At 60.8% G+C, this 57,671-nt stretch carries 45 protein-coding genes and 1 riboswitch (2 of these 46 running past the window's edge); of the genes, 29 read left to right on the forward strand and 16 right to left on the reverse strand.

Annotated features, from left to right (window positions below; translation table 11 throughout):
- On the forward strand, positions 1 to 149 hold the 3' portion of the coding sequence (locus tag ACZ25R_RS20435) for a GNAT family N-acetyltransferase (protein WP_472462032.1). It extends 250 nt beyond the left edge of the window; the window shows 149 of its 399 coding nt (coding positions 251–399); its start codon lies beyond the left edge, outside the window; its stop codon occupies positions 147 to 149.
- Between the two features lie 57 nt (positions 150 to 206).
- On the opposite strand, the gene ACZ25R_RS20440 is transcribed toward ACZ25R_RS20435, so the two are convergent.
- Entirely contained in the window at positions 207 to 1,280 is a 1,074-nt protein-coding gene (locus ACZ25R_RS20440) for an NAD(P)/FAD-dependent oxidoreductase (RefSeq protein WP_472462033.1), read from the reverse strand.
- Between the two features lie 125 nt (positions 1,281 to 1,405).
- On the opposite strand from ACZ25R_RS20440, the gene ACZ25R_RS20445 reads away from it, so the two are divergent.
- Positions 1,406 to 2,215: an AraC family ligand binding domain-containing protein gene (locus ACZ25R_RS20445; RefSeq protein WP_472462034.1), complete on the forward strand. Its 810-nt coding sequence runs from the start codon at positions 1,406 to 1,408 to the stop codon at positions 2,213 to 2,215.
- 81 nt (positions 2,216 to 2,296) lie between these two features.
- Positions 2,297 to 3,187 carry a DMT family transporter gene (locus tag ACZ25R_RS20450; RefSeq protein WP_472462035.1) on the forward strand — a complete coding sequence of 297 codons (891 nt, stop codon included), beginning with the start codon at positions 2,297 to 2,299 and terminating at the stop codon, positions 3,185 to 3,187.
- 30 nt (positions 3,188 to 3,217) lie between these two features.
- Here ACZ25R_RS20450 and ACZ25R_RS20455 read toward each other — a convergent pair whose 3' ends face one another.
- Positions 3,218 to 4,243, reverse strand: a complete 1,026-nt coding sequence (locus ACZ25R_RS20455) for a LacI family DNA-binding transcriptional regulator (protein ID WP_472462036.1) — start codon at positions 4,241 to 4,243, stop codon at positions 3,218 to 3,220.
- A gap of 303 nt (positions 4,244 to 4,546) precedes the next feature.
- Here ACZ25R_RS20455 and denD point away from each other — a divergent pair, with 303 nt between their 5' ends.
- From denD to ACZ25R_RS20505, 10 genes are all read left to right on the forward strand, one after another.
- A complete protein-coding gene (denD, locus tag ACZ25R_RS20460) occupies positions 4,547 to 5,530 on the forward strand; it encodes a D-erythronate dehydrogenase (protein WP_472462037.1) in 984 nt (327 codons plus the stop codon).
- A complete protein-coding gene (locus ACZ25R_RS20465) occupies positions 5,527 to 6,303 on the forward strand; it encodes an SDR family oxidoreductase (RefSeq protein ID WP_472462038.1) in 777 nt (258 codons plus the stop codon). The genes denD and ACZ25R_RS20465 overlap by 4 nt, the downstream gene beginning before the upstream one ends.
- A 59-nt stretch (positions 6,304 to 6,362) precedes the next feature.
- The gene (locus ACZ25R_RS20470; protein ID WP_130271541.1) at positions 6,363 to 7,427 is read left to right on the forward strand and encodes an ABC transporter ATP-binding protein; all 1,065 of its coding nucleotides are present in this window, start codon (positions 6,363 to 6,365) and stop codon (positions 7,425 to 7,427) included.
- Between the two features lie 122 nt (positions 7,428 to 7,549).
- Positions 7,550 to 8,863: an ABC transporter substrate-binding protein gene (locus ACZ25R_RS20475; protein WP_472462039.1), complete on the forward strand. Its 1,314-nt coding sequence runs from the start codon at positions 7,550 to 7,552 to the stop codon at positions 8,861 to 8,863.
- A 73-nt stretch (positions 8,864 to 8,936) separates the two neighbouring features.
- Positions 8,937 to 9,869: a carbohydrate ABC transporter permease gene (locus ACZ25R_RS20480; protein WP_472462040.1), complete on the forward strand. Its 933-nt coding sequence runs from the start codon at positions 8,937 to 8,939 to the stop codon at positions 9,867 to 9,869.
- A 15-nt stretch (positions 9,870 to 9,884) separates the two neighbouring features.
- Complete coding sequence (locus ACZ25R_RS20485) at positions 9,885 to 10,784, forward strand: carbohydrate ABC transporter permease (RefSeq protein ID WP_223614102.1); 900 nt, start codon at positions 9,885 to 9,887, stop codon at positions 10,782 to 10,784.
- Positions 10,785 to 10,816: 32 nt separating this feature from the next.
- Entirely contained in the window at positions 10,817 to 12,619 is a 1,803-nt protein-coding gene (locus ACZ25R_RS20490; protein ID WP_472462041.1) for an IlvD/Edd family dehydratase, read from the forward strand.
- A 22-nt stretch (positions 12,620 to 12,641) separates the two neighbouring features.
- Positions 12,642 to 13,394, forward strand: a complete 753-nt coding sequence (locus tag ACZ25R_RS20495; RefSeq protein WP_472462042.1) for an SDR family NAD(P)-dependent oxidoreductase — start codon at positions 12,642 to 12,644, stop codon at positions 13,392 to 13,394.
- Positions 13,395 to 13,421: 27 nt separating this feature from the next.
- A complete protein-coding gene (locus ACZ25R_RS20500; RefSeq protein ID WP_472462043.1) occupies positions 13,422 to 14,261 on the forward strand; it encodes a fumarylacetoacetate hydrolase family protein in 840 nt (279 codons plus the stop codon).
- A gap of 100 nt (positions 14,262 to 14,361) precedes the next feature.
- Positions 14,362 to 15,699, forward strand: a complete 1,338-nt coding sequence (locus ACZ25R_RS20505; protein WP_464662152.1) for an MFS transporter — start codon at positions 14,362 to 14,364, stop codon at positions 15,697 to 15,699.
- Between the two features lie 39 nt (positions 15,700 to 15,738).
- On the opposite strand, the gene ACZ25R_RS20510 is transcribed toward ACZ25R_RS20505, so the two are convergent.
- From ACZ25R_RS20510 to ACZ25R_RS20520, 3 genes are all read right to left on the reverse strand, one after another.
- Positions 15,739 to 20,343 (reverse strand): translocation/assembly module TamB domain-containing protein, encoded by a 4,605-nt coding sequence (locus ACZ25R_RS20510; protein WP_472462044.1) that lies wholly within the window; start codon positions 20,341 to 20,343, stop codon positions 15,739 to 15,741.
- The gene (locus tag ACZ25R_RS20515; RefSeq protein ID WP_472462045.1) at positions 20,340 to 22,268 is read right to left on the reverse strand and encodes an autotransporter assembly complex protein TamA; all 1,929 of its coding nucleotides are present in this window, start codon (positions 22,266 to 22,268) and stop codon (positions 20,340 to 20,342) included. Before ACZ25R_RS20515 ends, ACZ25R_RS20510 begins: the two co-directional genes overlap by 4 nt.
- A gap of 315 nt (positions 22,269 to 22,583) precedes the next feature.
- A complete protein-coding gene (locus tag ACZ25R_RS20520; RefSeq protein ID WP_472462046.1) occupies positions 22,584 to 23,858 on the reverse strand; it encodes a D-amino acid dehydrogenase in 1,275 nt (424 codons plus the stop codon).
- Between the two features lie 215 nt (positions 23,859 to 24,073).
- Positions 24,074 to 24,160, reverse strand: a riboswitch (glycine riboswitch).
- Positions 24,161 to 24,264: 104 nt separating this feature from the next.
- Between ACZ25R_RS20520 and ACZ25R_RS20525 the strand changes: the two genes are divergently transcribed.
- Positions 24,265 to 24,501, forward strand: coding sequence for an Lrp/AsnC ligand binding domain-containing protein (locus ACZ25R_RS20525; RefSeq protein WP_105733984.1), 237 nt, complete (start codon positions 24,265 to 24,267; stop codon positions 24,499 to 24,501).
- Positions 24,502 to 24,676: 175 nt separating this feature from the next.
- On the forward strand, positions 24,677 to 26,530 hold the full coding sequence (ilvD, locus tag ACZ25R_RS20530) for a dihydroxy-acid dehydratase (protein ID WP_223614092.1): 1,854 nt from the start codon (positions 24,677 to 24,679) through the stop codon (positions 26,528 to 26,530).
- Between the two features lie 18 nt (positions 26,531 to 26,548).
- Here the strand turns inward: ilvD and ACZ25R_RS20535 are convergent, their stop codons facing one another.
- The gene (locus ACZ25R_RS20535; protein WP_346305268.1) at positions 26,549 to 28,180 is read right to left on the reverse strand and encodes a Na+/H+ antiporter; all 1,632 of its coding nucleotides are present in this window, start codon (positions 28,178 to 28,180) and stop codon (positions 26,549 to 26,551) included.
- A 580-nt stretch (positions 28,181 to 28,760) separates the two neighbouring features.
- Here ACZ25R_RS20535 and ACZ25R_RS20540 point away from each other — a divergent pair.
- A complete protein-coding gene (locus ACZ25R_RS20540) occupies positions 28,761 to 30,539 on the forward strand; it encodes a long-chain-fatty-acid--CoA ligase (protein WP_472462528.1) in 1,779 nt (592 codons plus the stop codon).
- 37 nt (positions 30,540 to 30,576) lie between these two features.
- On the opposite strand, the gene ACZ25R_RS20545 is transcribed toward ACZ25R_RS20540, so the two are convergent.
- The 6 genes from ACZ25R_RS20545 to ACZ25R_RS20570 all read right to left on the reverse strand — a co-directional run bounded on the left by ACZ25R_RS20545 (position 30,577) and on the right by ACZ25R_RS20570 (position 35,955).
- Positions 30,577 to 31,212: a LysE family translocator gene (locus tag ACZ25R_RS20545; RefSeq protein ID WP_472462047.1), complete on the reverse strand. Its 636-nt coding sequence runs from the start codon at positions 31,210 to 31,212 to the stop codon at positions 30,577 to 30,579.
- 120 nt (positions 31,213 to 31,332) lie between these two features.
- Positions 31,333 to 31,710, reverse strand: coding sequence for a glyoxalase superfamily protein (locus tag ACZ25R_RS20550; protein WP_472462048.1), 378 nt, complete (start codon positions 31,708 to 31,710; stop codon positions 31,333 to 31,335).
- A gap of 297 nt (positions 31,711 to 32,007) precedes the next feature.
- The gene (locus ACZ25R_RS20555; protein ID WP_472462049.1) at positions 32,008 to 32,745 is read right to left on the reverse strand and encodes an HAD family hydrolase; all 738 of its coding nucleotides are present in this window, start codon (positions 32,743 to 32,745) and stop codon (positions 32,008 to 32,010) included.
- The gene (locus ACZ25R_RS20560; protein ID WP_464662138.1) at positions 32,745 to 33,803 is read right to left on the reverse strand and encodes a M14 family metallopeptidase; all 1,059 of its coding nucleotides are present in this window, start codon (positions 33,801 to 33,803) and stop codon (positions 32,745 to 32,747) included. Before ACZ25R_RS20560 ends, ACZ25R_RS20555 begins: the two co-directional genes overlap by 1 nt.
- Positions 33,804 to 33,883: 80 nt before the next feature.
- The gene (gene pgi / locus ACZ25R_RS20565; protein WP_472462529.1) at positions 33,884 to 35,512 is read right to left on the reverse strand and encodes a glucose-6-phosphate isomerase; all 1,629 of its coding nucleotides are present in this window, start codon (positions 35,510 to 35,512) and stop codon (positions 33,884 to 33,886) included.
- A gap of 173 nt (positions 35,513 to 35,685) precedes the next feature.
- Positions 35,686 to 35,955 carry a hypothetical protein gene (locus ACZ25R_RS20570; RefSeq protein WP_223614085.1) on the reverse strand — a complete coding sequence of 90 codons (270 nt, stop codon included), beginning with the start codon at positions 35,953 to 35,955 and terminating at the stop codon, positions 35,686 to 35,688.
- A gap of 254 nt (positions 35,956 to 36,209) precedes the next feature.
- On the opposite strand from ACZ25R_RS20570, the gene ACZ25R_RS20575 reads away from it, so the two are divergent.
- The 4 genes from ACZ25R_RS20575 to preA all read left to right on the forward strand — a co-directional run bounded on the left by ACZ25R_RS20575 (position 36,210) and on the right by preA (position 41,397).
- Entirely contained in the window at positions 36,210 to 36,653 is a 444-nt protein-coding gene (locus ACZ25R_RS20575) for an SRPBCC family protein (RefSeq protein ID WP_472462050.1), read from the forward strand.
- Positions 36,654 to 36,777: 124 nt separating this feature from the next.
- Positions 36,778 to 38,391 (forward strand): GMC family oxidoreductase, encoded by a 1,614-nt coding sequence (locus ACZ25R_RS20580; protein WP_472462051.1) that lies wholly within the window; start codon positions 36,778 to 36,780, stop codon positions 38,389 to 38,391.
- Positions 38,392 to 38,617: 226 nt separating this feature from the next.
- Positions 38,618 to 40,075 (forward strand): NAD(P)-dependent oxidoreductase, encoded by a 1,458-nt coding sequence (locus tag ACZ25R_RS20585; RefSeq protein WP_472462052.1) that lies wholly within the window; start codon positions 38,618 to 38,620, stop codon positions 40,073 to 40,075.
- Positions 40,076 to 40,086: 11 nt separating this feature from the next.
- Positions 40,087 to 41,397 (forward strand): NAD-dependent dihydropyrimidine dehydrogenase subunit PreA, encoded by a 1,311-nt coding sequence (preA, locus tag ACZ25R_RS20590; RefSeq protein ID WP_346305259.1) that lies wholly within the window; start codon positions 40,087 to 40,089, stop codon positions 41,395 to 41,397.
- 192 nt (positions 41,398 to 41,589) lie between these two features.
- Here the strand turns inward: preA and ACZ25R_RS20595 are convergent, their stop codons facing one another.
- Both ACZ25R_RS20595 and rutR read right to left on the reverse strand, forming a co-directional pair.
- Complete coding sequence (locus tag ACZ25R_RS20595) at positions 41,590 to 42,327, reverse strand: acetoacetate decarboxylase (protein ID WP_105733997.1); 738 nt, start codon at positions 42,325 to 42,327, stop codon at positions 41,590 to 41,592.
- Between the two features lie 292 nt (positions 42,328 to 42,619).
- Positions 42,620 to 43,273 carry an HTH-type transcriptional regulator RutR gene (gene rutR, locus ACZ25R_RS20600; protein ID WP_472462053.1) on the reverse strand — a complete coding sequence of 218 codons (654 nt, stop codon included), beginning with the start codon at positions 43,271 to 43,273 and terminating at the stop codon, positions 42,620 to 42,622.
- Between the two features lie 210 nt (positions 43,274 to 43,483).
- Here rutR and aptA point away from each other — a divergent pair, with 210 nt between their 5' ends.
- The 8 genes from aptA (at position 43,484) to ACZ25R_RS20640 (ending at position 51,888) form a co-directional block, all read left to right on the forward strand.
- A complete protein-coding gene (gene aptA / locus ACZ25R_RS20605; RefSeq protein WP_472462054.1) occupies positions 43,484 to 44,815 on the forward strand; it encodes an omega-aminotransferase AptA in 1,332 nt (443 codons plus the stop codon).
- Positions 44,816 to 44,830: 15 nt separating this feature from the next.
- The gene (locus ACZ25R_RS20610; protein WP_472462055.1) at positions 44,831 to 46,078 is read left to right on the forward strand and encodes a Zn-dependent hydrolase; all 1,248 of its coding nucleotides are present in this window, start codon (positions 44,831 to 44,833) and stop codon (positions 46,076 to 46,078) included.
- A gap of 62 nt (positions 46,079 to 46,140) precedes the next feature.
- Complete coding sequence (gene hydA / locus ACZ25R_RS20615; RefSeq protein WP_223614076.1) at positions 46,141 to 47,595, forward strand: dihydropyrimidinase; 1,455 nt, start codon at positions 46,141 to 46,143, stop codon at positions 47,593 to 47,595.
- Positions 47,596 to 47,630: 35 nt separating this feature from the next.
- Complete coding sequence (locus tag ACZ25R_RS20620) at positions 47,631 to 48,425, forward strand: ABC transporter ATP-binding protein (RefSeq protein ID WP_472462056.1); 795 nt, start codon at positions 47,631 to 47,633, stop codon at positions 48,423 to 48,425.
- Between the two features lie 12 nt (positions 48,426 to 48,437).
- On the forward strand, positions 48,438 to 48,896 hold the full coding sequence (locus ACZ25R_RS20625; protein ID WP_472462057.1) for a GNAT family N-acetyltransferase: 459 nt from the start codon (positions 48,438 to 48,440) through the stop codon (positions 48,894 to 48,896).
- On the forward strand, positions 48,893 to 49,768 hold the full coding sequence (locus ACZ25R_RS20630) for an ABC transporter permease (protein ID WP_472462058.1): 876 nt from the start codon (positions 48,893 to 48,895) through the stop codon (positions 49,766 to 49,768). The genes ACZ25R_RS20625 and ACZ25R_RS20630 overlap by 4 nt, the downstream gene beginning before the upstream one ends.
- Positions 49,765 to 50,874, forward strand: a complete 1,110-nt coding sequence (locus ACZ25R_RS20635; protein ID WP_472462059.1) for an ABC transporter permease — start codon at positions 49,765 to 49,767, stop codon at positions 50,872 to 50,874. The genes ACZ25R_RS20630 and ACZ25R_RS20635 overlap by 4 nt, the downstream gene beginning before the upstream one ends.
- A 27-nt stretch (positions 50,875 to 50,901) precedes the next feature.
- Entirely contained in the window at positions 50,902 to 51,888 is a 987-nt protein-coding gene (locus ACZ25R_RS20640) for an ABC transporter substrate-binding protein (RefSeq protein WP_105734004.1), read from the forward strand.
- A gap of 66 nt (positions 51,889 to 51,954) precedes the next feature.
- Here ACZ25R_RS20640 and ACZ25R_RS20645 read toward each other — a convergent pair whose 3' ends face one another.
- Both ACZ25R_RS20645 and ACZ25R_RS20650 read right to left on the reverse strand, forming a co-directional pair.
- Positions 51,955 to 55,092 (reverse strand): efflux RND transporter permease subunit, encoded by a 3,138-nt coding sequence (locus ACZ25R_RS20645; RefSeq protein WP_472462060.1) that lies wholly within the window; start codon positions 55,090 to 55,092, stop codon positions 51,955 to 51,957.
- Between the two features lie 8 nt (positions 55,093 to 55,100).
- The gene (locus ACZ25R_RS20650; RefSeq protein WP_472462061.1) at positions 55,101 to 56,270 is read right to left on the reverse strand and encodes an efflux RND transporter periplasmic adaptor subunit; all 1,170 of its coding nucleotides are present in this window, start codon (positions 56,268 to 56,270) and stop codon (positions 55,101 to 55,103) included.
- A gap of 279 nt (positions 56,271 to 56,549) precedes the next feature.
- On the opposite strand from ACZ25R_RS20650, the gene pncB reads away from it, so the two are divergent.
- A protein-coding gene (gene pncB, locus ACZ25R_RS20655) for a nicotinate phosphoribosyltransferase (RefSeq protein ID WP_288193704.1) crosses the window boundary here: on the forward strand, positions 56,550 to 57,671 show its 5' portion. 186 nt of this gene lie beyond the right edge of the window; only the first 1,122 of its 1,308 coding nucleotides appear in the window; it begins with the start codon at positions 56,550 to 56,552; its stop codon lies off the right edge, out of view.

Consider the following 57,671-nt stretch of genomic DNA (forward strand, 5'->3'; position numbering starts at 1 on the left):
CCACGCAATTGGTCAAGGAGGCTGAAAACCTCGCGCGCGCTCGCGGAGCTTTCTGGCTGCACGTGGATTTTGAAGCCCGGCTGACCGGGTTCTACCGGGGCTGCGGATTCAGGATGACGGGAGCCGGACTGATCAAGCTGCAACCTTGATCCGGCGCATCGGTGTTTTCCCGCACAGGAGGGTTGATGCCTTGGAGCTGCATGCGCTCACTCGTCAAACCGCGAAAGCCGGAATGGCGACAATCGTTCCTCCGGCGTGTCCGATAAAATTTCCCGGCTCAGCAGCAGGCCGACAGCGGGCGCAAGCGTCACGCCGGAATGCATGACGGCGATGGAAAGGCCATCGAGATGTCCGGCCGGCCCGACAATAGGGAACCCGTCGGCGGGGGTCGGCCGGTAGCCGATGGTGAAAAAATCCAGCGCCAGAGCATCCACATCGTCGAGGTTTGCTTTCAGGCGGGAGAACAGCGCTTCCACGGTTGCCTGCTGATCCTCACCGGGATCGCTGCCGCCAAAATCCGCGCCCGCAATGATCCGCCCTTCCGCCGTCTGGCGCATGTGCAGGTCAGGGGTGATCACGATACCGTTGAGCCGTTTCTCCATTGGCTTTGAATGAACGATCAGACCCGGCGGCGTCTCCATGGGCAGGGTCACCCCCGCAGTCTGCGCCAGGGCAGCGGCCCCGGCGCCCGCCGCGAGCACCACATGGTCGGCCTTCACCTCGCCGAACGACGTAACGACGCCGGCAATGCGCCCGCCCTCCTGGACGAGCCGTGTAACGTTTGCACCAACCAGCAGCCGCGCGCCGCGCGCCTGCGCCCCGGCCAGCATGCGCTGCGCCGCGGCAACGGGCTCAACGGCGCCCTCTTCGGCAATATGCACAGCCGCATCCGGCAGTCGCGCCAGATAAGGCTCGCGCACGGCCACGGCTTGCCGGTCGATACGCCTGATTCCATAGCCCCAGTGCCCATGCTGCGTGACGTAGGCCGCAAGTTCATTCGGCGATAAATCCCAGCTGATGCCGCCGCACCAGTTCACCCCGATGCCGGGCAGCTCATCGTGCAGGCGCTGCCAGCCTTTCATCGCATAGCGGCGGAAGCGGAAATAGAACTCGGGATTGCCCCAGCTGGCATTGATCCATGCAAAGGACGCGGGCGTGGCGACCCCGCCGCTTTGTTCGGCAACCACCGTGACAGCCGCCCCCTGCCGCGCCAGATGCCAGGCAATCGACGCACCGATAATTCCGGCACCGACCACGATCACATGTTTCTGTTTCGCCATGATTCATTCCTCTTGGAAAGGCCGGGACTCTCTGCGCAGGGGAATGACAGCATCATTTCCGGGCGAATGCCACCGCAAAGGCCGCAAATTTGTGATGGCGCACATCCGGTGATAGAAAGGTCCGCATGATGAAGGGCCAGTTCAGGATAATGCGCTGTACTACCGCGGGGGTGGAAGCCGTCGCGGCGGCAACGCGGCACAGCTTTTCCCGGCACACGCACGAACAATATGGCATAGGCGTCATTCACCAGGGCGCGCAAAAATCCTTGAGCGGACGGGGAATGGTGGAGGCCGGGCCCGGCGACATGATCACCGTCAATCCCGGCGAAGTGCATGACGGCGCGCCCATCGGTGATACAGGCCGCTCGTGGAAAATGCTCTATTTCGATCCGTCCCTCATTGGCGCGATGACGGCAGATCTGCAGGAGCATGGCGAAAGACGCGATGAATTTCCCCGGCCCGTCATCCAGGACGTGCGGCTGGCGCACCAGTTCGAGCGGCTCTTCGCCGCCATGACGACCACCGGCATTCCCTCGGCCATCCGGCAGGAAGAATCGCTGCTGATGCTGCTTGCCGGCGTGTTTGGTGAACCGGGCAATCCGCAGCGGCTTCCGGCAATACCCCGAGCCATCGGCCGTGCCCGCGACCTGATCGATGATCAGCCGGCGCGCGCTGTGACGTTGGAGGAGCTTTCACGGGAAAGCGGTTTGAGCCGCTTTCAGGTGGTCCGTGCCTTCGCCCGCGCCACCGGCATGACACCGCATGCCTATCTGGTGCAGCGGCGCATCGACCTCGCCCGCCGGATGATCGCCGGGGGATCATCTCTGGCGGAAGCTGCCATTGCCAGCGGCTTTGCCGACCAGAGCCACATGACGCGCACCTTCATCCGCAAATACGGCCTGTCGCCCGGCGCCTATGCCGACGCCATGAACTGAAGCCTTTCCTGCAATTTCGTTCAAGACGAACCCCGCCCGATCCGCTGTTGTGCGCCTTCCCGGGATGAAAAAGGATTGCGCATGTCCAAGCAGGTTCAAGGTTATGTTTTTCTCGCACTCGCCATGGTGCTCGTCGGCAGCACCATCATTGCCAGCAAGGTGATTGCAGCGGGCTTGCCGCCCTTCACGGCAACAGCCCTGCGCTTCGCCGTCGCCTTCCCGATATTCCTGTTACTGATGCGGCTGACGCGAACCAAGTGGCCGCGGCTTGACCGCTCTGCCTGGATCCTTCTCATCCTGCAGGCGGGCGCCGGCAGCGTCGGTTACACGACCCTGCTGATATCCGGCCTCAAACTGACCTCGGCAACGGATGCCGGCGTCATCATCGGGACGCTGCCGGTGGTTGCCGCAGCAATCGCCATTCTCGTCCTCGGCGAACGGCCGCACCGCTTTACCCTCGTCGCCATTCTGCTGGCGACAGCGGGCGTTGTCAGCATCGCCTTCCGCCCCGGCGAAAGCGGCACACACTCCCTGCCGGGCAATGCGCTGATCTTTGCGGCTGTCATCTGCGAAGGCATGTTCATCCTGATCAACAAGCGCCTGAGGACGCCCATTCCGCCGCTTGCCCTTTCAACGCTGATGACAGGCCTCGGACTGGCGGTGGCCATCGTGCCCGCGCTGTTCGAAATGCCATGGACGGGCGGCATGAGCATTGGATCGTTCTGGGCTGTCATCTACTACGCCATTGTTCCGACGGTTGGCGGCTTCCTGCTGTGGTATGCCGGTGCCGCGCGGGTCAGCGGCGCCGAAGCCTCGCTCTTTACCGCCGTGGCACCGGTCTCGGCGGTGATATTCGCCGTCATCTTCCTCGGGGAAACCGTCAACCGGAACCAGATCATCGGCATCGCCTGCGTGCTTCTGGCCGTCGGCGGCCTCGGGCTGCAATCCCTGAAGCCGGTCAAATCCGCCTGAGCGCTGCCGCCTGTCCGGACAGGACCGCCGTCATGCGGTTGCTCCTTCTATGATGTCGTAACCGGTGTTGATGATGGTCTTTTCAGCCGGGCGTTCGCGGCTTTCCAGGAGTTTTTCGGCGGCGGTCTTGCCGATCAGGAATCGCTTGGAAAGGATCGTCGACAGCGGCAACGGCAAGGCCTGCCCGATATCGAGGCCGTTGAAGCCGAAAATGCCCAACTGTTCCTTCGGCGTTATCCCCACATGCATGCAATGGAAGATGCCGCCCATGGCCATGTCGTCATTGGGGAAGACGACCACATCAAGCCCCGGCGCTTTCCGGAGGATCGCCTCAAGCAGGTGGCGGCCAGCCATGGTGGAGCTGCCCCCCTGCACGCGCTCTTCGGCAACCAGCAGCAGACCGGCGTCTTTCAAGGCGGCCCGCAGGCCATCATAGCGGGCGCGGGCGCGATCATCGCTAGCGATGCTGTGACCGGCATAACCGAAACGGCGGTAGCCACGCTGCACCAGATGTTTGCCGGTGTCATAGCCGGCTTGCCAATGCGACATGCCCACGGCGATATCAACCGGATCCCCATCGATGTCCATGAGTTCGGCGACGCGAAAACGCCCATGCTCCAGATGCCGCCGTGCGGTGGCCGTATGATGCAACCCGGCCAGAATCACCGCAGCGGGCTGCCATGCGAGAAAAGACAGAAGAATGCGTTCTTCGATCACCGGATCGTAGTCGGTGACGCCGATGACCGGCTGAAACGCCGTCTCGGTCAGGGCCGTATGGATGCCGCGCAGCACATCGGGAAAGACGATGTTCGACAGCGAGGGCAACAGCACGCTCATCAGCGTGGAACCCGAGGAAGCAAGACTGCCCGCCGCCCGGTTGGGAATATAGCCAAGTTCGGCGATGGCGGCGAGGACCTTCGCCCGTGTCGCATCGGCGATCGGCCCCTTGTTGCGAACCACGCGAGAGGCGGTGATATCGCTCACACCGGCAAGCCGCGCCACGTCAGCCAAAGTCGGCGTGTCGGCATTCCGGTGCGCGTTGCGTTTGCGTGGCATGGCATGATCCCGGTGGGATTGAGCAGAATAATGATAGCGCTACCATAAATCGCTTGATGAATGCTAGTGAGTGTGCATAACTTTGTGTTAGCGCTGTCATAAGACCCGCCAGGTCTGGCAGAAAAAGACGTTCTGGGAGGATCGGTTCTTGAGTTCAGCTGCAGGTATTGCAGGGATTGGCCCAACGGGGCCTGGCATGGCCTTTGCGCCACTGTGTCACTGCGAACCTCGCATCTTTCCCCTCGCGCATAGCGTTTGAACAAAACGGGCGACCTGCCCGCATGACAAAGAGGTTGATTGCATATGCACGTACTGGTCATTGGCGCCGCCGGGATGGTGGGCCGCAAATTGCTGGACAGGATCGCGGCTGAAGAGGGTATCCTCGGCGGCGGCATCGACACGCTGACGCTGGTCGATGTGATCGAGCCGGTGGCGCCGCGCGCCCTCGCCGGTATTTCCACGACAAAAGCGGCCGACCTTTCCGATGCCGGTGTTGCTGAACGACTGATTGCCAGCCGCCCCGATCTGATCTTTCATCTTGCGGCTATTGTTTCCGGTGAAGCCGAAGCGGATTTCGAAAAGGGTTACAAGGTCAATCTCGACGGCACGCGGTTCCTGTTCGAGGCGATCCGGCTGGAAAGCGCCAAGGCACCTTATCGTCCACGTGTGGTCTTCGCCTCCTCCATCGCGGTGTTCGGCACGCCCTTTCCCGACAAGATCGGCGACGAATTCTTCACCACGCCGCTCACCAGCTACGGCACGCAGAAGGCGATCTCCGAGCTGCTTTTGTCCGACTACAGCCGCCGCGGCTTTTTCGACGGCATCGGCATTCGCCTGCCGACCATCTGCATTCGGCCCGGCAAGCCGAACAAGGCGGCTTCGGGCTTCTTCTCCAACATCCTGCGCGAGCCGCTGGCGGGGCAGGAAGCCATTCTGCCGGTGGACGAGAATGTCCGGCACTGGTTCGCAAGCCCGCGCTCCGCGGTCGGCTTTTTCGTGCATGCGGCAACGCTGGACCTCGAAAAAGTCGGACCGCGCCGCAACCTCTCCATGCCCGGCCTTTCCGCCCTCGTCGGCGAAGAGATTGCAGCCCTGAAGCGCGTGGCGGGTGAAAAGGCGGTCAAGCTGATCCGGCGCGAACCGGACGCGACCATCCAGAAAATCGTGGCAGGCTGGGCGACGGATTTCGACACGCGGCGCGCGGCCGCACTCGGGTTCAAGGCGGAGACCGTCTTTGACGACATCATCAAGGCGCATATCGAAGACGAACTGGGCGGAACACTATGACCAATTATCAGGATTCAGGCAGAGGCAAGATCGCACTGGTGACCGGCGGCGGCACGGGCGTCGGCAAGGCGATTTCTGTGGCACTGCTCGGTGTCGGCTGGACCGTCGTCATCACCGGGCGGCGCAAGGACGTGCTCGATGAAGCAGCAAGAACACTGGCCGCCGAGACCAAGGGAACGGTCAATCCCATTGTCTCCGATGTCAGCGATCCCAAATCCGTCGCCGCACTGTTCGAAGCCGTCAAGGCGGCCTATGGACGGCTGGACCTGCTGATCAACAATGCCGGGATCAATGTGCCGAATGTCGCCATGGAAGAGGTGACGTTCGAGCAGTGGAACGCCATTGTCGGCGCCAATCTGACCGGCGCATTCCTGTGCACGCAGCAGGCGCTGAAACTGATGAAGGCGCAGACACCGCGCGGCGGGCGCATCATCAACAATGGCTCGATTTCCGCAACGACGCCGCGGCCGAATTCGGCGCCCTATACAGCAACGAAACACGCCATCACGGGTCTGACCAAGTCGACCGCGCTGGATGGACGGCCCTTCGACATTGCCTGCGGCCAGATCGATATCGGCAATGCCACCACCGAAATGACGTCGAAAATGGCGGGCGGCGTGCTGCAGGCCAACGGCGAGACGGCAAGCGAGCCAACCATACCGGCGCACTATATCGGCGATGCCGTTGTCTACATGGCCGGCTTGCCGCTGGAAGCCAATGTGCTGTCGCTGACTGTCATGGCGACGAAAATGCCGCTGGTCGGCCGGGGATAGTATTTTCGCGCGGTGTTTTGGGAGAAGCACCGTTAGGCACATTTCAGGGAGGAACAGGCATGGCATCAGTCGAATTCGCCAATGTCAGAAAATCATTCGGGACGCATCCGGTTATCAAGGGGGTTGATATCGAGATCGCCGATGGCGAGTTCGTCATTCTGGTCGGACCGTCCGGCTGCGGCAAGTCAACGCTGCTGCGCATGCTGGCGGGGCTGGAGAATATTTCCGCCGGCGAGATCCGCATCGGCGGACAGGTGGTCAATGGTCTCGCGCCGAAGGAGCGCGACATCGCCATGGTGTTCCAGAACTATGCGCTCTATCCGCACATGACCGTTGCCGACAACATGGCCTTTTCGCTGACGCTGAAAGGTGCCGCCAAGGCCGAGATCGACAAGCGCGTCAAACCGGCAGCGGAAATTCTGGGCCTCACCCACCTGCTCGACCGCTTTCCCCGGCAATTGTCCGGCGGCCAGCGCCAGCGCGTGGCCATGGGCCGCGCCATTGTCCGCGATCCGCAGGTATTCCTGTTCGATGAGCCGCTCTCCAATCTCGATGCGAAACTGCGCGTCGCCATGCGCGCGGAGATCAAGGAACTGCACCAGCGCCTGAAGACAACCACGGTCTATGTGACGCACGACCAGATCGAGGCCATGACCATGGCCGACAAGATCGTCGTCATGCATGACGGCATCGTCGAACAGATCGGGGCGCCGCTCGAACTCTATGACCAGCCGGCCAATCTGTTCGTCGCCAGCTTCATCGGCTCGCCCGCCATGAACATGATCAAGGGCAGGCTCGACCCGAATGATGCGCTGAAATTCGTGACAGAGAAGGGTGTTGTCCTGCCGGTAGCCAAGGCACCCGAAAGCGCCAGGGGACGCGCCTTGATCTACGGACTGCGGCCCGAGCACATGACGATTGCCGAGGGCGGCATCCCGGCAAACGTCGTGGTGATCGAGCCCACCGGATCGGAAACCCAGATGATCATGCGCATCGGCGGCGACGACATTACCGGCGTGTTCCACCAGCGCATCAATGCCCGTCCGGGCGAGACGGTCGGCCTGTCGATCCACGCCGAGGCGACGTATCTCTTCGACGCGGAGAGCGGCAAGCGCCTCGTCTGAAAACCACCAAGCGGCACCTGCCAGTCGGGGAGCGTGTGCCGGTCATATAAGCCCCCGGAAAGCATGGGCCGGAAGCGGGAGACGTTCCGGACATGCTTGTGAAACCCCAAGGAGGAGCATCCATGACCATCAACAGACGACATCTTCTCGGCGCTTCTGCCGGACTTGTGGCCGCTGCCGGGTTGAACCGGCTGGGCCTTACCCCGGCCTTTGCCCAGGCCGCCCCCGCCTACAAGCCGGAAACGGGTGCAAAACTGCGCCTGTTGCGCTGGGTGCCGTTCGTGCCGGCAGAAGAAGCCGCATGGCTTGCCAATACCAAGAAGTTCAGCGACGCCACCGGCGTTGAAGTGCGCATCGACAAGGAAAGCTGGGAAGACGTGCGCCCGAAGGCCGCCGTCGCCGCCAATGTCGGCTCGGGCCCGGACATGGTGATGAGCTGGTTCGACGACCCGCATCAATATCCCGACAAGCTGGTCGATGTCAGCGAGCTCGGCACCTATCTCGGCGGCGCCCATGGCGGCTGGTATCCGGGTCTCGAAGGCTATGCCAAACGGGACGGCAAGTTCATCGCCCTGCCGCTCTGCGCCATCGGCAACGCCATCGTCTACCGCGACAGCCACATGAAGGCCGCCGGCTTCAGCGAATTCCCCAAGGACACGGCAGGCTTTCTCGAGCTCTGCAAGGCCATGCACGCCAAGGGCACGCCCGCGGGCTTCCCGCATGGCAAGGCCGTGGGCGACGGCAACAATTATGCGCACTGGCTGCTGTGGAGCCATGGCGGCAAGATGGTCGACGAAAGCGGCAAGGTTGTCATCAACAGCCCGGAAACGCTGGCATCGGTGAAATATGCGCAGGAACTCTACAAGACCTTCATTCCCGGCACGGAAAGCTGGCAGGACGTCAACAACAACCGCGCCTTCCTGGCCGGACAGATATCGCTGACCGCCAATGGCGTGTCTGTCTATTATGCGGCTAAGAAGGACCCGGCGATGGCAGCCATTGCCGACGACATGCGCTCGGTCAATCTGCCCATCGGCCCGGTCGGCCAGTCGGTCGAGCTGCACCAGGCGTCCACCGTCTCCATCTTCAAGCACACGAAATATCCGGAAGCCGCCAAGGCCTATCTGCAGTTCATGTATCAGGCTGACAACATGAATGCGTGGATCGAAGGCGCCAGTGCCTATTGCTGCCAGCCGCTGAAGGAATATGCCGCCAATCCCGTGTGGACATCCAACCCCATCCATGCGGCCTATGCCAAGGCATCGGGCAGCCTGCGGCCGAACGGCTATGCCGGACCGCTCGGAACGGCATCGGCCGGCGTGATGGCCGACTATGTGCTGGTCGACATGTATGCCACCGCCGTAACGGGACAGATGACGCCGGAAGACGCCATCGCCCAGGCGGAAAAACGCGCCAACCGTTACTACAACGTCTAGCCAGAGGACCAGGGCGGAAAGGGCGACAGGTCACCCTTTCCGCCCTGCCTGCTCCCGCAACCGGAGACTTTCGATGACCACGATGCCATCCGCAAAGCCACCTTCAGCCCTCGGCGCGCTGACCCGGAACAATACATTCCTGGGTTTCATGTTTCTGTTGCCGGCGGCGGTGTTCCTGCTGTGCTTCCTGACCTATCCGCTCGGCCTTGGTGTCTGGCTTGGCTTCACCGATGCCAAGATCGGCCGGGATGGGGTTTTCATCGGTCTCGACAATTACATAGCGCTTGCCAACGATTCCGTGTTCTGGATGACGGTCTACAATACGGTTCTCTACACCTTTATCGCATCGGTGCTGAAGTTCGCGCTTGGGCTGTGGCTCGCGCTGATCCTCAATGAAAACCTGCCGTTCAAGTCATTCTTCCGCGCCATCATCCTGTTGCCCTGGGTTGTCCCGACGGTGCTGTCGGCGCTGGCTTTCTGGTGGATTTACGATGCGCAATTCTCGATCATTTCTTGGTCGCTGATCAAGCTCGGCCTGATCGATACGCCCATCAACTTCCTCGGTGACCCCAACAATGCGCGGGCATCGGTCATCGCCGCCAATGTCTGGCGCGGCATTCCCTTCGTTGCCATTTCGCTGCTCGCGGGCCTGCAGACCATTCCGCAATCGCTGCACGAGGCGGCCTCGCTCGACGGCGCGACCGGCTGGCAGCGCTTCCGCTTCATCACCCTGCCCATGCTCACGCCCATCATCGCCGTGGTGATGACCTTCTCGGTGCTCTTCACCTTCACCGATTTCCAGCTGATCTACGTGCTGACCAAGGGCGGGCCGGTCAATGCCACCCACCTCATGGCCACGCTTTCATTCCAGCGGGGCATCCCCGGCGGGCAGCTCGGCGAAGGCGCGGCGATTGCCGTCGCCATGATCCCGTTCCTGCTTGCCTCGATCCTGTTCTCATTCTTCGGCCTGCAGCGCCGGAAATGGCAGCAGGGCGGACAGGATTAAGGGGGGAGAACGACCATGAGCATTTCCGAACAGACCGCCACGGCGCCACTCACCGACGACGCGCAGGGCATGAGCTATCTCAACCGGCTGCCGCGGCGCATCGTCGTGCTCTATCTGCCGCTGGCCGTTTTCATCATCGTTTTGCTGTTCCCGTTCTACTGGATGGCAATCACGGCGGTAAAACCCAACTCGCAGTTGACGGACTACAACAATTACAGCCCGTTCTGGGTGGTCGGGCCGACACTCGACCATATCAAATATCTCCTGTTCGAGACCTCCTATCCCGGCTGGCTGTGGAACACGCTCGTTGTCTCGGTCTGCGCGACCGTGCTGTCGCTTGCAGCCTCGGTCTTTGCCGCCTATGCCATCGAGCGCATCCGCTTCAAGGGCTCGCGTTCCGTCGGGCTCCTGATCTTCCTTGCCTACCTGGTGCCGCCTTCTATCCTGTTCATCCCGCTGGCTGTCATCGTCTTCAAGTTCGGCATCTATGACAGCAAGCTGGCGCTGATCTTCACCTACCCCACTTTCCTCATTCCGTTCTGCACCTGGCTGCTCATGGGCTACTTCCGTTCGATCCCGTTCGAGCTGGAAGAAAGTGCCCTCGTCGACGGCGCATCGCGCTGGCAAATCCTCGTCAGGGTCATATTGCCGCTGGCGGTGCCAGGATTGATCTCCGCCGGCATTTTCGCCTTCACTTTGTCGTGGAATGAGTTCATCTATGCGCTGACCTTTATCCAATCCTCGGAGAACAAGACTGTCCCGGTCGGTGTCCTGACGGAGCTGGTGCGAGGGGATGTTTTCGAGTGGGGTTCGCTGATGGCAGGGGCGCTGTTTGGCTCGCTGCCCGTCGTCATCCTCTACTCATTCTTTGTCGATTATTACGTGTCCTCGATGACCGGCGCGGTCAAAGAGTAATTGGGGCGTGCCCCCATCCAGGAGTTGCTTTCATGACCACCAACAAAACCCCGAAAAAGCTTCGCTCGCAGGAATGGTTCGACAATCCTGACAACCCGGGGATGACGGCGCTCTATCTCGAGCGCTATCTCAACTACGGCCTGACGCGGGCGGAATTGCAGTCCGGCAAGCCGATCATCGGTATCGCCCAGACCGGCTCGGACCTTTCACCCTGCAACCGCCATCACATCGAATTGGCCAAGCGGGTGCGCGACGGCATCATCGCGGCGGGCGGTATCCCTTTCGAGTTTCCGGTTCATCCCATTCAGGAAACCGGCAAGCGTCCGGGAGCGGCGCTCGACCGCAACCTTGCCTATCTCGGGCTGGTGGAAGTCCTCTTCGGTTATCCGCTCGACGGCGTCGTGCTGACCATCGGCTGCGACAAGACCACACCAGCCATGCTGATGGGCGCCGCCACGGTGAACATTCCCGCCATCGCCCTCTCCGTCGGGCCCATGCTGAACGGCTGGCACCGCGGCGAGCGCACCGGCTCCGGCACCATCGTCTGGAAATCGCGCGAAAAGCTGACTTCAGGCGAAATCAACTACGACGAGTTCATGGATATCGTGGCGTCGTCGGCACCGTCCGTCGGCTATTGCAACACCATGGGTACCGCCACCACGATGAATTCGCTGGCCGAAGCACTCGGCATGGAACTGCCCGGCGGCGCTGCCATCCCGGCACCGTACCGTGAACGCGGCCAGATCGCCTATGATACCGGCAAGCGCATTGTCGACATGGTGCGCGAAGACCTGAAGCCTTCCGATATCATGACGCGCGAAGCCTTCGAGAATGCGATCGTCATCAACTCGGCCATCGGCGGTTCGACCAATGCGCCCATCCATCTGAACGCGATTGCCCGCCATCTCGATATCGCGCTCGACAATGATGACTGGCAGACCATCGGTCATGACGTGCCGCTGCTGGTCAACCTGCAGCCTGCAGGGGAATATCTTGGCGAAGATTACCACCGCGCAGGCGGCGTGCCTGCCGTCGTGGCGGAACTGCTGAAGGCAAAGCGGCTGCCGCATCCGTCAGCGCTTACGGTCAACGGCAAGAGCATCGGCACCAATTGCGAGGGCGTGGAAAATCTCAACACCGACGTCATTCGTCCCTATGAGACACCGCTGAAGAAGAAGGCCGGATTCATCAATCTCAAGGGCAACCTCTTCGACAGCGCCATCATGAAAACCAGCGTGATTTCCGACGAATTCCGCGAGCGCTATCTTTCCGACCCGGACGATCCGGAAGCATTCGAAGGCATCGCGGAAGTGTTCGAGGGCCCGGAAGATTACCATGCGCGGATCGACGATCCGAAACTCGGCCTTGACGAGAACAGCATTCTGATCATGCGCGGTACCGGCCCCATCGGCTATCCCGGCGCGGCCGAAGTGGTCAACATGCAGCCCCCGGGCTATCTCTTGAAGAAAGGCATCCATGCGTTGCCATGCCTCGGCGATGGCCGCCAGTCCGGCACGTCCGGTTCGCCGTCCATCCTCAATGCTTCGCCCGAGGCGGCGGTCAATGGCGGCCTGGCACTGGTGCGCTCCGGCGACCACCTGCGCATCGACCTGCGCAAAGGCACCGCCAACATCCTCATCGATGAGGAGGAACTGCAAAAGCGCCGGGACGACCTTTTGGCGGCGGGCGGCTACAAATATCCGGCCAGCCAGACGCCATGGCAGGAAATCCAGCGCGGCATGGTCGATCAGCTGGCACAGGGCATGGTCCTGAAACCGGCGGTCGATTTCCAGCGCATTGCCCAGACCAAGGGATTGCCGCGCGACAACCACTGAGGCCAACCGTTCGGGAGGGAACATGGCGAACACCATCAGGCGCTATGAGGGGCGGCATGCGGTCATTACCGGCGGTGCTTCCGGCATAGGCTACAGGACGGCGGAGCGGATCGTGTCGGAGGGCGGCACGGTCAGCCTCTGGGACGTCGATGCAGCACGGATCGGGGAAGCAAAGGCCAGGCTCGGTGAGGGCGCGCATGGGCTGGCGCTCGATGTTTCCGACCCGGCGCAGGTGGAAAAGGCGGCGCAGGACACCGCCGCCAGCGCCGGCAGGATCGATATCCTCATCTGTTCGGCCGGGATTACCGGGCCGAACGCCAAGGTGGCGGAGTATCCGATCGATCAGTGGAAGCGCGTGTTCGATATCAACATCAACGGTCTGTTTTACTGCAACCGCTTCGTCGTGCCGTTCATGCAGAAGAACGGCTATGGCCGCATCGTCAATGTTGCGTCCATTGCCGGCAAGGAAGGCAATCCGAATGCCTCGGCCTACAGCGCGTCGAAGGCGGCGGTGATCGGCCTGACGAAATCGCTCGGCAAGGAGCTTGTGCATGACGGCATTACCGTCAATGCCATTACGCCAGCCACCGTCGATACGCCGATCCTCCAGCAGCTCAAGCCCGAATTCATCGACTACATGCTGTCGAAAATACCCATGCAGCGGTTTGGCACCGTCGATGAACTGGCATCCCTGATCAGCTGGATCGCCAGCGAGGAATGCTCGTTCACGACGGGTGCCGTTTTCGACATTTCCGGTGGCCGCGCCACCTATTGATCCCCTCCCAATCAGAAAGGTTACCCCATGAAACTCGTGCGTTACGGTCCTGCCGGTCAGGAAAAGCCGGGGCTTGTCGACAAGGATGGCAAGGTCCGTGATCTCTCCGCACACGTCGGGGATATTGCCGGTGAAGCGATTTCGCCTGCGGGATTGAAAAAGCTCGCAGGCATTGATCCGGCGTCGCTGCCCGAGGTCACTGTCGACCGTTACGGTCCCTGCGTCGCGGGAACCGGCAAGTTCATCTGCATCGGCCTCAACTATTCCGACCATGCGGCGGAAACGGGGGCAACCGTGCCGCCGGAACCGATCATCTTCATGAAGGCGACCTCGGCCATTGTAGGCCCGAATGACGATGTGGAAATTCCACGCGGCTCGCTGAAGACAGACTGGGAAGTCGAGCTCGGCGTGGTCATCGGCAAGCACGCCAAATATGTCGGCGAAGACGAGGCGCTCGATCATGTGGCGGGGTATTGCCTGATCAACGATGTGTCGGAGCGGGCCTTCCAGGCCGAACGCCAGGGGCAGTGGACCAAGGGCAAAAGCTGCGACACATTCGGTCCTACCGGCCCGTGGCTGGTGACGAAGGATGAAGTGGCTGATCCGCAGAAGCTGAAAATGTGGCTGGAGGTCAATGGTCACCGCTATCAGAACGGCTCGACCGAAACGATGGTCTATGGCGTCAAATATCTCGTTTCCTACCTGTCGCAATTCATGAGCCTGCATCCCGGCGACATCATCTCGACCGGCACGCCGCCCGGTGTCGGCCTTGGCCAGAAACCCAATATCTTCCTGAAGGCCGGAGATGTCATGACACTGGGCATCGAGGGGCTGGGCGAGCAGAAGCAGACCGTCGTTCAGGGCTGACAAGGAGCCGGTTTTCCTTACTATGAGAATCATCGCGCCGGATGACGGCGCGGTTCCATGGGCGTTGCGCAGCGTCCGAACGGTACTGGGAGGTCCATTCATGAGCATCGCAACGTCATCTGCCCACCCGCCGCAAAAGGCGCCGGCGGGCGCCAGCAAGGTCCGCTACATCATTCTTGCCATGTGCTTTCTTGGCATAACGATGAATTACCTCGACCGGGCCAATCTGAGCGTGGCACTGCCCTATATCGATGCCGAACTCAATCTTCAGCTGACCAATGCGGAAAAGGGGCTGATCTTCGGCGCCTTCTTCTGGGCCTATGACGGGATGATGCTCATTGCCGGCTGGTTCACCGACAAGGTCGGTTCACGCCGGTCATTCACCATCGCCGCGGTCTGGTGGTCGGCCTTTACCGCGCTGACGCCGCTGGCCACCAGCTTCTGGGGATTTTTTGCCGTGCGCTTTGCCCTGGGCGCCGGGGAAGCCCCGGCCTATCCCAGCGCGACCAAGGCAGCCTCCCGCTGGTTCCCGAAGAGCGAACGGGCCTTCGCCACGGCAGTGATCGATTCCGGTTCGCGTGTCGGGACCGTGCTTGCCTTGCCGATCGTTACGGGCATTATTGCCCTGACCACATGGCATTATTCCTTTGCCATCCTCGGCGCGCTCGGCCTTGTCTGGGCCTTCTTCTGGTATGTGATGTACCGCGATCCGGCCGAACACACCGGCGCCAATGATCTTGAGCGTCAGTACATCACCGACAATGGCGGACGCACCGATGCAACCGATGATGCGGAAGCGGTCAAGATTCGCTGGATCGACCTTTTCCGTTACCGCACCATCTGGGGCATGATGATCGGATTTTTCTGCCTGAACTTCGTCATCTATTTCTTCCTTACCTGGTTTCCGGACTATCTGAAGAATGCACGCGGCCTCAACCTGGCGGAGCTTGGTACATTCGGCATGATTCCGGGCCTGACCGCGGTGGTCGCCGCATGGAGCGCAGGCGCCTGGGCAGACCGGGCGATCCGCGGCGGTGCCGACGTCACGGCCATTCGCAAGCTCATCATGGTTGGAGGCCTGCTGGGCGGCGCGGCCATTCTGCCGGCAGCCTTGGTATCATCGCTTTACATGGCACTCATCTTCCTGGCGATTTCCTACAGCAGCCTCGCCGTAGCCGCCACGGCCATCTGGTCCCTGCCCGCCGATGTGGCGCCCAGTTCCCATCACGTCGCATCCATCGGCGGTATCCAGAATTTTGCCTCGAACATTGCCGGTATCATCAGCCCGTTCCTGTTCGGTGCACTGCTTGACCGTTTCCACGGCAACTATACGCCGTCCTTCGCCATGGCAGCCTTCATGGCGCTGGTCGGCGCTTTCACCTATGCCTTTGTGGTCGGCCGTGCAGAACCGTTGCCGGTGCTTCCGCCAAGGACCTGAGACGGAGGAGGATATTCCCCTCCGTCCCCGCAGCACCGCTCAATAATCTCGTTCGAAGAACACACCGGCGCCGGAGTCACCATCGCTGCCGACGGAGCCCTTGGCCTTCAGCTGCGGCGTCACGTCGAGATTGATCGTGCCCTTGGTCTTGCCGGCAGCGCCCGCCTCCACGCCAAGATAGACATTGTCGCGGATATAGCGCCCGGCCTTGACGCCCGCATTGCCTTCGCTGTCGGTTGTCACATCGAGATCGTCGAGGCCGGTGCCCTTGCGCAGGCTGTCGAGCAGGGATGAATTCGATCCGCCGGCCAGTTCGGCCGCGGCGGCAGCCAGCCGCGCAATCTGCAATGGCGACAACTCACTGATGGAGCGGTTGAAGATCAGGCGGGCAAGGACTTCGTCCTGCGGCAACTCCGGCTGCGACGAGAACGCGATCTGCAGATCGGATACCCGCCCCTTGACCGTGACATTGACGGTAATGTCGCTGCTCTGGGTGCTCGCGACGAAATTGAGTTCCGGGTTGAGGTCCCCGACCAGCGTGACCTGCCCTTCGGTGAAGGTGATACGCTGCCCGAGAATTTCCAAGCGCCCGCGCACCAGGTCGAACGCACCGACCGGCTGGATATCGGTTGCGGGGCCAGTCAGCCGCACCGAGCCGCCGATTTCCGTATCCAGCCCCCGGCCGCGCACGAAGATCTTGTTGGGCGCTGTCACATTGATATCGAGCCGCACCACACTGGGCCGTGCGGTGGGTGTTGCCGTGGCGGGCTGGTCGGCCTTGGCGCGCTTCAGCGTCGTGGCGACGGCCTTCGGCGTCTTCTTGTGCTTGACGTCGATGACCGCCGACGAACCGCCAAAGCTTTCGGGAACGCTGATTTCCGCGCGGTCGACATTGATGTTGCCGGCAATCACGGGATCGCGCGTCAAGGGGCCGTTGACGCCGAGCGCACCGGTCAGCGTGGCAACGACAAGATTGCCGTCGGCATAGCGGGCCTTGTCGAGCTTGATCTGGATGTTGGCGGGGAAATTCGCCGCTGCATCGGTGGAGATCGTACCGGTGGCGCTGACCGTGCCGCCGGTGGAAAGCCCGGCATTGAGCGTGCGGATGGTGACGGTCTGTCCTTCCATGCTGCCGAGCAGGGTAATGCGCTGCAGCCGCAGATTGGTTTCCGGATCGACCACTTCGGCACCGTTGGCCGAGAACATGCCGCGGATGAGCGGCTGCTGGAAACTGCCGGAGACGGATGCGGTGACGTCAATATTGCCCTTCGCCTGCGTGCCGCGATCGGCAAGGAAGCGGTTGGCCAGGGACAACGGGATATTGCCCGTCACATTGATGCCAAGCCCGTTTCCGGAAACCGGCACATTGCCATTGGCCGACACGGTGAAACCCTGCGGTCCGTCAGCCTTGGCTGAGGTAAGTGTCAACGTATCGTTGGCAAAGCGGCCCGCGGCGGTCAGCTGCAACGGCGACAGACCGGCGTCCTGCAAAGGCTTGGCGGAGAGGCCCGACCCCTTCAGGTCAAATTCGGCATTGGGCTTCTGCACCGTGCCGGTGATGCGGCCCCTTCCTGTGACGTTGCCCGCCAGGTTCTGATCCTTGACCACGCCATTCAACGCGCGCAGCGGCAGGTTGCCGAGCGTCAGATCGACGGCAAGCTGTCCCGGCGTCAGCGGAACCGAGCCTTTGGCCGATGCATCGAGCCCGTTTGCACCAGTCAGGTGCGCATCGACATTGAGCTGATCCGTGGTCGATGTGCCCTTGGCGTCCAGATTGAGGCCATCCAGTCCGGCCTTTTTCAGTACGGCGGCGGTGATCGCTCGGGCCTGCATATTGAAGTTCACGTCAGGCTTGTCGCGGGTGCCGCCGATCCTGGCGGTGCCGTTGATTTCGCCGCCCAGCCCCAGATCGGGCTTGACCGCATTGGCGACATCGAGCGGCAGCTTCTCGATGGCAACGGCGAGGTCTAGTTTTTCGGCGACATCGCCGCGGATCGTGACCTTGCCCTTGCCGATATCCAGAATGATATCACCGAAGGAAACATTGCTGCCGGCGACATTGACGGCGGCCGGCTGGACCAGCCGGGCGGCAAGCGCACCACGGGTCAGGTCCGCATTGGCGAGCGACAGGAGAAAGCCCTTTTCCGTCGGTTCGAGTGAACCGCCAATAGCGGTTTTCGCTCCATTTTTCAGCGCGGCGTTCAGCTTGAAATCGGTGGTCTTGCCCTGCTGCGCCGCCTGGGCATCGAGGGTCGAGATATCGACACCACCGGCCGAAACCGTAGTGGCCGTGATCGTGCCGTTGGCGGATGGAACCTTGAAGATGTTCTGGGCGGCCAGCGCAATCGCCGCCTTGCCGACGATAACATTGTTGGCCTTCAGCCCGTCAATATCGCCTTTGACATCGATGTTCTGGCTCTCGTCATCATGGGCCAGCGCAATGGCTGCATTCGCCTTGCCGGTCGCCTCCACGAGGAACAGGGCTGCGGCCGTCGACACGTCGCTGGAAGCGAGGGTCAGGTTGCCCTGAAGCAGCCCCTTCTTGTCCTGGGTGACATCACCGCGCAGCCGTGTGCCGCCGGCAATGAACTGGATATTGCTCAGGCGTTTTTCGTCCTTGTGCAAGGCAAGTTCCGTGGCAAGATCGGCACGAATGCCGTCAAGGAACGCCAGACCGGATACCTTGCCGTCCAGCGCATCCTTGAGCAGAAGCCCGTTGAAGGAGAACGCGCCTTCGCTGAGCTTGCGCCCGGAGAGCTTGCCATCCGGAACCCCGGCATTGAACGCCAGAGCGATGATGCCGTCGCTGCCGCGCGCGCTGCCCTTGACCTTGAGTGGACCGCTGGTCTTTTCCGACAGGAGCGCGAGGTTGGTGAGATCGAGACCGAAATCGAAATTGGCGGCGCCTGTGGCAAAGGTGCCATTGGCCGTGACCAGCGTCTGCGGGTTTTCGACCCGGAAGTTCCTGGCGCTAAGGCCCGCTTCGCCGCGCGCAAGGCCGCCGGTGATGCGGGTTTCGCCCTCAAGCACGCGATCCGCCGCATCAATGCCAAGCGTCATGCCGGCTGCATGGCCATCCAGCATCAGATTGAAGCCACCCGTCAGCGCTTCGACAGCGCCATTGGCCTTCAGATCGAGCGCGCCGGCGAGATCGCGTCCGGCAAGTTCGGAAAACGGTGCGATGCTCGACGCCTTGACCAGGATGTCGCCGTTATAGATGAACTTGTCGATGGTACCGGCCAGCGCCGTGCTGAAGCCGTTGGCGGCAACCAGCGCCTGTTTGAGATTGACCGGCGTACCGGCCTTCCAGTCGCCATTGATCTTCAGCTGGATCAGGTCGCCCAGTGCCTTGGCGATATCGGCGCGCTTGGCCGTGATGCCCGACACATCGCCGTTCACATCGTAGCTCAGGGAACGGGCGGCCGGGTTGTCGAGATTGTCCGCCAGGCCTTTGGCAACGAGATTGACTGTTTTGGCGGCAAAATTGTTGGTGGTGAGGTTGGTGACGTCAAGCGTGCTCGACCAGTCATTGCCGGCACTTGCCCCGAACGCAACCGCCAGCGCAGCCTTGTCGACGGTTGTCTGACCGCCCGCAACCGGCAAAATGACCTTCTTGCCGCTGGGATCGGCAATCGAGGCATCCACCTTCAGGCGGCGCAAAAATCCATCATTGGTTGTATCGGCTGTCGCATCGACCGCAAGAGCAGCGCTCTTGATGGTCAACCGGTCAAGCGAAACACCGCCGGCATCGCGCACCACGCCATTGACCGCCAGCGCGGTATCGTTGCCGAAGAAATCCCGGAAGAGCGGCGGAACCAGCATGGCGATCGCGCCATCGACGGTTGTCTTGAACGCAAGTCCCTCGCCCTGACGGTTGATCTGCGTGCTGCCGGTGAGAACGCGCTTGCCGGCGGCATCGAGCGTCAACTGCAAGGCAATATCGCCGAGCGGGCCCGATCCCTTCAGCGAAAGCGCAACCGGCGGCCTGCCTTCAATATTGAGAAGATTGGCGGCAATACCGTTCTGCGGTTCATTGAGCGACAGATCCAGATCGAGCTTCTGGCTTTCCTTGGCATAGGCCGCCTTGATCGCAAAGGTGCCGCCCGGGCCGTCAAGACGCTGCACCTTGAGGTTCGAATCCAGGGAGCCGCTATCGAGTGTCAGGCTGCCTGCCAGAGAGATTTCCGACTTCAGCCCGAAAATACTGTCGCCGAAGGCAATGCGTCCCACCTGCAAATCCTGCAGGATGACTGCAAGCGGCAGCTCCGGCAGACTGAAACCCTTGGCTTCGGGTGAAGGCAGGCTGCTGGTGTCCGGCAGCGGCTTGCGGATGACATCGATGCGCTCCGCGCCGAGGCTGTTGATATCCAGACGCCCGCGCAGCAACGCCAGACGGCTCCAGACAATTTTCGCATTGGTAATGCGCAGCCAGATTCCTTCACGGTCGGCAATGGTGATGCTGCCGATATTGGCTTCCGACGACAGGACGCCCTGAATGTCGGAAATGGAAATCTGGCGATTGGGCGTCGACAGTTGTTCCTCGACGAAGCTGAGGAAATAGGACTTTTCCGCCTCGGCACTATCCTGCGCCAAAGCCGGTGCTGCAAAAAGCAGAAGGAATATGACTGCGAAAATCCGGGTCAAAACGCCTGTCCTATACCAACGTAGAATGCAAAACTCGGGTCGTTTGTCCGCCGGTCGAGCGGCATGGCCACATCGAGGCGGATCGGGCCAAGGCCCGTATTGTAACGAATGCCGGCGCCAACGCCCACACGCAACTGCTGGGCAAAATCGGGAAAAGACTCTTCGCCCACATAGCCCGCATCGACAAAGCCGACGGCACCGATGGTGTTCGTGATCTTGGCGCGCGCCTCCACGGACCCCTCGACCAGCGACCGCCCGCCGATCACATAGCTTGTGCCGTTGCGCTCGACATTGACGCCGATGTTGCGATAGGCGTAACCGCGCACCGAACCGCCGCCACCGGCAAAGAACAGCTGGTCCGAAGGCAGTTCGGCAATTTCTGCGCCGACAATCGTGCCAAGTTTCAAGCGGCCGGCGAGCACGAACCGGTCGTCCTTACCGAAGCCGAAATAGGTGCGGCCCTCCGCCGTGAACTTGGTGGCGAAGTTGCCATGCTCGATCTCGTAGAACGGCGACAGCAACCCTTCCAGAAAATAGCCGCGCGCCGGATCGACCTTGCTGTTGCGGCTGTCATAGGTGAGGCCACCCAGCAAACCGACGGTGAGAAAATCGCGCGTGCCGAAGAAATCGTCCTTGAACTGCGATTTGGAAACATTGGCAGTAAGCCTGCCCGAGAGTTCATCGGAGAAAATCTGGGTGAAACCGGCATCGGCCGTAATCGATGTCTGCGTGTAGGCGTCGAGCACCTTGCGCTCACCAATCAGCGAGGCGATGAAATCGGTATCAGGCGTATAGATGCCGGGCTTGGTGAAACTTGCACCCAGCAGATAGCTGTATTCCGAGGGATCATAGGACTGACTGCCAATGCCGCCGATCTTGGCGTCAATGCGCAGCCGTTCCGCCCGGCCGAAGAGGTTGCGGTGCAGCCAGTATGTCTCGAGACCGAGACCGTCCAGCGTCGAATAGCTGCCGCCAACACCGAAGCGGCGCAACTTCTGTTCCTGCACCGCCACGGTGATCGGCAGCAGGCCGTTGCTATCAATTGCATCGCCTTCCTCGATTCGCGCCGAGCGGAAGACTTCGAGGCGCGACAGCCGTTTCTTGGCTCTCTCGATTTCGTCGGGATCGTATTCCTGTCCCGGCTGCAGGCCGGTGATGAACGCCACGAATTCCGGGTCCATGCGCTCGGTGCCCTTGACCTGCACCGGTCCAAAACCGGCCTTGGCACCGGGATCGGCATCGATGGTCGCGTCAACCCGGTTGGTCTCGTGGTCAGCGATGACTTCCCGGCTGACAATCCGGGCTTTTGGATGCCCCTGCTGGCGCCAGGCATCGACCACCAGCCGCTCAGCTTTGACGATGGCTGTCGAGCGGGCGATCTCGCCAGCGATGTAGCCTTGTTTCTCCGGGCTTTCGACAAAGTCTTTCGGGTCGAGCGTCGGCGGCGCCATGTTCTTGACCCGGGCCGACGCAAACAAGAATTGCGATCCGGGATCGACTGAAATGACCACCTTGGCCGGCTTGGACAGCACGGCATCCGGCGGAATATCGCTCGCCTCCTTGCCGTCGACCTGAATGCTGATGGTGCCGCCATAGCGGCCGTCCGCATAGAGCGCACCAAGTATGCGGCGATAATCTCCACGCGCCTTGGCGAGCAGTCCCGCCGCACCGGAGGCAGGCTTGTCCTTGTCGGCAAACAGGCTCGATGCGCCCTCCACGAGCGCCTTGGTTTCCTCGCTTGTCGAAGCAGCGGTTTCAACCGTGTATCTCTGCGGATCGGCGATGACCGAATCCGCATCGTCCTCCTTCTTGGCACCCCAGAGATGAACGCCGAAAAGATCAAAGGCCTGGGCAGGCGAGACAAGGGCCGTAAGGGCCAGCAACGCGGCACCGAAACAACTGGCCTGTGGGCGCTTCAAGTCCATCAACCAGCAAATTCCCTACACATCAATAAACACAAGGATACACTGCAGGGACCGTGCGCACGCTGCCTGCAATTGATAAAATTCGCCCTTCGAGCTTAAGAAAACGATAACATGCCGGGAAAAGCTGGCCAACCCGCAATGGCACCTGATCAGCCATGCAACCCGGCACTAGTGGCCATATCGCCACAAAACCGTGATACAAGCGCATTTAAACGCCAATCACTTTTTATGTGCCGCGTGCAATAGTTTGCCATGTCGGCCCAGCACGACAAGAGCGCCTGAGGTAACAGGCGCTCCTTTGCGTGCAAGCCGGTTTTATTCGGCGGCGGCGAGCCATCCGCCCTGCGGGCTGGCATCGACGGGCATGGCGGCGCTGATGTGCCCGGCGACGATTTCAGCCGTGGCGGCAGACAGTGTCCAGCCGAGATGGCCATGACCGGTGTTGTAGAATACCCCAGGCCGCTTGCCTGCACCGACGCGCGGCAGCATGTTCGGCATCATCGGACGCAGGCCGGCCCACGGCACCACATTGGACGTGTCCATGCCCGGGAACAGGTCGCGGCTCCAGTCGACCAGCGGCTTGACCCGGTCGTGGCGGATGTCGCGGTTCTCACCATTGTATTCGGCCGTACCGGCCACGCGCAGGCGCCCCGCCCCAAGACGGCTTGTGACGATCTTTGCATCATCGTCGAGCAGGCTCACCCATGGGGCCGACTGCTGGCTCCCGGCATCATCCAGATTGACGGTGATCGAGTATCCCTTGACCGGATAGATGTTGACGCGGTCGCCGAGCTGGGCGGCAAATTTGCGGCTGGCAATGCCGGCGCAGATGACGATGGCGTCAAAACGCTCCGTCTCCGTCCCGGCATCGGCAACGGATGCCCTGTTCCATTCCACCACCACGCCGCCGGCGCCGTGCTTCAGTTCGGCAACGTCGGCATCGCCAATGAAGCGCACGCCGTGGCGGATGGCGGCAGCGGCAAGGCCGCGGGTGAACTTGTGGATATCACCGGTCGAATCGGATGGCGTGAAGAAGCCGCCATAGAAGGAACCGTTCAGGGCCGGTTCGATGCTGCGGATTTCCTCATTGGTGACGGCCTGCCGGTCAAGACCACCGGCTTCCAGCAGCCTGTTGACCTTGACCGCGTGGTCATAACCGTATTTCGAGCGGTAAATGTGCAGGATCCCGCGCTTTTCCAGGTCGAAATCGATCTTTTCATCCGCAGCGATTTCGAACATGCGCTTGCGCGCTTCAATGGCGAGCCTGGTGGTGGCGATGGTATTTTCTTCGTAGTGCGGGATGTTCATGACGAATTCCGCCATCCAGGAATATTTGTGCCAGGAGGGTTTCGGATTCATCAGCAGCGGCGCATCCTTGCGCAGCATCCACTTCATGCCTTTGAGCACCGTGGACCAGCTGTTCCACACCTCCGCATTGGACGCGGAGAGCTGACCTCCATTGGCGAAGGATGTTTCCATGGCCGCATAGCGGTTGCGGTCGAACACGGTCACGGAATAGCCCTGGCGGGCAAGCGCATAGGCAGTCGTCACGCCGGTGATACCGGCGCCGATAATGGCGATATGGGTCATGATAAAACGGTCCTCAGGCAACACATGGTTTCAGTTTCGCCGTTGACAACGGCACGAAACCCCATCTGTCACGGAACCTGAGAGCTTGGCCCTTTGAGCGCCCGCCGGATGTTTGTCATCCATGTCGTCGGCGCCTTTTTCCGGTCATGCAACCGGGCAGGGCTTTCTCCTTCGGTGGGTACGGCTTTTCAAACCATACCTCTCTCCAGATGTTCTAGACTATTCTGGTCCTTTTGCCTGAGAGTTTCCGGGGCGGTTGCTCCATCGGCGCCGGTTTTACCGGTCTCTCCCAGATAGCCTGTGCGAACGCGGGATATATATCGCAGTTGCGAGACGAGAACAACTGGCTAAGAAGCGTCGCAGCAATTATGCTGACTGAAAATCGCCCAGCCTTCCGGAGGAATTTATGAAGCCTGTCTTTCTGCAACTGCAATGCGCACCCGGCAAGACATACGAAGTTGCAAAAACCCTGTTCGAGCGTGAAATCGTCTCGGAGCTCTATTCGACCAGCGGCGAGTTCGACCTTCTGGCCAAGATCTACATTCCGGAAGATCAGGATATCGGCAAATTCATCAACACCAACGTGCTCGATATATCAGGCATTGCGCGGTCGCTGACAACGCTGACCTTCACCGCGTTCTGACAGGCGCTCGGCGGGGCGAGACATTACGTCCCGTTTCATGCGCCCGGCATCTGCCTTATGTAATCAATGCAATGAAACACGCCCCTTCAAGGCAATAAAATTCCATTCTTTTGCCATGGGAACTCTTTTTCTGTAAGAGATGCTCCCTCGCCCGTCATCAGCAGGATTTTCGACAATGCCTCCTTATCGTTCACGCACCACCACACATGGCCGCAACATGGCAGGAGCCCGCGGGCTCTGGCGCGCGACCGGCATGAAAGACGAGGATTTCGGCAAGCCGATCATCGCCGTGGTGAACTCGTTCACCCAGTTCGTGCCCGGCCACGTCCACCTGAAGGATCTCGGCCAGCTCGTGGCGCGCGAAATCGAAAGCGCCGGCGGCGTCGCCAAAGAATTCAACACGATTGCCGTCGATGACGGCATCGCCATGGGTCACGACGGCATGCTTTATTCCCTGCCGTCGCGTGAAATCATCGCCGACAGCGTCGAATACATGGTCAACGCCCACTGTGCGGATGCCATGGTCTGCATTTCCAACTGCGACAAGATCACGCCCGGCATGCTGATGGCAGCGCTGCGCCTCAACATCCCCGTCGTTTTTGTCTCCGGCGGACCGATGGAAGCGGGCAAAGTCGTCTGGGAAGACAAGGAAAAGAAGCTCGACCTGGTCGATGCCATGGTTGCGGCCGCTGACGACCGCATTTCCGACGAAGAAGTGAAGGCCATCGAGCGCTCGGCCTGCCCCACCTGCGGCTCCTGCTCCGGCATGTTCACCGCCAATTCCATGAACTGCCTGACCGAGGCACTCGGCCTCTCCCTGCCGGGCAATGGCTCGACGCTCGCCACCCATGCGGACCGCCGCCGCCTCTTTGTCGAGGCCGGTCATCTCGTTGTCGATCTCGCCCGCCGCTATTACGAACAGGACGATGAAACGGTTCTGCCGCGCTCCATCGCTTCGTTTGCCGCTTTCGAAAATGCCATGACCCTCGATATCGCCATGGGCGGCTCGACAAACACCGTGCTGCACCTGCTGGCCGCTGCGCATGAAGGCGAAGTCGACTTCACCATGAGCGATATCGACCGCCTGTCCCGCCGCGTTCCGGTGCTGTGCAAGGTGGCGCCTGCCGTTGCCAATGTGCACATGGAAGACGTGCACCACGCGGGCGGTGTCATGGGTATTCTCGGCGAACTCGACCGCGCCGGTTTGCTTGATACATCGGTCTATTCCGTGCATGCCGCCAATCTCGGCGCTGCTCTTGACCGCTGGGATGTGGTGCGCAGCAAAAACCCGTCCGTGCATGATTTCTTCAAGGCGGCACCGGGCGGCGTCCCCACACAGGTAGCCTTCAGCCAGGAGCGCCGCTTTGCCGATGTCGATCTTGACCGCGAAAAGGGTGTTATCCGCAATCTTGAACACGCCTATTCCAGGGATGGCGGTCTGGCCGTGCTCTACGGCAATCTGGCGGAAGACGGCTGCATCGTCAAAACCGCCGGTGTTGACGACTCGATCCTGAAGTTCTCCGGTCCCGCCCGCATTTTCGAAAGCCAGGATAGTGCCGTTCTCGGCATTCTCAATGGCGGCATCAAACCGGGCGATATCGTGCTGATCCGCTACGAAGGCCCGCGCGGCGGACCGGGCATGCAGGAAATGCTCTATCCGACCAGCTACCTGAAATCGAAGGGTCTCGGCAAAGCCTGCGCGCTGATCACCGATGGCCGGTTCTCCGGCGGTTCATCCGGCCTTTCCATCGGCCACGTTTCACCGGAAGCGGCGGAAGGCGGCCTGATCGGTCTGGTTGAGGACGGCGATATCATCGATATCGACATTCCGAACCGCGGGATTCATCTGGCCGTCGACGATGCCGTCCTGGCCGAACGCCGCGCGAAAATGGAAGCCAAGGGCACCGCTGCGTGGAAGCCGGAGGAAAAGCGCAAGCGCAAGATCACCACGGCGCTGCGCGCCTATGGCGCCATGGCAACCAGTGCTGCCCGGGGTGCCGTGCGCCAGATTCCCGACGACTGGAACTGATCAGGGTTCAATGGATACCTACTGGAAGCGGGCTTCCAGTAGGTCGATATCCCGCACCATTTTCGTGGCAATGCTGCTTTCAAGCCGCCTTGCCCGCACCAGGCGGTGAATTTCCTGCCGTTCCGCCCGAAGCGCGGTGATGCGCAGCAGCTTCTCGATTTCCTCGCTCCGCGCCACCTCTTCGCGCTCTTCCCCGAGCTGCATGCGCCCGTCAATACGCTTGCGGTAGAGCTCCATGATGTGGTTGGCGACATCCGTATAGATATCGGCGTCGGCACGGCCCGATGCCAGGCTGTGCTGGGCCCGCTCGATCGCCATGATTGCGGCTTCCGCGGCAGCGATACGGGCATAATCCTCTTCGCGCTGGTTTGAATCCTCGATGGGCAGGTCGATGTTGCGCAGCAGACGCGGCAGGCTGACGCTGGCCATGACCAGCGACAGGATGATCACACCGGTGGCAAGGAAAATGACGAGATCGCGGGCCGGAAACAGCGAGCCGTCGTAAAGGAACAGCGGCAGTGTCAGGATACCCGCAAGGGTGATGGCACCGCGAACGCCGGCAAACGACATGGCGGCAATCAGCTGCCAGCTTGGCTTGACCACGGCCTCACCCTGCCTGCGGCGCTGCGCCATGGTCACGCGCCACGACACCCAGACCCAGAGAAAGCGCAGGGCAGCCAGAGCGGCATAAATGACCACGACATAGACCAGCAGCCACCAGGGGCTGGTCTCGCCGTGCCGCACATTCTCGACGGCACCGGAGAAAATGCCGGGCAGCTGTTCGCCGAGCAGAACGAAGATGGCGCCATTGGCGGCGAACTGCGCCGTATCCCACACCGCGGTGCGGCGCACGCGGGTCAGCGCCATGGACTGGGCCGTGTTCTCGGCATAGCTCATGGTGATACCGGCGGCAACGGCGGCAAGGATGCCCGAGGCATGCACATGTTCGGCCAGCAGGTATGCGCCGAAGGGGATGAGCAGACTGATGAGAATCTGCGAGCCGCTCTCCTCACCGAGCTTGCGGGCGAGGAATGCCTTGCCGCGCGTGACGCCAATGGTCACGCCGATACCGATGGCAATGCCGGCAAAAGCGAGCCAGAGGAACGTAAAGAACGCCTCGGTGATCGAGAAGCTGCCGGTCAGCATCGCGGCCACGGCAAAACGCATGCAGACGAGGCCGGACGCATCGTTGAGCAGGGATTCCCCTTCGAGAATATGCATCATGCGCGAGGGAATCGGCACGCGCGCCGCAATGGCGGAAACGGCGATCGGATCGGTCGGCGAGACGATGGCGGCCAAGGCGAAGGCCACCGGCAGGGGGACGGAAGGGATCATCCAGTGCACGAAGAAGCCGACACCGATCACCGTGAAGATGACAAGGCCGAGCGCCATCTCCAGAATGATGCCCTTGTCCCGGAAGAGACCCTCCTTGGGGATGCGCCAGCCATCGAGAAACAACAGCGGCGGCAGAAACAGCAGGAAGAAAATGTTGGGATCGAGCTGCACACGGATGCTGGTGACCGAGGCAATCGCTGCGCCAAGCCCGATCTGCACCAGCGGCAGCGGTACGGCCAGAGGCAGCACGCGCACGATGGAGTCACTGACCACAACGGCCAGAAGCATCAGCAAGACGATGGTGATTGTTTCCACGGCGAATCCATTTTGATTGTCGGTGCAGGATGAAGGAAAGGCCGGTGCTTTGTCGAGGCGAACCTTGGCAACTTTGCGCCCAGATCGTGCCGATTGGGTGAATTGGCGGCAAAGCACGACAATTCCGCGACAATCAATTTTACGTTTACGTCAATGTAATACTTGCAAGCGCACCGCCTATCGCCATAGATAGAATTGTTGAGTAGCATGTTTAGGGTTGGAGGACCGTGGGCCAGCTACAAGGAAACCATCAGGGGAGGTTAATGTGGCAAAACAGACAACGCCGGTAAAAACATCCGTGACAGCCAAGCGCGCCACTGCAAAGGCAGCGCCAGCCAAAACGGCGAAACCCGCCGCCACGACTGCCAAAGCCGCCGCGAACAAACCAGCCGGTGAGGTCAAGACAACGAAAACCGCCAGTGCGGTGAAACCCGCTGCGGTAAAGACGGCTGCCAAGGCTGCAAGGACGGCAACAAAACCTGCCGCGAAAACCGCAGCGCCGGTTGCAAGCGAAGCCAAGATTGCAGCAAAACCCAAAGCCGCTGCCAAAGCAAACAGTGCAGCACCGGAAAAAGCGGCGGTGAAAGCGCCCGCCAAGACACCCGCGGCAAAGAAGCCCGCAGCCAAAGCCAAAACTGCGGCGCCAGCCGCCGAGGCAGCACCGGCAAAGGCGGCATCCCTCGCCCAAATGCCCGAGCCGAAACTGTGGGTCAAATCCTATCCGGAAGGCGTTCCCGCCGAGATCGGACCGCTGCCCTACGAGAACATCAACGCGCTTTTTGCCACCGCCTACAAGAAATATGCCAACCGGCCGGCCTTTACCTGCATGGGCAAGGTGATGACCTATGCGGAAATGGATCGCAAGTCACAGGCATTCGCGGCATGGCTCCAGTCACGCGGGCTCGTCAAGGGCGACCGGGTTGCGGTGATGATGCCGAACATCCTGCAATATCCGGTGGCCATCGCTGCGATTCTGCGGGCGGGCCTGACGGTGGTCAACATCAATCCGCTCTACACGCCGCGCGAGCTTGAACATCAGCTCAAGGACAGCGGTGCGAAAGCGATCATCATTTTGGAAAACTTCGCCACGACGCTGCAAAAAGTGCTGACGGCGACGCCGGTCAAACATGTCGTCGTTGCGACCATGGGCGACATGCTGGGTCTCAAGGGCCATATCGTCAATCTGGTCGTGCGCCGCGTCAAGAAAATGGTGCCGGCCTGGTCCCTGCCCGGTCATACGCCGTTCAAGACCGCGCTGGCGCAAGGGGCGGCGCTCACGCTGAAGCCGGTCGAGGTCAAGCGGGACGATATCGCCTTCCTGCAATATACGGGCGGTACCACGGGCGTTTCCAAGGGCGCCGTGCTGATGCACAGCAACATCGTGGCCAATGTCACGCAGATGCGCCTGTGGGTGGAGGTCGGCTTTCGCAAGAAGGGCCGTCCGGACAATCTGACGTTCATCTGCGCCTTGCCGCTCTATCATATTTTCGGCCTCACCGTGAATGCGATGATCAGCATGGAACTCGGCGGCAACAATGTGCTGATCCCCAATCCGCGCGACATTCCTGCCTTCGTCAAGGAATTGCAGAAAGTTCCGATCCACGTTTTCCCGGGTCTCAACACGCTTTTCAACGGACTGCTCAACAACGAGGATTTCCGCAAGCTCGACTTCCGTAACCTGATCCTGACACTGGGTGGCGGCATGGCCGTGCAAAGACCGGTCGCCGATCGCTGGTTCGAGGTGACGCGCGGCCTGATCACCGAAGGGTTCGGCCTCTCCGAGACGTCGCCGGTCGCTTCGGCCAACCGCCTGGATGCCACGGAATTCTCCGGCACGATCGGCACGCCGCTGCCATCGACCGATTTCTCCATCCGCGATGATGACGGCAAGGAATTGCCATTGCTGGAAGTCGGCGAAATCTGCATTCGCGGGCCGCAGGTCATGGCCGGATACTGGAACCGTCCGGACGAGACAGCCAAGGTCATGACAGCGGACGGCTTCTTCCGCTCCGGCGACATGGGCTACATGGACGAGCGCGGCTATACCAAGATTGTCGACCGCAAGAAGGACATGATCCTGGTGTCCGGCTTCAATGTCTATCCCAACGAGATTGAAGAAGTCGCCATGGAGCATCCCGGCGTGCGCGAGGCGGCGGCAATCGGTGTTCCCAACGAGCACTCCGGCGAAGTGGTCAAGCTCTTCATCGTGCGCAAGGACCCCCTGCTCACGGAAGAGGCGGTCAAGGCATTCTGTGCCGAGCGGCTGACCAACTACAAGCGTCCCCGGACGGTTGAATTCCGCGACGAGCTGCCGAAAAGCAATGTCGGCAAAATCCTGCGGCGCGAATTGCGCGGCTGACATCCGAGAAAGCCGCCCCCGGGGCGGCTTTTTCTTTTCAGACGTTTGCGCGCCGGTAGAGCGCAAGCGAACCGGCAAGCGCCAGCAATGCGCCGCCGCAGATGCGATCGAGCCACAGCGCGCCTGATTTCTTCAGGACGCGGACCGCCTGCGAACCGAGCAGGGCATAACCGAACATGATTGCAAAATCGAGCGTGGCGAAAATCACCGCCAGCACCGCATATTGCGGGATTTGCGGCATATCGGGCGCGATGAATTGCGGCAGGAAGGCCGAAAAGAACAGGTAGCCCTTGGGGTTGGTCACCGCAACAAGGAAGCTCTTGAGAAAGATGGCACGGGTGGTTGCCGGCGGTTCGTGCGTGGCGGTGCGCAGCGACAGATCAAGCGTCCCCTTCGAGCGCAGAAGCATGAGGCCGAGAAAGGCGAGATAACCGGCACCGAGCCATTTGACCACCGAGAACCAGAACTCCGAGGCCGCAAGCAAGGCGCCAAGGCCAAGGGCAACGGAGCCGATCAGGACGAAATCGGAAATGACCGCACCCGCCATCCCCGCCAGGGCGCGGCGGACGCCGAAGCGCGAGCCATTGGTCAAAGCCAGAAGAACCGTCGGCCCCGGCGTGGCTATGCCGACGAAAGCGACGAGAGCAAAAGCCAGAAGCGTTGTTGCGGTCATGATCATCCCTCTTGGCGCCAGATTGCGGACATCCCTGCCGCTGACATTACCCATGGCACGAAGCCGGTCAAGCGGGCGCGCATCCCTGTCCTTCACGGGGAAGGACAGGGCAGCCGGAGATTAAAGCGGCTGGCCGACATCAATGCGGTTGCCGTCGAAATCCTCGAAGACGAAGGCCCTGAGGCCATACTCCTTGTCCTTCAACCCCTTGATGATGCGCAGACCTTGTGCCCGGCAGATCGCGTGCAGGACATCGACATTGTCCACCATCATATGGATGACGTTGAAGGGCGCTGCCTTGTGGCCCTTCTGCAATGTCAGGTGCAGTTCGGCATTGTCGCGTTTCAAAATCATGAACCCGACGGGATCACCATTCTGGAAGGTTCTGGAAAAGCCGAGAACGCCCGTGTAGAAATCATGGGCGCGCTGCATATCCGCAACCGGCAGCATGGCTGCGATTCGTCCAAAATGGATGGAGCGGGCGGGACTATCGTTCATGTCATAACCTCATGGCTTGAAAGCTCAGGCAGGCTTTCCCGGACGGTGCCGGTTGGAGCTGCTGCTTTTGTCGATCAGATCATGAGACGGTGCCCACCGGATTTCTATACAGCGCCTCTCTGCTCTCCTCAATATGATTCCACTGCAAATCGGTAGTGCGTGGTTCGACAGGCTCACCATGAAGGAGATGGAGGGTTGCAGGGAGCTATATCCTGCAACGTTCGTAGTTGGCCTTGCAGGCAAACCAAATCCCTCATGGTGAGCCTGTCGAACCACGCACAATCTTTATGCCAGCCTTCAAATACGCGGTGGCTCGCGTCCCGCCAGGAAATCCGGCAGATCGGCGATCGAGCCCAGAATGGCGTCGCTCAGCGATGCCAGATCATCCAGCGTGCTGTTGCCCGAGAGAACGCCGACAGCCAATCCGGCGCCGGCCGCGTGGGCCATTTCCAGATCGTGGCCGTTATCGCCGACCATGGCGATGGCGCTGGCCGGAATGCCGGTCTTAGCCGCAAACAGCTCCAGCTGGTCGGCGTGGGGTTTTGCCCGTGCGACGGAATCATAACCGATGATCACTGAAAACAATGCGGTCAATCCCAAAGCCTCAGCGGTTGCCCGCGCACCGGCTTCCGAATCATTGGTGGCGATGCCAAGGATGAACCCCTGCGCCGCCAGCCGCTCCAACGTTTCGCGCAATCCGTCGATGCCCACGGCCCGGCGCGACCCCTCGCGCACCGTATAATCATCGTAGCTGCGGATGCGCTCGCGCTTTTCCTCCAGCGTCAGTTCCGGATGCCAGAGATCGACAATGTCGTTGATCGTTCCGGCGGCGACAACCGAGCCGCCGCGGAACCGTTCCATCTCCCAGTCATAGCCGCCCGCTTCGACAAGCGCGCGGGCGCGATCCACATCGCCATCCGCCGCCTTGTGCGCCAGTTCCATGGTGATGCCGAACCACGTCCGGTTGAAATCCACCAGCGTGCCATCCTTGTCAAACAGGATGGCGCGGATTTCCGAAGGATGCGTGCGGGGCATCATGCTTCCAGCGAGCCCGGCCGCGCCTGTTCGGAGCGCTTGGAACCCAGGAGCTTGAGAAGGTCATCGCCCCGCCGGGTGTAACGATGGCTGCGCCGCGTGAGAATACGGCCCGCCTGCGGCGCCGTCAGCGTGATATCGCCAGAGGGATCGCCGGGAACGGTCACCACCGTAACGAGTTTTGCGCCCGCCGCGACCTCGTCGCCAATGTTCACATGGAACAGGATCATGCCGCCCTGCGGCGCACGCACCATTTCGACATTTTCGAGTGGTGTAACCGGGCCCTTGAAATCAACCGTCAGCGTGACGGCGGGATCGGTGACCACACCGCGATGCACCAGGAACCGGTACAGGCCTTCCGCATCCGCCTTGCCTGTTGCAATATCGACATCGTTCAATCCGCGGAATTCGACTGTCGTAACAGCGCGCCGCTTCACGTCACGCTTGGCTTCCGGCAGCTGCAATACCGGATGGGCACAGGCTTCCTCAAAGGCCGCATCGGCAGTGCTGTTCCAGGACAGGATCGCCGTTGACCCGAGCGCCGCGGCCAGATCATACATCTCCGGCAGGAATGCCTGATGGATGTAGAGGTAGTTTTCGCTCTCGTCATCGCAGTGCAGATCGAGCACGATGTCGTGCGGCAAAGCGAGGCGCAGCAATTGCGCCTTCAGCCGTTCAGCCAGGGATTTCGGGCCATCGATCGGAACCAGGCCCGACGTATCGAACGTATCGAGCAAAGGGAAAGAGCGGTTGAAATTGCCGCTGGAGAAGAATTCGAAACGGCCGAGATGCTGGTGCGACAACCACTGGGCGGAGCCGACCGGATTGGCCTGCGGGACAACGGTAATGTTACCGGCGATGCGGCCTTCCCTGCCGGCTTTTTCCAGCATGGGGATGAGGAAATGCAGCGCCGCCTGTCCGGGCAGTTCCGAACCATGGAGCGACGATTGCAGATAGGCGCTGACCGCCTTTTCATCCTTGCCGGCAAAACGCAGCACACGTAGTTCGATATGATTGCCCGGCACATCGCCGGCCAGCTGGATCGTTTCCGTCTTCATCAATGCTTTTCCAGTTCCTCACTTCCGGCCCTGGAGCAGAGGCCGGATACCCATTCTGTTCGTTATCGGGCCACTATAGCCTATTTGCCGCGACGCTTCCTCAAGTGCGCGACAAGACCTTGTGTGGATGCGTCCTTGTCCGTTGGTTTTGCCTCTCCGGAGACGATCGGCAGAAGCTCGGTCGCCAGTTCCTTGCCGAGCTCGACACCCCATTGATCGAAGGCATTGATGCCGAAAAGCTGGGCCTCGACGAAAACGCGATGCTCGTAAAGCGCGATCAGGCGGCCCAATGAGAAGGGATCGAGTTTATCATAGACGATGGTGATCGATGGCCGGTTGCCTTTGAAAACACGGTGCGGCGCAATGCGGTTCACCTCGGATTTCGCCAGGTTCTTTGCCGCGAGCTGCGCCTTGGCTTCTTCCAGCGTGCGGCCCTTCATCAGGGCTTCCGACTGGGCCAGACAATTGGCCAGCAGCATCTCATGCTGGTTGTCGAGATGCGGCTCGTGGCCCTTCGCCGCGACGATGAATTCAAGCGGGATCGTATCGGTTCCCTGATGCAGGAGCTGGAAGAAGGCATGCTGACCGTTGGTGCCGGGCTCGCCCCAGACCACCGGGCCGGTCGGACCGGAAACCGGCTTGCCGTCGATGGTGACGCCCTTGCCGTTCGATTCCATGTCGAGCTGCTGCAGGTAGGCCGGCAGGCGGGCCAGCCGCTGATCATATGGAATCACGGCGCGGCTGGTGTAACCGGAGATGGCACGATGCCAGTAGCCGACCAGACCAAGCATCATCGGCAGGTTCTTGGAAAGCGCCGCCTTGCGGAAATGTTCGTCCATCGCGTGGGCGCCATCGAGAAACCGGCCAAAGTTCTCGGGCCCGATCGCAATCATCAATGGCAGACCGATGGCCGACCAGATGGAATAGCGGCCACCCACCCAGTCCCAGAAGCCGAAGATACGATCTTCCGGAATGCCAAAGGCGTCGACCTTGTCGAGCGCCGTGGAAACGGCGGCAAAGTGCTTGCCGACAGCCTTTTCACCCAGCGCATCGGCGATCCATTTGCGCGCGGCGCGGGCATTGGTCATGGTCTCGATGGTGGTGAAGGTTTTCGACGCGATGATGATCAGCGTCGTCGCCGGATCGAGGTCTTTCAAGGTATCGGCGATATGTGCCCCATCGACATTGGAGACGAAGTGGGTCTTCGGCCCGTCATGATAGGGTGACAGGGCGAGCGTTGCCATGGCCGGTCCGAGATCGGAGCCGCCAATGCCGATATTGACCACATCGGTAATCGGCTTGTTCTTCGACCCCTTGATCGCGCCGGAGCGCAGGCCATCCGCATAGGCGCCCATGCGCTTCAGCACATCGTTGACGCCGGGCATGACGTCGGCGCCATCAACCTTGATCGGCTTGTTGGAACGATTGCGCAGCGCCACGTGGAGCACGGCGCGGCCTTCAGTATTGTTGATTGGTTCGCCGGCAAACATCGCATCGCGCCGGGCTTCGACATGGGCTACTTTTGCCAGATCAGCAAGGAGGGAAAGCGTCTCGTCATTGACCAGGCACTTCGACCAGTCGAGGAGAAGATCGTCGAGACTGAGGGAATAGCGGGAGAAGCGTTTGGGATCTTCCACGAAGGTCGCGCGCATGTTTTTCGGCGCGCCGCTTTTGAAGTGTGCTTTCAATGCCTGAACGGAGCCACGCAGGTCGTTCGCTTTCACTGTCGCCATTTCTCTCTCCTGAAGTCACGCCTTGATCCTGACAGAGTGGAACCTGCCACCGGAATCATTTTGTTTCAATCGATTTAAAGCAGAATCTCTTCCGATTTAACATCAGGTAATCTGCGCCGCAAATCCGGGCGGAACTGCGGCGCGAAAGTTTACGAGCCCTTGATGGCTGTCAGAACGTCGTCATACGCCTTGCAGGCGTCTTTCAGATCAGTCTGGCCCTGATATTTTGTGGCCAGTTCCTGCATCTTGGCAACGATTCCCTGAGCCTTGGACGGGTCCTTGGTAATGACCTGCTGAACGGCAGCGGTGATTTCACCGGCCTTTTTGGTCAGCTCTTCCTGGGTGCAGGTGGGGGCTTTGGAACAGCCGACGAGAGCGACAGCCAGCAGCGAAATGCCGGCGACCATTTTCAATTTCATGTGCAGTCTCCCTTGATGAGATGAATGAAGTAGAAGAATAGTTGGGTCAGTACTTTGTGGCCGTCATCCCTGCGGAATCACAAAGTCTTAATCCTGTTATTACACCGCTCCTGTCCGGTCCAGCATCTTCATCGCCAGTATCATGATGTTTTGTGACAGGATTTAATACAGTGGCAGGAAGAACGAAGTTTTATAAATCATGGACAGATGAAGTCGTCTATCTTAGCTTTCTTCTTCCAGGGAGGCATTGAAACATGGATATGACCGGCGAAGAACGCATTGCAGCGCCCCGCGAAGCAGTCTGGAAGGCATTGAACGACACGGAGGTGTTGAAAGCCTGCATCCCCGGCTGCGAAAGCCTCGAGCGGATTTCCGATACGGAACTGGAAGCCACGGTCGGCGTCAAACTCGGCCCCGTCAAGGCGCGCTTCAACGGCAAGGTCGAATTGAGCAATCTCAATCCTCCGCTGTCCTACACGATCACGGGCGAGGGCAAGGGTGGTATTGCCGGTTTTGCTAGGGGTGGCGCCGATGTCACCCTGATCGAGGAAGGCGGCGAGACCGTGCTCACCTATACGGTCAATGCCGATGTCGGCGGCAAGATCGCCCAACTCGGCAGCCGCCTTATATCGTCCTCCGCCAAGAAACTCGCCACCCAGTTTTTCGAGAATCTCAATCAGGCCGCTGCCGGCACCTGACACGCCGGACAATTCGACAGGCCTGTCGCATTTTCCATAAGCCATGGCGGAATGACGTTTGGGTTTGCTACGATGAAGCCGGATATCCTGCCTGGATAAATAGATTGTGTTCAGGCTGGAATTCATGCGCGCGTTTGATTTCATCATTGTCGGATCAGGCTCTGCCGGATCGGTTGTCGCCGAGCGCTTGTCCGCCAGCGGACGCCACACGGTTCTAGTCCTGGAAGCGGGCGGGACGGACCGGCGGTTCTTCGTGCAGATGCCGCTCGGTTACGGCAAGACCTTCTACGACAAATCCGTCAACTGGATGTACAAGGCCGAAGCCGATCCGGGGCTTGGCGGCAATGCGGATTACTGGCCGCGCGGCAAGGTGCTGGGCGGGTCGAGTTCGATCAATGCCATGGTCTATATCCGCGGCGCGAAGGAGGATTTCGACGAATGGCGCGCGCGCGGCAATCCCGGCTGGGGCTATGACGATGTGCTGCCGGTGTTTCAGGCGCTGGAAGACCATGACGGCCCCGCGAAAAGCCTTGGCCGCGGCGGACCACTGCATGTCACCGATTGCTCGCACCTGTTTCATCCGCTGGCCAATCAGATTCTGAAGGGCGCGCAGGAGGCCGGCCTGCACTACAATCCCGATTTCAATGGCGCCACGCAGGAAGGTACGGGGCCATTTCAGCTGACCACGAAAGGCGGGCGGCGCATGTCCGCCGCCAGGGCTTTTCTGCGCCCGGCGATGAAACGCCCCAATGTCACGGTTCTGACCGGCGCGATGGTGCAGCGGATTGTTTTTGAGGGCAAACGGGCTACCGGTGTTGCGTTCACCCGCAACGGCCGGGCCGAGACGGTCAGGGCCGGGCGCGAAGTGATCCTGTGCGGCGGCTCCGTCAATACACCGCAACTGCTCGAACTTTCGGGCATTGGTGACGCGGCGCGCCTGGCGCAATTCGGCATTCCGCTTGTGCACGCCAACAGCCAGGTTGGGGAAAACCTGCAGGACCATCTCGGCATCAATTATACCTACCGGGCCAACGTGGCCTCGCTCAACCAGGTGCTGCGCCCATGGTGGGGCAAACTGCGCGTCGGTATCGAGTATCTGCTGCTGCGGACGGGGCCCCTGTCGATCAGCATGAATCAGGGCGGAGGCTTCTTTCGTACCGATCCGTCGCGGCAGCGCCCGAACATGCAGCTGTATTTTCAGGCCTTTTCGACCGTGCGGCCGAGGGAAGGCGAGCGCCCGATCCTGACCCCCGATCCCTGGCCGGGCTTTTCCATCGGCCTGTCCAATTGCCGTCCGACCAGCGTCGGGTCCATCCATATCCGCTCCGGCAATCCGCTCGACGCACCGACCATCGCGCCGAACGCTTTTTCGACCGGGCATGATGTTGCCGAGATGCTGGATGCGGTGAAATTCCTGCGGAAAATCGCAGCGACGCCAACCCTGTCGAAGCTGATCGTCGAGGAATTGCTGCCCGGTCCGCAGTGCCGGAGCGACGAGGATCTCATTGCCGATTTCCGCCGGCGCAGCGGCACGGTCTATCACCCGGTTTCGACCTGCCGCATGGGCCCGGACCCGGCGGTATCGGTGGTCGACCCGCGTTTGCGGGTGCACGGCGTCGAAGGGCTGCGTGTGATCGACTGCTCGATCTTTCCCAATATCATTTCCGGCAATACCAATGCCGCCGCCATGATGGTCGGGGCAAAAGGCGCAAGCCTTGTTCTCAATGATCTGATCTAGTTTTTCCCCGCTGCCGTTGCCAGATTTGCGTGGACATCCAGCCGTGCAAACGAAACGAATATGATTCAGTTTCATATTTCTTGACCGTTTGATAAAAAATTTGACCTTTTGTGAAAATCTGGCATTCTTTCCATCAACAGGTGCCGGACAAACCGGCCCATCACCAAATTGCGGCACGCCCAAAGGGAACGGGATGTTGCAGTTTCAGAAATGGAGAGGCGATTTCATGGGATCGATCGATTCTGGAATCCGTGATGTGAGGGCCGGGCGGCTAGAGTCCGATGCCTACACCGATGTTTTTTCCGATCTGCACCCGGCATTGACGCGGCATGAAGCCTTTGTCGAATCCGACCGCTGCTACTTCTGCTACGATGCGCCCTGCATGAACGCCTGCCCGACGGGCATCGATATTCCGCTGTTCATCCGCCAGATCGCCGCCGACAATCCCACCGGTTCTGCCAAGACGATTCTGGCGGAAAACATTCTCGGCGGCATGTGCGCCCGCGTCTGCCCGACCGAAACCCTGTGCGAACAGGCCTGCGTGCGTGAGACCGCCGAGGGCAAGCCGGTGAAAATCGGCCTTCTGCAGCGCTACGCCACCGATCATCTGATGGAAAAGGGCCAGCACCCCTTCAAGCGCGCCGAGCCGACAGGCAAGAGCGTTGCCGTGGTCGGCGCTGGTCCGGCCGGCTTGTCCGCCGCGCACCGTCTGGCCAAGCACGGCCACAACGTGACGATTTTCGAAGCCAGGCCGAAAGCCGGCGGCCTCAATGAATATGGCATTGCCGCCTATAAGAGTGTCGACAATTTTGCCCAGAAGGAACTCGATTTCATTCTGGAAATCGGCGGGATCACCATCGAGAACGACAAGGCGCTTGGCCGGGACATCAGCATCGATGCGCTGAAAGCCGGTTTCGATGCGGTTTTCCTCGGCATGGGATTGCCGGGTGTGAACGAGCTTGGCCTCGAAGGCGAGGATGCAGCCGGTTGCATCGATGCCGTCGACTACATCTCCGTATTGCGCCAGAGCGAAGACCTGTCGCAGATCGCCGTCGGGCGCGACGTTGTCGTCATCGGCGGCGGCATGACGGCCATCGACGTGGCCGTGCAGACCAAGCTGCTGGGCGCCGAGAACGTCATCATCGCCTATCGGCGCGGGCCGGAAAGCATGAATGCCAGCCCCTATGAGCAGGAACTGGCGCTGAAAACCGGGGTGATCATCCGCCATTGGTTGCAGCCGCGGGCGCTCACCCGCAACGCATCCGGTGAAGTCTGCGGCATCACGCTGGACTATACCGCTATGGCCGACGGCAGGCTCGCCATCACCGGCGAAAGCATCACCCTTGCCAGTGACCAGATTTTCAAGGCCATCGGCCAGACGCCGGCGGAGAGCATCCTCACCGAAGCCGGGCTTGCCCTATCGAAGGGACGTATCAGCGTCGACGACGACCGCCGTACTTCGATTCCCGGCATATGGGCTGGCGGCGATTGCATTGCCGGTGGTCAGGACCTGACCGTGGCCGCGGTGCAGGACGGCAAGCTTGCCGCTGAATCCATCCACCGGGCGCTGACGCAGCAGCCGGAGAAAGTCAGCGGCTTTGTCGAAGCCGTCATGGCGGAAAATCCGGACGGCGCGTCGGCACCGGCGCAGCACCCCACCCATCCAAGCCACATCGCTGGCTGAAGGAGATCGACATGGCTGATCTTTCATCGAATTTCCTCGGCATCAAATCCCCCAACCCCTTCTGGCTGGCCTCCGCACCGCCGACAGACAAGGCCTACAATGTCGAGCGCGCCTTCAAGGCGGGCTGGGGCGGCGTTGTGTGGAAGACACTGGGCGAAGAGGGCCCGCCCGTCGTCAACGTCAACGGTCCGCGCTACGGCGCGATCCACGGCCCGGACCGGCGCTTGCTCGGCCTGAACAATATCGAGCTCATCACCGACCGTCCGCTGGAAGTGAACCTGCGTGAAATGACCGAGGTGAAGAAGAAGTGGCCGGACCGGGCGCTGATCGCCTCCATCATGGTGCCCTGCGAGGAGAACGCCTGGAAAGCCATCCTGCCGCTGGTCGAGGCTACCGGTGCGGATGGCATCGAGCTCAACTTCGGCTGCCCGCACGGCATGTCGGAACGCGGCATGGGCGCGGCCGTCGGCCAGGTGCCGGAATATATCGAGATGGTGGTGCGCTGGTGCAAGCAATATACGCGCATGCCCGTCATCACCAAACTGACGCCTAATATCACCGATATCCGCAAACCGGCACGGGCGGCAAAATCCGGCGGTACCGATGCCGTGTCGCTGATCAACACGATCAATTCCATTGTCTCGGTCGATCTCGATACCTTTGCGCCCAATCCCTCGATTGACGGGCGCGGATCGCACGGCGGCTATTGCGGCCCGGCCGTCAAGCCCATTGCACTCAACATGGTGGCGGAAATTGCCCGCGATGCGGAGACGCGTGGCCTGCCGATCTCCGGCATCGGCGGCATCACGACATGGCGTGATGCAGCGGAATTCATCGCGCTCGGTTGCGGCAATGTGCAGGTGTGCACGGCGGCGATGACCTATGGCTTCAAGGTCGTGCAGGAAATGATCGACGGGCTCTCCGACTGGATGGACTCCCGCGGCTTCGCTTCCATCGAGGACTTCCGCGGCATGGCCGTGCCGAACGTCTCCGACTGGCAGTACCTCAATCTCAACTACATCACCAAGGCGCAGATCGACCAGGACCTGTGCATCAAATGCGGCCGCTGCCACATTGCCTGCGAGGACACGTCGCACCAGGCCATCACGGCGATGGTGGACGGCGCCAGGCATTTCGAGGTGATCGACGAGGAATGCGTCGGCTGCAACCTCTGCGTCAATGTCTGCCCTGTCGACAACTGCATCACCATGGTGCCGATGACCTCGGGGGTCGACCCGCGCACCAAGCTGCCGATCCAGCCGGACTACGCCAACTGGACCACCCATCCCAACAATCCGATGGCCAAGGCCGCTGCCGAATAACATTCAAAAACCCGCCGTTAAGGCGGGTTTTTTCTTTGTCAGACTATTGTGCGTGGTTCGACAAGCTCACCATGAGGGATGTGGGTTGGCTGCAAGCCAATCGTCAGCATTGCAGCATATGACTCCCTGCAAGCTTCACTCTCCCTCATGGTGAGCTTGTCGAACCACGCACAACCACCCTGCAACGGACCATTATCCCTTCATATAATCGTACACGACCTCCCCGAGCCCGAGGGTCAGATCGGCGATGAAATGCGTTCCCGACAAGACTTCCAGCACGGGCAGGCCCGCAACATTGGCCATGACATGCGCATGAAGTTCGAGCGCCGCAGGTGCCGTCCACGCGCCTTTCAGATCGATATCCTGCAGGTGATATTCGACCAGCTCGCAGATGCGCGCGGTACCGTCCACATGCGGAATGATCTTGATGAGATAATTCGGCAGCAGCATCGATTTCAGAACGGCGGCATGATCGGCCGGCTTGTGCTTGTAGCCCATGGTGCCCGTGGCACAGAGCACACTGCCGTAATGCAGCGTGCCGAGGATGGTTTCGCCCTCATGGGAGATTTTCGGCTTGGCGAGTTTCTTGGGAAAGCCCCAGATCTCGCGCCCGCCGGCGATCGGTGCATCATCGTCGAGATACATGGAATGGACGTAGACGCCCTCCTTGCCGTTGAAGCGGACCGGGATGACCTGGCCGGATTCGGTGTAATCGCCAAAGCCGGTGGAATCCGGCATGCGGATGAACTCAAATTTGACAATGGGCTCGGCGATCTCGAGTGGTTCGGGCACCACCGCCCGCAGTGCTTCCGGATCGGTGCGATAGGTGATGACCACGAATTCGCGGTTGATGAAGCGGTAGGGACCCGGCGGATAGGAGGGGTTGGTGAGCGGCATGGCATAGGCGGAACGAACATCGGATATTTTCACGGGGGCATCTCCGGATGTCAGGGAAACTGGCTTTGATGCAAGCCAGGCGCGGCAACGGATATTGCGACGCAGCGGAACAATAGTGCAATGCACAATCCGCGTCTGTCAATTTCGCGTGAGGCAGGCGTTTTGCATCAACATCGTGCGTGGTTCGACAAGCTCACCATGAGGGATGGAGGCGGACGGCAGGGAGCTATATCCACTGCATTTCCGATTGGCCCTGCAGTCGACAACTTCCCTCATGGTGAGCTTGTCGAACCAGGCACAATCTACCTGCAATGGACCAATCCCCTCACCCGCGCGGGCGGATGCCATTGAGAATGATGCTCAACACCGCCTGCGCCGTCTGCTCGCGGAAACCGGGGCGGCCAACCTGATTGCCCATGATGGCACGGACCTGCACATCGAAATCCGCATAGTGCTGCGTGGTCGCCCAGATCATGAAAATCAGGTGATAGGGATCGACCGGCGCGAGCTTGCCCTCGCCGACCCAGCGGCGGATCACCGCCGCCTTGTCGTCGACCAGCGGCTTCAGGTGCTTGCTCAGAAATTCACTGATCGCTGGTGCGCCATGCAATACTTCGTTGGCAAACAGCCGCGACGCCTCCGGGTGGCTCTCCGACATGCGGATTTTCAGGGTTATGTATTTGCGCAACTGCTCGATCGGGTCACCCTCGGGATCGATTTCCGCCAGCGGCGCCAGCCACTCCGCTAGCGTCTCTTCGAGCAGCGTTACATAGATGTTCTGCTTGCGCGGGAAATAATAGAGCAGGTTCGGCTTCGACATCCCCGCCCTGTCGGCAATCTGGTCGATGGTGGTGCCGCGAAAGCCATAGGCGGAGAAAACATCGAGAGCGGCATCGAGAATGAGACGGCGATTGATTTCCTGGATGCGCGTCGTCTTTTCCGGCACATCGCTCGTCTTTTTCTTCGCTGCCCTCGCCATGCCACTCATCCCTTTTTGTTATCCGGCGCGACGGGCCGTTTCGTCGCATCCCGGAACCGCTTTTATTCCCCATAAAGCGCTTGACCGGCTTCCTATGCTCTTCTAGCCTGCATTTTGACCAACTAGTCAAGTTTTTGATTGCACCACAGGTTCAATCATTCGGGAACACAAAACAAGCGGCAATGTCCGCAAACAGGAGGCGTACGTCACATGTCGAAATCGGCATTGGGATTGGGCACCAATAATCTCGACGCGTTCTGGATGCCGTTTTCGGCAAACAGGCAGTTCAAGCAAAATCCCCGTCTTCTGGTCAGCGCCAAGGACATGCATTTCAAGTCCGCCGACGGCCGCGAAATTCTCGACGGAACCGCCGGTCTGTGGTGCTGCAACGCCGGTCATTCGCGCCCGAAAATCGTCGAGGCGGTACAAAAGCAGGTTGCCGAACTCGACTACGCGCCCGCCTTCCAGATGGGCCATCCCAAGGTCTTCGAGCTGGCGGCACGGCTTGCGGCCATGCTGCCGTCCCCCATCGATCACGTCTTCTTCACCAATTCCGGCTCGGAATCGGTTGACACGGCGCTCAAGATCGCCCTCGCCTATCACCGCGCCAAGGGCAACGGCACCAAGACCAAGCTGATCGGCCGCGAGCGCGGCTATCACGGCGTCGGTTTCGGCGGCATTTCGGTCGGCGGCATTTCCGGCAACCGCAAGACATTCGGCAACGCGCTCGGCGGTGTCGACCACATCCGCCATACCCACGATCTCGCGCGCAATGCCTTCACGCGCGGCGAGCCCGAATATGGCGTCGAATTCGCCGATGACCTGGAAAAGGTGATCGCTCTGCACGATGCTTCCAACATCGCTGCCGTGATCGTCGAACCGGTAGCCGGATCGACCGGTGTGCTTATCCCGCCGAAGGGATACCTGCAGCGCCTGCGCGAGATTTGCACGAAGAACGATATCCTGCTGATCTTCGATGAAGTCATCACCGGCTTTGGTCGTCTCGGCACCCCCTTCGCCGTGGATTATTTCGGCGTGGTTCCTGATCTCATCACCACCGCCAAGGGCATCACCAGCGGCGTGATCCCGATGGGCGCGGTGTTTGCATCCAAGCAGATCTACGATGCGTTCATGACCGGCCCGGAAAACATGATCGAACTCTTCCATGGCTATACCTATTCCGGCCACCCCATCGCCTGCGCGGCAGCGCTTGCGACGCTGGATACTTATGAGGAAGAGGGACTCCTTACCCGGGCGGCGGAGCTTTCCGACTACTGGGCCGATGCTTTGCATGCCCTGAAGGGCCTGCCGCATGTCATCGACATCCGCAACCTCGGCCTGATCGGCGCCATCGAGCTGGAACCTATATCAGGCGCACCAACCAAGCGCGCCTTCCAGGCATTCCTCGATGCCTATGAAAAGGGTGTCCTTATCCGCACCACGGGCGATATCATTGCGCTGTCGCCACCCCTGATCATCACCAAGGGCCAGATCGAGCATCTCTTCGATACGCTGGCCGACGTCCTGAAAAACCTGGCATAGTTGAAAGGCTCTCACATGGCGCTCACTGGAAATCTCAGGATCAACGGCGACCGTCTCTGGGACAGCCTGATGGACATGGCAAAGATCGGACCGGGACTGCGCGGCGGCAACAACCGCCAGACCCTGACCGACGAGGACGCCGAAGGCAGGCGCCTGTTCCAGAGCTGGTGCGAAAAGGCCGGGCTGACCATGGGTGTCGATACCATGGGCAACATGTTCTTCCGCCGCGAAGGTACCGACCCGGCTGCCCTGCCCGTCTATGTCGGGAGCCATCTCGATACCCAGCCGACCGGCGGCAGGTATGACGGCGTGCTCGGTGTCCTCGGCGGGCTCGAACTTGTCCGCACCCTCAACGACCTCAATATCAAGACCAAGCACCCGATTGTCGTGGTCAACTGGACCAATGAGGAAGGCACGCGCTTTGCACCCGCCATGCTGGCATCGGGCGTCTTTGCCGGTATTCACACGCAGGACTGGGCCTACGCGCGCGAAGACGCCAAGGGCAAGACGTTCGGCGGCGAGTTGGAGCGCATCGGCTGGAAGGGTGACGAGGAGGTGGGCGCGCGCAAGATGCACGCGCTGTTCGAACTGCATATCGAGCAGGGCCCGATCCTCGAAATCGAAGGCAAGGATATCGGCGTCGTCACTCATGGCCAGGGCCTGTGGTGGCTGCAGATCACGCTGACCGGCAAGGACAGCCATACGGGTTCCACACCGATGCCCATGCGCCGGAATGCCGGGCTGGGCATGGCCCGCATCACCGAACTCGTCCACACCATCGCCATGGCGCACCAGCCCAGCGCGGTCGGCGCCGTCGGCCATTGCGATGTCTATCCGAACTCCCGCAATGTCATTCCCGGCAAGGTGGTCTTCACCGTCGATTTCCGCTCGCCCGACCTTGCCACACTCAACGCGATGAAGGCAGAGCTCGAGGAAAAGGCGCCGAAGATTGCCAAAGAGCTCGGGCTGGAAATCAAGATCGAGGAAGCCGGACATTTCGATCCCGTCACATTCGACGAAGGCTGCGTAACCGCCGTGCGCAATGCGGCCGAGCGGCTGGGTTACAGCCACCGCAACATCATTTCCGGCGCGGGGCACGACGCCTGCTGGGTCAACCGGGTTGCGCCAACGGCCATGGTCATGTGTCCCTGCGTCGACGGGCTCAGCCACAATGAAGATGAAGAGATTTCCAAGGAATGGGCGGCCGCCGGCGCGGACGTCCTCCTGCATGCTGTTCTGGAAACGGCCGTGATCCAGACCTGACCGGATACCATTTCCATACAGAGCAACATGTTCGACAAAAGACCAATAAGGGGAACGGACACATGGCTACGAAAGTGATCAAAGGCGGGACCATCATTGCCGCCGACCGCACCTACAAGGCGGATGTGCTGATCGAGGGCGACATCATTGCCCAGATCGGTACGGATCTTTCCGGCGATGAGATTATCGATGCGACGGGCTGCTACCTGATGCCGGGCGGCATCGATCCGCACACCCATCTCGAAATGCCCTTCATGGGCACCCACTCTTCCGATGATTTCGACACAGGCACCGCCGCGGCGCTGGCGGGCGGCACCACCATGGTGGTCGATTTCGTCCTGCCCGGCGCCGATGGCCTGCTGGCAGCCTTGCAGGACTGGTTCCAGAAGGCGGGCAAGGCACGCACCGACTATTCCTTCCACATGGCCATCACCGGCTGGAACAAGCAGATCTTTGACGAGATGCCGAAGGTGGTGGAACGCGGCATCAACACGTTCAAGCACTTCATGGCTTATAAAGGCGCCCTGATGGTGGACGATGACGAGATGTTCGCCTCGTTCACGCGCTGTGCCGAGATCGGCGCCATGCCGCTGGTCCACGCCGAGAATGGCGACGTGGTCGCGCATCTCCAGCAGAAGCTCCTGGCAGAAGGCAACAATGGGCCGGAAGCCCATGGCTATTCCCGGCCGCCGGAGGTCGAGGGGGAAGCGGCCAACCGCGCCATCATGATCGCCGACCAGGCCGGCGTGCCGCTCTACATCGTCCACGTGTCCTGCGAGCAGGCGCATGAAGCCATCCGCCGCGCCCGCCAGAAGGGCATGCGCGTCTATGGCGAGCCGCTGGTGCAGCATCTGACGCTCGACGAGAGCGAGTACAAGAACAAGGACTGGGACTATGCGGCGCGCCGGGTGATGTCGCCGCCCTTCCGCGACAAGAGCCATCAGGACGGCCTATGGGCCGGTCTCGCCTCCGGCAGCCTGCAGGTGGTGGCGACCGATCACTGCGCCTTCACCACGGAGCAGAAGCGTTTTGGCGTCGGCGATTTCACCAAGATTCCCAACGGCACCGGCGGCCTCGAAGACCGCATGCCCGTGCTGTGGACCAGGGGCGTTCGCACCGGCCGCCTGACGCCGAACGAATTCGTGGCCGTGACCTCCACCAACATCGCCCGCATCCTCAACATCTATCCGCGCAAAGGCGCCATCCTGCCGGGCTCCGATGCGGATATCGTCATCTGGGACCCGGAGGCGTCGAAGGTGATTTCCGCCAAGACACAGAAATCCGCCATCGACTACAACGTGTTTGAAGGGATCGAGGTTACCGGACTGCCGCGCATCACCCTGTCACGCGGACAGATCGCCTACAAGGACGGCGAAGTGCTGGCGCCGACCGGCAGCGGCCGCTTTGTCGAACGCGAGGCCAATGCGCCGGCCAATCGTGCACTTTCCACGTGGAAGGAACTCACGGCACCGCGTAAGGTGGAGCGCGATCCGAAAAACATACCGGCGGGCGTCTGATGACAGTCGTCGCGCTCCGACCCAAGGCCCAGTCAATGCCAAACGCGACGCCAAAGAATGTGATCGACGTCAAGGACCTGTCCCTGGTCTTTCAGACCAATGACGGGCCGGTCAATGCCCTGTCGAACATCAACCTTGCGGTCAATGGCGGCGAGTTCGTTTCCTTCATCGGGCCTTCAGGCTGCGGCAAGACCACCCTCCTGCGGGTGATCGCCGATCTGGAGCAGCCGACGTCAGGAACCATTTCCGTCAATGGCATGACGCCATCCGAAGCGCGGCAGAATCGCGCCTATGGCTATGTGTTCCAGGCGGCGGCGCTTTATCCATGGCGCACCATCGGCGGCAATATTTCCCTGCCGCTGGAAGTGATGAGCGTGCCAAAAGCCGAACGGGCGAGCCGCATCGCCAAAAACCTTGAGCTGGTCAACCTTGCCGGTTTCGAAAAGAAATTTCCGTGGCAGCTGTCGGGCGGCATGCAGCAGCGCGCCTCCATAGCGCGGGCGCTGTCCTTCGATCCCGACATGCTGCTGATGGACGAACCGTTCGGTGCGCTGGACGAGATCGTCCGCGACCACCTCAACGAAGAGCTGCTGAAGCTGTGGGCGAAGACACAGAAAACGGTGATCTTCGTCACGCACTCCATTCCGGAAGCGGTGTTCCTGTCGACAAAGATCGTGGTGATGAGCCCGCGTCCCGGCCGTATCCATGAGATCATCGACTGCAATCTCGGCACGGAACGCACGCTCGATATCCGCGAAACACCGGAATTTCTCGAGATTGCCCACCGGGTGCGCGAGGGCCTGCGCCATGGCCATTCCTATGATGAATAGCCGGGGCGCATGATGACCGCGATCCGCGCCGCCAAACTGCGTGACATGTCCGACTGCGCGGCTATCGTCAATGCGTGGATCGACGTGACGGAATGGATGCCGCGCATTCATTCGGCGGACGATGTCACGGACTATTATTGCGATACCGTCTTTTCCAGATATGAAGTCTTTGTCGCCGATGACCATGACATGGTAGCCGGCATGGTTGCGCTCGCGCCTGACAACATGGTCAATGCACTCTACGTGCATGCCGACCGGCGCTGCAGGGGCATCGGCAAGGCACTGCTGGATCACGCCAAGCGGCAGGCCACGGGACCGGTGGAGCTTTGGACCTTTGTAGCGAATACCGGTGCCCAGTCCTTCTACAGGCGCGAAGGCTTCACCGAAGTGCGCCGCACCGATGGCGACAATGAGGAACATTTGCCGGATATTCTGTACCGCTGGCAGCCTGAAGCGGGGATGCATTCATGAACTTCATCCGCAACAGCGTTATTCCCGTTGGAACCGTTCTCCTCGCCATTCTGGCGCTGTGGTATGCCTTCGCCATTATCCTCAATGCACCGTTCGAACGGGATCAGGCGGCACGCGCCAACACAACGATCGCGACCGGCCAACTGATCGCCAACACGATGGCGCAGGAGCGCCCGGTCCTGCCCGCACCGCATCAGGTGGCCGAGGAAATCCGCAAGACCGTGTTCGATATCAGCCCGACATCGAAACGCAGTCTTGTTTATCACGGCGGTGTCACCCTGTCCTCGACCTTGCTGGGTTTCGGGCTTGGCACGCTGCTCGGCATCCTGCTGGCCATTGCCATTGTCCATTCGCGCACGCTCGATAAAAGCCTGATGCCGTGGATCATCACATCGCAGACCGTGCCCATCCTTGCCATCGCGCCGATGATCATCGTGGTGCTCAACGCGGTCAATATCACCGGGCTCCTGCCCAAGGCGATGATCTCCACCTATCTGTCGTTCTTTCCTGTGGCCGTCGGCATGGTCAAGGGCCTGCGCTCACCCGAGATCATGCATCTCGACCTGATGCACACCTATAACGCCTCGAAGGCGCAGGTGTTCTGGAAGCTGCGCTGGCCGGCGTCCATGCCCTACCTCTTCACCTCGATGAAGATTGCCGTCGCCATCAGCCTGGTCGGTGCCATTGTCGGTGAACTGCCGACCGGTGCGGTCGCGGGCATCGGTGCGCGGCTGCTGGCCGGTTCCTATTATGGCCAGACGGTGCAGATCTGGGCCGCATTGATCGCGGCGGCGCTGATGGCGGCCATTCTGGTCAGCCTGATCGGGCTGGTGGCCACGCTCGTCAACCGGCGCATGGGAGTACGGCCATGAGACTATCCCGCTCCCCGCTGGCCATTGCCGCCTTCCTGCTTGCCGTTCCCGGATTGCTGATATCGTCCGGCGGCGACGTTCTCGACATGCTCAGCTATTCGACCCCGGTTATCCTGTTTGTTGCCGCTGCCGTTGCCATGTTCACGAGCGTATCGATACCGTCGCTGATCGTCGTTCTCGCGCTTGTCCATGTGGTCGCCTTCTGCCTTATCGGACTGCTCCACGCCATGCCGCAGCCGCCGGGACCGTCGATCGGCTACTGGTGCATGGTGACCTCATCCTGGCTGCTCGCGTGGTTCAGCGTGCAGAATCTGGCCGGCCTGAAACTCACTTCGCCGCAGGCCCAGCGGCTGGTCAATCTCGCCCTGCCGGTGCTGTTCGGTGCGTGGCTGCTGATCCTGTGGGAAATCATTGTCCGCGGCTTTGGCGTACCGAGCATTCTGCTGCCGCCGCCATCCATGATCGCCGAGCGCATTTCCAGTTCCGTGCCGACGCTCTGGGCGGATTTTCAGCAGACCTATCTGAAGGCCGCCATTGCCGGTTACGTCATCGGTTGCGGCTCCGGCTTCCTTGCCGCCATCATTGTCGACCGGGTGCCTTTCCTGCGCCGGGGACTGCTGCCCATCGGCAATCTTGTGGCCGCCCTTCCCGTTGTCGGCATCGCGCCGATCATGGTCATGTGGTTCGGTTCCTACTGGGAATCGAAGGCGGCCGTGGTCGTCATCATGACCTTCTTTCCCATGCTGGTGAATACCGTGGCCGGACTTGCCGCATCCGGCGCAATGGAACGCGACCTGATGCAGACCTATGGCTCCAGCTACGGACAGACTCTTGTGAAGCTGCGCCTGCCCGCCGCCATGCCCTTCATCTTCAACGCGCTGAAGATCAATTCGACGCTGGCCCTCATCGGCGCCATCGTTGCCGAATTCTTCGGCTCGCCCATCGTCGGCATGGGCTTCCGCATCTCGGCGGAAGTCGGCCGCATGAATGTCGATATGGTGTGGGCGGAAATTTTTGTCGCGGCGCTTGCGGGCTCGCTGTCTTACGGGCTTATTACCCTCATCGAACGGGCGGTTACTTTCTGGCACCCTTCCTACAGAACTTAAAAAACAAGAACAGAGGAGAACTGAAACATGAAGAAGACGATAGCATTGACGATGGGTCTGGCGATGACGCTGATGGCGGGCTCGGCGCTGGCGGCCGACAAGCTGACCCTGCAGCTCAAATGGGTCACGCAAGGCCAGTTCGCCGGCTATTATGTCGCCAAGGACAAGGGTTTCTACAAGGAGGCCAATCTCGACGTGGAAATCAAGCCGGGCGGGCCTGACGTTGCCCCGCCGCAGGTGATCGCCGGCGGCGGCGCCGATGTGGTCGTCGACTGGATGCCGTCTGCCCTCGCCACGCGCGAAAAGGGCCTGCCGCTCGTCAACATCGCCCAGCCGTTCAAGCGCTCCGGCATGATGCTGACCTGCCGCAAGGAGACCGGCATCACCAAGCCGCAGGATTTCAAGGGCAAGACCCTCGGCGTCTGGTTCGGCGGCAATGAATATCCGTTCCTGTCGTGGATGAATCACCTCGGCCTCAAGACCGATGGCGGTCCGAATGGCGTCACCGTCCTCAAGCAGGGCTTCAATGTGGATCCTCTGATCCAGAAGCAGGCGGACTGCATCTCGACCATGACCTACAATGAATACTGGCAGGTGATCGATGCCGGTATTCCCGCCGATCAGCTGGTCACGTTCAAGTATGAGGACGAGAAGGTCGCCACGCTCGAAGACGGTCTTTACGTGCTGCAGAAGAGCCTCGATGACCCGAAGATGGTGGAAAAGCTTGCCCGCTTCGTCAAAGCCTCGATGAAGGGCTGGGACTATGCCCGCCAGCATCCGGACGAAGCGGCCAACATCGTGCTTGAAAACGATGCGAGCGGCGCGCAGACCGAAAAGCACCAGAAGCGCATGGTGGCGGAAATCAACAAGCTGACTGAGGGCTCCACCGGCGTTCTCGATGTGGCAGCGGCCGAGCGCACCGTCGACACACTCCTCGGCGGCGGCTCCGATCCGGTCATCACCAAGAAGCCGGAAGGCGCTTGGACAACGAAGGTCACGGACGCCGCGAAATAACGATTCGCAGCCGGAATGAACAAGGCGGGGAGCAATCCCCGCCTTTTGTTTGCATGAATAAGAATCCTATTCAGCGGGCAGGGGCGGCTGCGACACCACTTCCAGAAGTTCCCGCTCGAGCCGCGCTTCCTCTTCCGCTTTCGGCTTGGAGAAACCGGCGAGCAGGAGATAGGCGACCGGCGTCAGGAACAATGTCGAGGCTGTGGCAAGGCCGAGACCGCCGACGATGACCCAGCCGAGGGCAATACGGGCCTCGGCACCGGCACCGCTGGCCAGAACCAGCGGAACACCGCCGAGAATGGCGCAGAGCATGGTCATGACCACCGGGCGCAGGCGGATATTGGAAGCCTCCTCGATGGCCTGTCGCACGCTCCGGCCCTGATCGCGCAAATGGTTGGCGAATTCAACAATCAGGATGCCGTTCTTGGCCATGATGCCGACAAGCAGCACCAGCCCGATCTGGCTGTAGACATTCATGCTGGTGCCGGTGAGCACCATGGCAAAGACCGCGCAGGCTAGGCCGAGCGGGACGGTCGCCATCACGATAACCGCGCTAATGAAGCTTTCAAACTGTGCCGCGAGCACGAGCAGGATGATCAGGATGGCGAAACCGAAGGTAACGAACATGCTGGCGGAATTCTCGCCGAGCGTTGCCGCCTCGGCGAGCGGAATGAGGCGGTAGCCCGGCGGAAGCAGTGGTGCAGCCACCTCCTGCGCCACCTTATAGGCATCACCCAGGGCAAAGTCAGGACTGAGGGCGGCCGTTATGGCGACAGACCGCATCTGCTGCTCGCGGGTCAATGCCGGCGGCACTGCCACTTCCGTCAGCTTGGCGATGGTCGCCATCGGCACGAAGCGGCCATCGCTGGTGCGCATGAAGACGTTTTCGAGATCCGTCGGATCATTGATCGGATTGGTGGTCGAGACCAGCTTCACATCGAAACTGCGGTCCTCGATGTAGACCGAACCGATCTTGTAGCCATCCAGCACCGACTGCAGCGCCTCGGCGAGGCCGGTGATGTCGATGCCGAGATCCGATGCACGTTCGCGATCGATGGACACGGAGAGCTGCGGCTGCGTCGGTTCATTGGTCAGACGAGGCCTGTCAAAGCGTTTGTCCTTTTCCAGCGCCGACACGATCTTGGCGGCGGCCGTTCCGAGGTCGGCGTAATTGGTCCCGACAATGGCGAACTGCAGGCCGTTGCCCGCGCCGCGAATGCCGAGCGAATTGGGCTGGGCGGCAAAGACCTGGATACCGGGAATATTGCGCACGCGCTTGGACACGTCGGCGAGGATTTCCTGCTGGCTCCGGTGACGTTCCTTCCATGTGGCAAGGCTGAGCACCATGAAACCGCGATTGGTGTTGCCGTTCTGTCCGGCGATGGAAAACGTGTTCTGGATTTCACCGGAATCGCGCATCGGCTGGATCAACGTCTCGATCTGGCGCATCTGGTCGTTGAGATATTCAAGGCTGACGCCCTGCGGCGCCGTGATGCGCAGGAAGGCCGAAGCGCGGTCCTCGGTCGGCGTCAATTCCTGTTTAAGCAGCGAAAAGGCGCCAAAGGCTGCCCCGGCAAACAGCAGCGATGCCAGGACCACGAGCCATGGCGCGGCCAGACATCCGTGCAGCATGCGGCGATAGGCTTCGAGGAACCAGCCGCCCACGCGCCGGACAAGGCCCGGCGAATGGTTGATATCCTCGTGCTTGGCTTCGCTTGCCGAGAGCAGGCGCGAGGCGAGCATCGGACAGAGCGTGAGCGCGACGACGGCCGAGAGCAGCACGCAGATTGCCAGCACGAAGCCGAACTCGCGGAAGAGACCGCCGGTCTGTCCGGGCAGGAACGAGAGCGGCACGAACACTGCCGCCAGCGTCACCGTCGTCGCGATGACCGCGAAAAACACCTCCTGCGTGCCAAGCACGGCAGCGGCGCGCGGCCCCATGCCCTGGTTGCGGCGCCGGACGATATTTTCGAGCACGACAATGGCATCGTCCACCACGAGACCCGTCGCCAGCACCAGCGCCAGCAGCGTCAGGATGTTGATCGAGAATCCGGCGAGATAGATCGCCGAGATGGTTCCGATCAGGGCGACCGGCATCGACACCGCGGGGATCAGCGTCGCACGCAGATCCCACAGGAAGAGATAAATGATCAGGATGATGATGAAGACGGAGGCGCCCAGCGCGATTTCAACCTCGTGCACGGCACCGTTGATGAAATCGGCATCGTCACTGGTTACGCGGATATCGACGCCTTCCGGCAAGGTTTTTTGCAATTGACCGATAGCCGTCCGGACGCCTTTGGAGATATCGAGCGTGTTGGACTGCGCCTGGCGGATGATGCCAAGACCAATGCCGGTCTTGCCGTTGGCACGCAGCGTCGATGTGCCGATATCGGGACCGAGCGTGACGGTTGCGACATCCCGGATCTTGGTGCGATCCTTGATGATGATGTTTTCGAAATCCTCCGGCGTCGACACCGGCGCGGTGGCGCGGACGACGATGCTCTGGGCGCTGCTGTTGATCTGACCGACGGGCGTATCGAACGCCATCGTGTTGAGGGCCGTGCGGACATTGGCAACCGTCAACCCGAGGCTTGCCAGTTTGCCCTGATCGATATCGATACGGAAAATCTTGCTGCGGTTGCCGTTGATTTGCACATCCGCGACACCGGGCACCGATGCAAGCACGTCCTTGATCTGGTCTTCGACCAGAACGGTCATGTCTTCGACGGCCATCGTGGTCGAGGTGACGGCAAGGCGCATCACCGCATCGGCATTGGCATCCGCCTTGACGATCTGCGGCGGATCGGCCTGCTCCGGCAGCGTGTTGGTGATGCGGCTGATGGCATCGCGCATATCGGCGGCGGCAACGTTCAGATCGACACCGTCATTGAACTCCACGGTGACGCGGCTGGTCCCGAAGGACGAGCTGGAGGAAATGGATTTGACCCCGGAAACGCGGGACACCGCGCCTTCAATCGCAGCGGTCAGCTCGCGGTCGACCGTCTCGGCAGCGGCGGCCTGGAACGTCGTCGTTACCGTCACCACGGGCCGGTCGACATCCGGCAGTTCGCGCACGTCGACGCCATAGAAGGCGGCAAGCCCGGCGACGACGATCAGGGCATTGAGCACCAGCGCCAGCACCGGGCGGCGGATGAAAAGAGCGGTGAAATTGGAGCCGGACTGTCCGTGTGAATTGCTCACGCCGCACCTCAGCCCTTTTCGCCGACGGATGCCAGCGGTCGTGTGCCGGAATCCGTCTGGTTGGCAGGCTGGCCCTTGATCTGGACGGCACCACCCTGGCGAACGGCCTGCACCCCTTCTGCGACAATAAGGTCACCCGGTTTGATCTCGGCATTGACGAGAACATAGGCGGCATTGCGCTGCATGATGCGGACGGGCACACGCTGCGCCTTGTTGTCCGCAATCTTCCAGATATAGGCGCCGTCCGTGCCCCACTGGATCGCCAGCGGATCGACCGTCGGATAGGTCTCTCCGGCAAATCCCATGTTCACCTGAAAGGCCATGCCTTCGCGCAGGGCATCATTCGGATTGGTGATCCTCGCCTGCACCTGCAGGGTGCGGCTATCGGGATCGATGCGATTGTCGACGGCGTTGATCGCGCCCTTGAACGTCTCGCCTGGCCGGGCAACGGAGGTGGCCGTGACGGCCGCGCCGACCTTGATGGCCGGAGCAAAGCGTTCCGGCACCCAGAAATCCACCAGCACCTCGCTGCGGTCGGCGATCGTCGCGATCTGCGTCGTCGTGGTGATGTAGTTGCCGGCACTGACGGGAAGAATGCCGACGATGCCGCCAATCGGCGCCTTGACGGCGCGGCGGTCCAGCGCGAGTTCGGCTTCGCGTACATCGAGACCGGCATTGTCCACGGCCAGTCCGGCATCGGACACCTGCACGGCGGAAACGGTGTTGGTCGCGCTGAGGTTTTCCGCACGCTTCAACTTGGTCTGGGCATCCTTCAGCATGGTGCGCGCCTTGTCGGCGGCGATGCTTTCCGCCTCGGAATCAAGCCGGGCAATCACGTCGCCAGCCTCAACCCTGGTGCCCGAGGTGACCAGGATTTCCGTCATGCGTCCGGCGGCGAACGGTGTAACGGAAACGGAGCTCTTTGCCTTGCCGGTGCCGATGGCCGACAGCTTGTCATTGATCTTGGCCGCATCGGCGGCCCGCACAACCACGATCGGAACGGCCTGTCCGCTCCGTCCCTGGCCGTTGGGCGCCGCCGGTTCCTTTGCTGTGGTCAGAACCTTGTCGACGTCGGCTTTTTTCAGGAGATTGGACGCGCCCGGAAAGAAATACAGCCATCCCGCGCCGGCAACGGCGAGGATAACGACAACCAGTACAAGTTGTTTCCAGACTTTCATACGTCACTCCAAAAAGGCCGGTTCCGCTATCCGCGGAGCCAGCACCACCGTATTTTTGATTGTATCCCAATGCGCATCCCGGCGCGAAAGGTTGTTTACCGACAAGAATAAAGCGCTTTGATGTCGCCGTTAATGACAAAACTGTGAGGTTACAAAGATTTAATGCAAATGCCCGCGTCCGTTTGACTGCAGAATTTAGCCGGTTATGCCCGGTTCTGCTTGATGGGCGGTTGCTGCCGTGCAACATGGCGGGCGGAAATTCCGGAAGGAGAGCATTCAATGGCGACGAAGACCGACATTGCACGCCGCGTGTTCAATCACACGTGGAAACTCGACCCCATTGTCCGCAGCCTGCTGGATACGGATTTTTATAAATTGCTGATGCTGCAGATGATCTGGGGGGTCTATCCCAAGGTCGACGCAACCTTCACGCTGATCAACCGTACCACGCGTGTGCGGCTGGGCGACGAGATCGACGAGGAAGAGCTGCGTGCACAATTGGACCATGCCCGCACCATCCGTTTTTCCAAGAAGGAAATGATCTGGCTTGGCGGTAACACCTTCTACGGCAAGAAGCAGATCTTTGAACCGGATTTCCTCGAATGGCTGACGCATTTCCAGCTGCCGGAATACGAGCTGACCAAGCGCGACGGCCAGTACGAACTGAATTTCCATGGCCCGTGGATGTACACGACCATGTGGGAAATCCCGGCGCTCGCCATCATCAATGAACTGCGCTCGCGGGCGGCGATGAAGAAGATGGGGCGTTTCGAACTCGACGTGCTCTATGCCCGTGCCAAGGCCAAGATGTGGACGAAGGTGGAGCGCCTGCGCTCCCTGCCCGATATCCGGATTTCCGATTTCGGCACGCGCCGCCGCCATTCGTTCCTGTGGCAGCGCTGGTGCGTGGAGGCCCTGAAGGAAGGCATCGGCGAAGCCTTTACCGGTACGAGCAATGTGCTGCTCGCCATGGACAATGATCTGGAAGCACTCGGCACCAATGCACACGAACTGCCGATGGTTCTGGCCGCTCTCAGCCGCACGGACGATGAACTGCTGAAATCACCCTACAAGGTGCTGCAGGACTGGAATCGCTACTATGGCGGCAATCTTCTCATCGTGCTGCCGGACGCTTTCGGGACCGCCGCCTTTCTGCGCGACGCACCCGACTGGGTTGCCGACTGGACGGGTTTCCGCCCGGACAGTGCACCGCCGATCGAGGGCGGGGAAAAGATCCTGTCCTGGTGGCGCTCCAGAGGCAAGGACCCGCGCGGCAAACTCCTGGTGTTTTCCGACGGACTTGACGTCGAGACGATCGAAGAGGCCTATCATCACTTCAAGGGCAAGGTGCGCATGAGCTTTGGCTGGGGGACAAACCTGACCAATGATTTCGAGGATTGC

It is taken from the genome of Phyllobacterium sp. RCAM01083 (genome assembly GCF_055685835.1).

Excerpts from the sequence above, each read along its gene's own strand:
- ACZ25R_RS20440 (WP_472462033.1), bottom strand. The coding sequence starts at position 1,280 with ATGGCGAAACAGAAACATGTGATCGTGGTCGGTGCCGGAATTATCGGT.
- ACZ25R_RS20445 (WP_472462034.1), top strand. The coding sequence starts at position 1,406 with ATGATGAAGGGCCAGTTCAGGATAATGCGCTGTACTACCGCGGGGGTG.
- ACZ25R_RS20450 (WP_472462035.1), top strand. The coding sequence starts at position 2,297 with ATGTCCAAGCAGGTTCAAGGTTATGTTTTTCTCGCACTCGCCATGGTG.
- ACZ25R_RS20455 (WP_472462036.1), bottom strand. The coding sequence starts at position 4,243 with ATGCCACGCAAACGCAACGCGCACCGGAATGCCGACACGCCGACTTTG.
- denD (WP_472462037.1), top strand. The coding sequence starts at position 4,547 with ATGCACGTACTGGTCATTGGCGCCGCCGGGATGGTGGGCCGCAAATTG.
- ACZ25R_RS20465 (WP_472462038.1), top strand. The coding sequence starts at position 5,527 with ATGACCAATTATCAGGATTCAGGCAGAGGCAAGATCGCACTGGTGACC.
- ACZ25R_RS20470 (WP_130271541.1), top strand. The coding sequence starts at position 6,363 with ATGGCATCAGTCGAATTCGCCAATGTCAGAAAATCATTCGGGACGCAT.
- ACZ25R_RS20475 (WP_472462039.1), top strand. The coding sequence starts at position 7,550 with ATGACCATCAACAGACGACATCTTCTCGGCGCTTCTGCCGGACTTGTG.
- ACZ25R_RS20480 (WP_472462040.1), top strand. The coding sequence starts at position 8,937 with ATGACCACGATGCCATCCGCAAAGCCACCTTCAGCCCTCGGCGCGCTG.
- ACZ25R_RS20485 (WP_223614102.1), top strand. The coding sequence starts at position 9,885 with ATGAGCATTTCCGAACAGACCGCCACGGCGCCACTCACCGACGACGCG.
- ACZ25R_RS20490 (WP_472462041.1), top strand. The coding sequence starts at position 10,817 with ATGACCACCAACAAAACCCCGAAAAAGCTTCGCTCGCAGGAATGGTTC.
- ACZ25R_RS20495 (WP_472462042.1), top strand. The coding sequence starts at position 12,642 with ATGGCGAACACCATCAGGCGCTATGAGGGGCGGCATGCGGTCATTACC.
- ACZ25R_RS20500 (WP_472462043.1), top strand. The coding sequence starts at position 13,422 with ATGAAACTCGTGCGTTACGGTCCTGCCGGTCAGGAAAAGCCGGGGCTT.
- ACZ25R_RS20505 (WP_464662152.1), top strand. The coding sequence starts at position 14,362 with ATGAGCATCGCAACGTCATCTGCCCACCCGCCGCAAAAGGCGCCGGCG.
- ACZ25R_RS20515 (WP_472462045.1), bottom strand. The coding sequence starts at position 22,268 with ATGGACTTGAAGCGCCCACAGGCCAGTTGTTTCGGTGCCGCGTTGCTG.
- ACZ25R_RS20520 (WP_472462046.1), bottom strand. The coding sequence starts at position 23,858 with ATGACCCATATCGCCATTATCGGCGCCGGTATCACCGGCGTGACGACT.
- ACZ25R_RS20525 (WP_105733984.1), top strand. The coding sequence starts at position 24,265 with ATGAAGCCTGTCTTTCTGCAACTGCAATGCGCACCCGGCAAGACATAC.
- ilvD (WP_223614092.1), top strand. The coding sequence starts at position 24,677 with ATGCCTCCTTATCGTTCACGCACCACCACACATGGCCGCAACATGGCA.
- ACZ25R_RS20545 (WP_472462047.1), bottom strand. The coding sequence starts at position 31,212 with ATGACCGCAACAACGCTTCTGGCTTTTGCTCTCGTCGCTTTCGTCGGC.
- ACZ25R_RS20550 (WP_472462048.1), bottom strand. The coding sequence starts at position 31,710 with ATGAACGATAGTCCCGCCCGCTCCATCCATTTTGGACGAATCGCAGCC.
- ACZ25R_RS20555 (WP_472462049.1), bottom strand. The coding sequence starts at position 32,745 with ATGCCCCGCACGCATCCTTCGGAAATCCGCGCCATCCTGTTTGACAAG.
- ACZ25R_RS20560 (WP_464662138.1), bottom strand. The coding sequence starts at position 33,803 with ATGAAGACGGAAACGATCCAGCTGGCCGGCGATGTGCCGGGCAATCAT.
- ACZ25R_RS20570 (WP_223614085.1), bottom strand. The coding sequence starts at position 35,955 with ATGAAATTGAAAATGGTCGCCGGCATTTCGCTGCTGGCTGTCGCTCTC.
- ACZ25R_RS20575 (WP_472462050.1), top strand. The coding sequence starts at position 36,210 with ATGGATATGACCGGCGAAGAACGCATTGCAGCGCCCCGCGAAGCAGTC.
- ACZ25R_RS20580 (WP_472462051.1), top strand. The coding sequence starts at position 36,778 with ATGCGCGCGTTTGATTTCATCATTGTCGGATCAGGCTCTGCCGGATCG.
- ACZ25R_RS20585 (WP_472462052.1), top strand. The coding sequence starts at position 38,618 with ATGGGATCGATCGATTCTGGAATCCGTGATGTGAGGGCCGGGCGGCTA.
- preA (WP_346305259.1), top strand. The coding sequence starts at position 40,087 with ATGGCTGATCTTTCATCGAATTTCCTCGGCATCAAATCCCCCAACCCC.
- rutR (WP_472462053.1), bottom strand. The coding sequence starts at position 43,273 with ATGGCGAGGGCAGCGAAGAAAAAGACGAGCGATGTGCCGGAAAAGACG.
- aptA (WP_472462054.1), top strand. The coding sequence starts at position 43,484 with ATGTCGAAATCGGCATTGGGATTGGGCACCAATAATCTCGACGCGTTC.
- ACZ25R_RS20610 (WP_472462055.1), top strand. The coding sequence starts at position 44,831 with ATGGCGCTCACTGGAAATCTCAGGATCAACGGCGACCGTCTCTGGGAC.
- hydA (WP_223614076.1), top strand. The coding sequence starts at position 46,141 with ATGGCTACGAAAGTGATCAAAGGCGGGACCATCATTGCCGCCGACCGC.
- ACZ25R_RS20620 (WP_472462056.1), top strand. The coding sequence starts at position 47,631 with ATGCCAAACGCGACGCCAAAGAATGTGATCGACGTCAAGGACCTGTCC.
- ACZ25R_RS20625 (WP_472462057.1), top strand. The coding sequence starts at position 48,438 with ATGACCGCGATCCGCGCCGCCAAACTGCGTGACATGTCCGACTGCGCG.
- ACZ25R_RS20630 (WP_472462058.1), top strand. The coding sequence starts at position 48,893 with ATGAACTTCATCCGCAACAGCGTTATTCCCGTTGGAACCGTTCTCCTC.
- ACZ25R_RS20635 (WP_472462059.1), top strand. The coding sequence starts at position 49,765 with ATGAGACTATCCCGCTCCCCGCTGGCCATTGCCGCCTTCCTGCTTGCC.
- ACZ25R_RS20640 (WP_105734004.1), top strand. The coding sequence starts at position 50,902 with ATGAAGAAGACGATAGCATTGACGATGGGTCTGGCGATGACGCTGATG.
- ACZ25R_RS20650 (WP_472462061.1), bottom strand. The coding sequence starts at position 56,270 with ATGAAAGTCTGGAAACAACTTGTACTGGTTGTCGTTATCCTCGCCGTT.